This window comes from Actinoplanes sp. NPDC021490 (assembly GCF_055562135.1).
The window spans coordinates 445,834-502,756 of the sequence record NZ_JBVHFW010000004.1; the positions used below are offsets into that span (position 1 = coordinate 445,834).

Annotated in this window: 51 protein-coding genes (1 of these 51 cut by a window edge); 37 read left to right on the forward strand and 14 right to left on the reverse strand. The window is 71.7% G+C overall.

What is annotated here, in order from left to right:
• Positions 1 to 133: 133 nt before the first annotated feature.
• Positions 134 to 643, reverse strand: coding sequence for a PaaI family thioesterase (locus ACZ3I4_RS13850; protein ID WP_465382247.1), 510 nt, complete (start codon positions 641 to 643; stop codon positions 134 to 136).
• Between the two features lie 55 nt (positions 644 to 698).
• Here ACZ3I4_RS13850 and ACZ3I4_RS13855 point away from each other — a divergent pair, with 55 nt between their 5' ends.
• The 7 genes from ACZ3I4_RS13855 to ACZ3I4_RS13885 all read left to right on the forward strand — a co-directional run bounded on the left by ACZ3I4_RS13855 (position 699) and on the right by ACZ3I4_RS13885 (position 10,619).
• A complete protein-coding gene (locus tag ACZ3I4_RS13855) occupies positions 699 to 1,181 on the forward strand; it encodes a winged helix-turn-helix transcriptional regulator (RefSeq protein WP_465382248.1) in 483 nt (160 codons plus the stop codon).
• A 9-nt stretch (positions 1,182 to 1,190) separates the two neighbouring features.
• On the forward strand, positions 1,191 to 2,765 hold the full coding sequence (locus tag ACZ3I4_RS13860) for an MFS transporter (RefSeq protein WP_465382249.1): 1,575 nt from the start codon (positions 1,191 to 1,193) through the stop codon (positions 2,763 to 2,765).
• 65 nt (positions 2,766 to 2,830) lie between these two features.
• A complete protein-coding gene (locus ACZ3I4_RS13865) occupies positions 2,831 to 3,637 on the forward strand; it encodes a cyanophycinase (protein ID WP_465382250.1) in 807 nt (268 codons plus the stop codon).
• Entirely contained in the window at positions 3,634 to 6,366 is a 2,733-nt protein-coding gene (gene cphA, locus ACZ3I4_RS13870; RefSeq protein ID WP_465382251.1) for a cyanophycin synthetase, read from the forward strand. The genes ACZ3I4_RS13865 and cphA overlap by 4 nt, the downstream gene beginning before the upstream one ends.
• A gap of 497 nt (positions 6,367 to 6,863) precedes the next feature.
• Positions 6,864 to 8,987: a protein kinase domain-containing protein gene (locus ACZ3I4_RS13875; protein WP_465382252.1), complete on the forward strand. Its 2,124-nt coding sequence runs from the start codon at positions 6,864 to 6,866 to the stop codon at positions 8,985 to 8,987.
• A 343-nt stretch (positions 8,988 to 9,330) separates the two neighbouring features.
• On the forward strand, positions 9,331 to 9,585 hold the full coding sequence (locus ACZ3I4_RS13880; RefSeq protein ID WP_465382253.1) for a hypothetical protein: 255 nt from the start codon (positions 9,331 to 9,333) through the stop codon (positions 9,583 to 9,585).
• Between the two features lie 131 nt (positions 9,586 to 9,716).
• A complete protein-coding gene (locus ACZ3I4_RS13885; protein WP_465382254.1) occupies positions 9,717 to 10,619 on the forward strand; it encodes a sigma-70 family RNA polymerase sigma factor in 903 nt (300 codons plus the stop codon).
• 83 nt (positions 10,620 to 10,702) lie between these two features.
• Here the strand turns inward: ACZ3I4_RS13885 and ACZ3I4_RS13890 are convergent, their stop codons facing one another.
• From ACZ3I4_RS13890 to ACZ3I4_RS13925, 8 genes are all read right to left on the reverse strand, one after another.
• Positions 10,703 to 11,440 (reverse strand): urease accessory protein UreD, encoded by a 738-nt coding sequence (locus tag ACZ3I4_RS13890; protein WP_465382255.1) that lies wholly within the window; start codon positions 11,438 to 11,440, stop codon positions 10,703 to 10,705.
• Complete coding sequence (gene ureG / locus ACZ3I4_RS13895; protein ID WP_465382434.1) at positions 11,437 to 12,150, reverse strand: urease accessory protein UreG; 714 nt, start codon at positions 12,148 to 12,150, stop codon at positions 11,437 to 11,439. The genes ACZ3I4_RS13890 and ureG overlap by 4 nt, the downstream gene beginning before the upstream one ends.
• Positions 12,151 to 12,181: 31 nt before the next feature.
• Positions 12,182 to 12,826 carry an urease accessory protein UreF gene (locus ACZ3I4_RS13900; RefSeq protein ID WP_465382256.1) on the reverse strand — a complete coding sequence of 215 codons (645 nt, stop codon included), beginning with the start codon at positions 12,824 to 12,826 and terminating at the stop codon, positions 12,182 to 12,184.
• A gap of 1 nt (position 12,827) precedes the next feature.
• Positions 12,828 to 14,546: an urease subunit alpha gene (locus ACZ3I4_RS13905; protein WP_465382257.1), complete on the reverse strand. Its 1,719-nt coding sequence runs from the start codon at positions 14,544 to 14,546 to the stop codon at positions 12,828 to 12,830.
• On the reverse strand, positions 14,543 to 14,917 hold the full coding sequence (locus ACZ3I4_RS13910) for an urease subunit beta (RefSeq protein ID WP_465382258.1): 375 nt from the start codon (positions 14,915 to 14,917) through the stop codon (positions 14,543 to 14,545). Before ACZ3I4_RS13910 ends, ACZ3I4_RS13905 begins: the two co-directional genes overlap by 4 nt.
• Positions 14,914 to 15,216, reverse strand: coding sequence for an urease subunit gamma (locus tag ACZ3I4_RS13915; protein ID WP_465382259.1), 303 nt, complete (start codon positions 15,214 to 15,216; stop codon positions 14,914 to 14,916). The genes ACZ3I4_RS13910 and ACZ3I4_RS13915 overlap by 4 nt, the downstream gene beginning before the upstream one ends.
• 125 nt (positions 15,217 to 15,341) lie before the next feature.
• Positions 15,342 to 15,722 (reverse strand): RidA family protein, encoded by a 381-nt coding sequence (locus tag ACZ3I4_RS13920; RefSeq protein WP_465382260.1) that lies wholly within the window; start codon positions 15,720 to 15,722, stop codon positions 15,342 to 15,344.
• Positions 15,723 to 15,732: 10 nt separating this feature from the next.
• Positions 15,733 to 16,935 carry an amidohydrolase family protein gene (locus ACZ3I4_RS13925; protein WP_465382261.1) on the reverse strand — a complete coding sequence of 401 codons (1,203 nt, stop codon included), beginning with the start codon at positions 16,933 to 16,935 and terminating at the stop codon, positions 15,733 to 15,735.
• A 39-nt stretch (positions 16,936 to 16,974) separates the two neighbouring features.
• On the opposite strand from ACZ3I4_RS13925, the gene ACZ3I4_RS13930 reads away from it, so the two are divergent.
• From ACZ3I4_RS13930 to ACZ3I4_RS13950, 5 genes are all read left to right on the forward strand, one after another.
• Positions 16,975 to 18,513 carry a beta-N-acetylhexosaminidase gene (locus ACZ3I4_RS13930; RefSeq protein ID WP_465382435.1) on the forward strand — a complete coding sequence of 513 codons (1,539 nt, stop codon included), beginning with the start codon at positions 16,975 to 16,977 and terminating at the stop codon, positions 18,511 to 18,513.
• A gap of 19 nt (positions 18,514 to 18,532) precedes the next feature.
• Positions 18,533 to 18,970: a hemerythrin domain-containing protein gene (locus ACZ3I4_RS13935; protein WP_465382262.1), complete on the forward strand. Its 438-nt coding sequence runs from the start codon at positions 18,533 to 18,535 to the stop codon at positions 18,968 to 18,970.
• Positions 18,957 to 20,168, forward strand: coding sequence for an alanine racemase (locus ACZ3I4_RS13940; RefSeq protein ID WP_465382263.1), 1,212 nt, complete (start codon positions 18,957 to 18,959; stop codon positions 20,166 to 20,168). Before ACZ3I4_RS13935 ends, ACZ3I4_RS13940 begins: the two co-directional genes overlap by 14 nt.
• Before the next feature lie 27 nt (positions 20,169 to 20,195).
• Positions 20,196 to 20,960, forward strand: coding sequence for a 2-phosphosulfolactate phosphatase (locus tag ACZ3I4_RS13945; RefSeq protein ID WP_465382264.1), 765 nt, complete (start codon positions 20,196 to 20,198; stop codon positions 20,958 to 20,960).
• 136 nt (positions 20,961 to 21,096) lie between these two features.
• On the forward strand, positions 21,097 to 22,545 hold the full coding sequence (locus tag ACZ3I4_RS13950) for an MFS transporter (protein ID WP_465382265.1): 1,449 nt from the start codon (positions 21,097 to 21,099) through the stop codon (positions 22,543 to 22,545).
• A gap of 150 nt (positions 22,546 to 22,695) precedes the next feature.
• On the opposite strand, the gene ACZ3I4_RS13955 is transcribed toward ACZ3I4_RS13950, so the two are convergent.
• The gene (locus ACZ3I4_RS13955; protein ID WP_465382266.1) at positions 22,696 to 23,706 is read right to left on the reverse strand and encodes an aldo/keto reductase; all 1,011 of its coding nucleotides are present in this window, start codon (positions 23,704 to 23,706) and stop codon (positions 22,696 to 22,698) included.
• Between the two features lie 47 nt (positions 23,707 to 23,753).
• Here ACZ3I4_RS13955 and pdxR point away from each other — a divergent pair, with 47 nt between their 5' ends.
• Positions 23,754 to 25,133, forward strand: a complete 1,380-nt coding sequence (pdxR, locus tag ACZ3I4_RS13960) for a MocR-like pyridoxine biosynthesis transcription factor PdxR (protein WP_465382267.1) — start codon at positions 23,754 to 23,756, stop codon at positions 25,131 to 25,133.
• Here the strand turns inward: pdxR and ACZ3I4_RS13965 are convergent.
• A complete protein-coding gene (locus ACZ3I4_RS13965; protein WP_465382268.1) occupies positions 25,081 to 26,067 on the reverse strand; it encodes an Lrp/AsnC family transcriptional regulator in 987 nt (328 codons plus the stop codon). The genes pdxR and ACZ3I4_RS13965 overlap by 53 nt on opposite strands.
• Before the next feature lie 140 nt (positions 26,068 to 26,207).
• Between ACZ3I4_RS13965 and aspS the strand changes: the two genes are divergently transcribed.
• From aspS to ACZ3I4_RS14035, 14 genes are all read left to right on the forward strand, one after another.
• A complete protein-coding gene (aspS, locus tag ACZ3I4_RS13970; RefSeq protein WP_465382269.1) occupies positions 26,208 to 28,010 on the forward strand; it encodes an aspartate--tRNA ligase in 1,803 nt (600 codons plus the stop codon).
• A gap of 12 nt (positions 28,011 to 28,022) precedes the next feature.
• Positions 28,023 to 28,820, forward strand: coding sequence for an SDR family oxidoreductase (locus tag ACZ3I4_RS13975; protein WP_465382270.1), 798 nt, complete (start codon positions 28,023 to 28,025; stop codon positions 28,818 to 28,820).
• A 34-nt stretch (positions 28,821 to 28,854) separates the two neighbouring features.
• Positions 28,855 to 29,343: a GyrI-like domain-containing protein gene (locus ACZ3I4_RS13980; protein ID WP_465382271.1), complete on the forward strand. Its 489-nt coding sequence runs from the start codon at positions 28,855 to 28,857 to the stop codon at positions 29,341 to 29,343.
• Between the two features lie 83 nt (positions 29,344 to 29,426).
• Entirely contained in the window at positions 29,427 to 29,651 is a 225-nt protein-coding gene (locus tag ACZ3I4_RS13985; protein WP_465382272.1) for a hypothetical protein, read from the forward strand.
• 212 nt (positions 29,652 to 29,863) lie between these two features.
• Complete coding sequence (locus tag ACZ3I4_RS13990) at positions 29,864 to 31,519, forward strand: replication-associated recombination protein A (RefSeq protein WP_465382273.1); 1,656 nt, start codon at positions 29,864 to 29,866, stop codon at positions 31,517 to 31,519.
• A 2,762-nt stretch (positions 31,520 to 34,281) separates the two neighbouring features.
• Positions 34,282 to 36,078, forward strand: a complete 1,797-nt coding sequence (locus ACZ3I4_RS13995; protein ID WP_465382274.1) for a hypothetical protein — start codon at positions 34,282 to 34,284, stop codon at positions 36,076 to 36,078.
• A 75-nt stretch (positions 36,079 to 36,153) separates the two neighbouring features.
• A complete protein-coding gene (locus ACZ3I4_RS14000) occupies positions 36,154 to 36,606 on the forward strand; it encodes a DUF948 domain-containing protein (RefSeq protein ID WP_465382275.1) in 453 nt (150 codons plus the stop codon).
• A gap of 25 nt (positions 36,607 to 36,631) precedes the next feature.
• Positions 36,632 to 36,907, forward strand: coding sequence for a hypothetical protein (locus ACZ3I4_RS14005; RefSeq protein WP_465382276.1), 276 nt, complete (start codon positions 36,632 to 36,634; stop codon positions 36,905 to 36,907).
• Entirely contained in the window at positions 36,904 to 39,588 is a 2,685-nt protein-coding gene (alaS, locus tag ACZ3I4_RS14010; RefSeq protein ID WP_465382277.1) for an alanine--tRNA ligase, read from the forward strand. Before ACZ3I4_RS14005 ends, alaS begins: the two co-directional genes overlap by 4 nt.
• 69 nt (positions 39,589 to 39,657) lie before the next feature.
• On the forward strand, positions 39,658 to 40,116 hold the full coding sequence (gene ruvX / locus ACZ3I4_RS14015) for a Holliday junction resolvase RuvX (protein WP_465382278.1): 459 nt from the start codon (positions 39,658 to 39,660) through the stop codon (positions 40,114 to 40,116).
• Positions 40,113 to 41,315 carry an endolytic transglycosylase MltG gene (gene mltG, locus ACZ3I4_RS14020; RefSeq protein WP_465382279.1) on the forward strand — a complete coding sequence of 401 codons (1,203 nt, stop codon included), beginning with the start codon at positions 40,113 to 40,115 and terminating at the stop codon, positions 41,313 to 41,315. The genes ruvX and mltG overlap by 4 nt, the downstream gene beginning before the upstream one ends.
• A gap of 10 nt (positions 41,316 to 41,325) precedes the next feature.
• Positions 41,326 to 42,162, forward strand: coding sequence for a shikimate dehydrogenase (locus tag ACZ3I4_RS14025; RefSeq protein ID WP_465382280.1), 837 nt, complete (start codon positions 41,326 to 41,328; stop codon positions 42,160 to 42,162).
• Positions 42,163 to 42,197: 35 nt separating this feature from the next.
• On the forward strand, positions 42,198 to 43,376 hold the full coding sequence (gene aroC, locus ACZ3I4_RS14030; RefSeq protein ID WP_465382281.1) for a chorismate synthase: 1,179 nt from the start codon (positions 42,198 to 42,200) through the stop codon (positions 43,374 to 43,376).
• Complete coding sequence (locus tag ACZ3I4_RS14035; RefSeq protein ID WP_465382282.1) at positions 43,376 to 43,879, forward strand: shikimate kinase; 504 nt, start codon at positions 43,376 to 43,378, stop codon at positions 43,877 to 43,879. The genes aroC and ACZ3I4_RS14035 overlap by 1 nt, the downstream gene beginning before the upstream one ends.
• Here the strand turns inward: ACZ3I4_RS14035 and ACZ3I4_RS14040 are convergent.
• Positions 43,876 to 44,604: a Clp protease N-terminal domain-containing protein gene (locus ACZ3I4_RS14040; protein ID WP_465382283.1), complete on the reverse strand. Its 729-nt coding sequence runs from the start codon at positions 44,602 to 44,604 to the stop codon at positions 43,876 to 43,878. The genes ACZ3I4_RS14035 and ACZ3I4_RS14040 overlap by 4 nt on opposite strands.
• Before the next feature lie 68 nt (positions 44,605 to 44,672).
• Here ACZ3I4_RS14040 and aroB point away from each other — a divergent pair, with 68 nt between their 5' ends.
• The 4 genes from aroB to nusB all read left to right on the forward strand — a co-directional run bounded on the left by aroB (position 44,673) and on the right by nusB (position 47,246).
• Complete coding sequence (aroB, locus tag ACZ3I4_RS14045) at positions 44,673 to 45,734, forward strand: 3-dehydroquinate synthase (RefSeq protein WP_465382284.1); 1,062 nt, start codon at positions 44,673 to 44,675, stop codon at positions 45,732 to 45,734.
• The gene (gene aroQ / locus ACZ3I4_RS14050; RefSeq protein ID WP_465382285.1) at positions 45,731 to 46,165 is read left to right on the forward strand and encodes a type II 3-dehydroquinate dehydratase; all 435 of its coding nucleotides are present in this window, start codon (positions 45,731 to 45,733) and stop codon (positions 46,163 to 46,165) included. The genes aroB and aroQ overlap by 4 nt, the downstream gene beginning before the upstream one ends.
• A gap of 87 nt (positions 46,166 to 46,252) precedes the next feature.
• Positions 46,253 to 46,810 carry an elongation factor P gene (gene efp, locus ACZ3I4_RS14055; RefSeq protein WP_465382286.1) on the forward strand — a complete coding sequence of 186 codons (558 nt, stop codon included), beginning with the start codon at positions 46,253 to 46,255 and terminating at the stop codon, positions 46,808 to 46,810.
• 25 nt (positions 46,811 to 46,835) lie between these two features.
• Positions 46,836 to 47,246: a transcription antitermination factor NusB gene (nusB, locus tag ACZ3I4_RS14060; RefSeq protein ID WP_465382287.1), complete on the forward strand. Its 411-nt coding sequence runs from the start codon at positions 46,836 to 46,838 to the stop codon at positions 47,244 to 47,246.
• A 208-nt stretch (positions 47,247 to 47,454) separates the two neighbouring features.
• On the opposite strand, the gene ACZ3I4_RS14065 is transcribed toward nusB, so the two are convergent.
• Positions 47,455 to 47,949 (reverse strand): GNAT family N-acetyltransferase, encoded by a 495-nt coding sequence (locus ACZ3I4_RS14065; protein ID WP_465382288.1) that lies wholly within the window; start codon positions 47,947 to 47,949, stop codon positions 47,455 to 47,457.
• A gap of 98 nt (positions 47,950 to 48,047) precedes the next feature.
• On the opposite strand from ACZ3I4_RS14065, the gene ACZ3I4_RS14070 reads away from it, so the two are divergent.
• Entirely contained in the window at positions 48,048 to 48,539 is a 492-nt protein-coding gene (locus ACZ3I4_RS14070) for an NUDIX hydrolase (protein ID WP_465382289.1), read from the forward strand.
• Between the two features lie 734 nt (positions 48,540 to 49,273).
• On the opposite strand, the gene bldD is transcribed toward ACZ3I4_RS14070, so the two are convergent.
• Positions 49,274 to 49,762, reverse strand: coding sequence for a transcriptional regulator BldD (gene bldD, locus ACZ3I4_RS14075; RefSeq protein WP_020517563.1), 489 nt, complete (start codon positions 49,760 to 49,762; stop codon positions 49,274 to 49,276).
• Positions 49,763 to 50,048: 286 nt separating this feature from the next.
• On the opposite strand from bldD, the gene pyrR reads away from it, so the two are divergent.
• The 5 genes in view from pyrR to carB are tightly spaced (at most 2 nt apart) and all read left to right on the forward strand, a layout consistent with a single transcriptional unit that may run on beyond the window.
• Positions 50,049 to 50,609 carry a bifunctional pyr operon transcriptional regulator/uracil phosphoribosyltransferase PyrR gene (gene pyrR / locus ACZ3I4_RS14080; protein WP_465382290.1) on the forward strand — a complete coding sequence of 187 codons (561 nt, stop codon included), beginning with the start codon at positions 50,049 to 50,051 and terminating at the stop codon, positions 50,607 to 50,609.
• On the forward strand, positions 50,606 to 51,529 hold the full coding sequence (locus ACZ3I4_RS14085; RefSeq protein WP_465382291.1) for an aspartate carbamoyltransferase catalytic subunit: 924 nt from the start codon (positions 50,606 to 50,608) through the stop codon (positions 51,527 to 51,529). The genes pyrR and ACZ3I4_RS14085 overlap by 4 nt, the downstream gene beginning before the upstream one ends.
• Positions 51,526 to 52,791 (forward strand): dihydroorotase, encoded by a 1,266-nt coding sequence (locus ACZ3I4_RS14090; RefSeq protein WP_465382292.1) that lies wholly within the window; start codon positions 51,526 to 51,528, stop codon positions 52,789 to 52,791. The genes ACZ3I4_RS14085 and ACZ3I4_RS14090 overlap by 4 nt, the downstream gene beginning before the upstream one ends.
• Positions 52,792 to 53,898: a glutamine-hydrolyzing carbamoyl-phosphate synthase small subunit gene (gene carA / locus ACZ3I4_RS14095; protein WP_465382293.1), complete on the forward strand. Its 1,107-nt coding sequence runs from the start codon at positions 52,792 to 52,794 to the stop codon at positions 53,896 to 53,898.
• Between the two features lie 2 nt (positions 53,899 to 53,900).
• On the forward strand, positions 53,901 to 56,923 hold the 5' portion of the coding sequence (carB, locus tag ACZ3I4_RS14100) for a carbamoyl-phosphate synthase large subunit (RefSeq protein WP_465382294.1). It continues 292 nt past the right edge of the window; only the first 3,023 of its 3,315 coding nucleotides appear in the window; the start codon lies at positions 53,901 to 53,903; its stop codon lies off the right edge, out of view.

The window sequence follows — 56,923 nt, forward strand, 5'->3', positions numbered from 1 at the left end:
CCCGCACGGCTGGGGCAGGCGGGGCCCCCCCCAGGAATAGCTGCTTTTCCTGCCTGGCGGGGACACCTCGTCCCCCAGCCGTCCCAGCGCAAGAAAGCCCAACGCAGAACCCCGGAAGCAAGCCGCACAAGCCTCAGGGCAGAGGAAACAACATGCAGCTGGACATAGCCTGAGCAACAAGACGCCCAGAAGAATCGAAAAGACGAGCCTCAGCGAGAGCGGTCCGCCGACCAGCCTGAACGACCGATCCCGAACACGAGAGACGCCCCGACGACAACGTAACCGCCCGGAGAAACCTCACGTTGAGATCAAGGCTCGTATACCCCACTCCCGCGGGAAGGGTGCTGTGGACCGAGCACGCGGCAGCCGTGTCGAGGAGCGTCGAGATGACCCCGCCGTGCATCGTGCCGAGCGGGTTGTAGTGGAACTCCTGGGGGTCGAGCAGGAGAGTCACCGAACCTTCGGTTACCGACATCGACACCAGGTCGATCAGCTGCATGATCGGCGGGGCCGGGAGGTCGCCCGACGCTATCGCCTGCAGAAGTTCCAGGCCGGTGCTCCGGCCGATCATCGACGCGTGGACCGAGGGGTCGGACCAGCTGAACGTGCGGGTACGGGTGGCGGCCTGCTGGGTCTCGGTCATGGACGCAGCCTGGCACCGCCTTGCTGGGTCTGTCCAGTGGACTTAGGGTTCTGTCATGAGTTCCACAGCGGCGCCCGAGGCTCTGAACTGGTCGGTCGACAACTGCACCATCGGCCGGGCCATGGAGATTCTGGGCGAGAAGTGGACTGTCGTCGTCCTGCGTGAGGTGTTCGCGGGGGTCCGGCGCTTCGACGACATGCGGGTGCGCACCGGCATTCCGCGGCAGGTGCTCACCAACCGGCTGGCCATGCTCGTCGAGCACGACGTGCTGCACCGGGTTCCCTATCGGGAGCCGGGCGCCCGGGTCCGCCACGAATACCGGCTCACCCCGAAAGGCTTTGACCTCTACCCCGTCATGGTCGCCGTCGCCGCCTGGGGTGACCGCTATCTGGCCGGGCCCGAGGGTTCGCCCCTGGTTTTCGGGCACCGCGAGTGCGGCGGGCGGGTCGGTGTCGCGCTCACCTGCGACGAGGGCCACCAGGTGGGCGATCTGCGGGAAGTGTTGCCTGAGCCGGGGCCGGGCGCGCGCCGTCGTTAGGGTGCCGGGGTGGACTCGCCCTGGGCGCCGCTGCGGGGGCGCTTGTTTCGGATGCTCTGGATCGCGGTGCTGGCCGGCAACGTCGGCACCTGGATGCAGACGGTCGGCGCGCAGTGGCTGGTCGTGCCCGAGCCGGACGCGGCCACCTGGACCAGCCTCGTGCAGACCGTCACGATGCTGCCTGTCCTGCTGCTCGCGCTGCCGGCCGGGGCGATCGCCGACGCGCTCGACCGCCGCCGCCTGCTGCTGGCCGTCCAGGTCGCGTTGTTCCTGGTCGGGGTGGTGCTGACCGCGCTCACCGTGCTCGACCGGATGTCGCCGCCGCTTCTGCTGATCTTCACTTTTCTGCTCGGTGTCGGCCAGGCCCTCACCTTGCCGACCTGGCAGGCGGTCATCCCCGAGATCGTGTCGCGCGAGGAGTTGCCGGCCGCGTCCGCTCTCGGTGCGGTGAACACCAATCTGGCTCGCTCGGCCGGTCCGGCCGTGGCCGGTCTGCTGGTGGCCCACATCGGGTCGGCGGCGGTTTTCGCGCTCAATGCCCTCTCGTACGGGGTCTTCGCCCTCGCCCTGCTGCTCTGGCGCCGCCCCGCCCGTCAGGGCCCGGGTCACCCGGAGCGTTTCGGGCCCGCCGTCCGCGCCGGGGGGCGGTTCGTCCGATACTCCCCGGACGTTCGCCGGCTGCTGATCCGGGTGACCCTGTTCGTGCTGCCGGGCAGTGTCGTCTGGGGTCTTCTGCCCGTCGTCGCGCATCAGGAGCTGGGGCTGGGGGCGAGCGGCTATGGCATCCTGCTGGCCGCGCTCGGTGTGGGCGCGATCGCCGGCGCGCTGCTGATGCCCCGCCTCCGCCGGGTGTTGTCGGCCAACCGCCTGATCGTCGTGGCCGGCGTCGTCTATGCCGGCGCCTTGCTCGTGACCGCGCTCGTGCCGGACGAGTTCGCCGTCACCGCCGTGCTGGTGCCGGCCGGGGCGGGCTGGATGTGCCTGGTCTCGCGCATGAACGCCAGCCTGCAGCTGCTGCTGCCGAACTGGGTGCGGGCCCGCGGCTTCGGCCTCTATCAGGTGGTGTTCGCCGGGTCGCAGGCTCTCGGCGCGCTGGTGTGGGGTCAGGTGGCCGAGGCGCTCGGGCTGTCTTCGGCTTTTGTGGCGGCCGCGGTGGTCATGCTGCTGGGCACGGCGACCGTCTTCTGGCTGCCGGTGCACGAGCACGACGACGCCGACCGCAGTCCCGCGGTTTTCTGGGCCGAGCCGCACATCATGTTCGAGCCGCATCTCGACGAGGGTCCCGTGCTGGTCACCGCGATCTATCGGGTACGGGACGAGCAGTCGGACGCTTTCGTCGAGGCGATGGATCCCGTACGGCTGACGCGGTTGCGCACCGGGGCGACGCGCTGGGGCCTGTTCCGCGACGGCGAGGATCCGGTTCGCTACGTCGAGGTCTATCAGGTGCCGACGTGGGAGGACCATCTGCGACAGCACGAGGGCCGGCTGACCGGGAGCGACGAGGAGGCCGAGAAGCACGCCGTCGCGCTGGCCGAGGGGCCGCCCGAGGTGACGCACCTGCTTCCGGCCGACAAAGCCAATTAGCCGGATGTTTCGGATTTGTGTCGATTAACCTCGAAGGTGGCAGTCCGCCCGGCTGAGGAGGTGTCGTGTCGAGTGTGGTCGACGCACGCCGCAGCCGCCTGCTGATCATCGGAGGGGCGGCCGGCCCGGCCCTGCTCGGCCGCTTCGTCGAGCTGGCGGGCGGTCCTTCGGCCCGGATCGTGGTCGTCGCGACGGCCAGTGTGGTGCCGGCGGAGGCCGAGGCCGAGTACGCCGGGGCCTTCGGCTCGTTGGGCGCCGGTCACGTCGAGGCGCTGCGGATCGGCGACCGGGCCGCCGCCGGTGATGCCCGGGTCGAGCCGGTGCTCCGCGCGGCCACCGGGGTCTTCTTCACCGGTGGCGACCAGGAGCGGATCACCCGCGTGATCGGCGGGACGCTGACCGACTCGCTGCTGCAGGAGCTCGTCGCGACCGGCGCGCTGGTGCTGGGCGGCACCAGCGCGGGCGCGGCGATGATGTCGGGCACGATGATCATCGAGGGCGACGGCCCGGGCGTGTCCCGGGCGAGCGTGCGCACCGGCCCGGGACTCGAGTTTCTGCCCGGCGTGCTGATCGACCAGCATTTCGCCGAGCGCGGGCGGGTCAACCGGCTGCTCAGCGCGGTCGCTCTCGCTCCGCACGAGCTGGGACTGGGCATCGACGAGGACACCGCGATTCTCACCGACGGCGACGCCTTCGAGGTGCTGGGCAGCGGCGCGGTCACGGTGGTCGATGCGGGGTGCGCGAGCGACATCCGGGTGCCCGACCGCGGCCCGATCGCTCTGACCGGCTGCCGCCTGCACGTGTTGCCCGCCGGGCACGCGTTCCACCTCACGGGCCGCCGGCCCCGCGTCATCGAGAACGAGGCGTCATGAAGATCGAGCGCCTGCGTCACCTGCGCGGGCCCAACGTCTATCTCTCCCGGCCGGCCGTGGTCGCCCGGCTGCGCCTGGGCGAGCTGACCGGCGTCGAGACCTCCGACGTGACCGGCTTCGCCGAGCGTCTGCTCCGGGTGCTGCCGGGGCTGGCCGAGCACCACTGCGCGGCCGGATCGCCGGGCGGGTTCGTGAGCCGGCTGCGGGGCGGCACCTATTTCGGGCACGTCACCGAGCACGTGTGCCTCGAGCTGTCCCAGCTGATCGGGCGGGACGTGAGCTTCGGCCGCACGGTGTCCGACGGCGAGCCCGGCTGCTACAACCTGATCATCGAGTGCCCGGTCGACGAGTCGCCGGGCTCCCAGGTGCCCTACGAACTGCTGCGGACCGCGGTCGACCTGGTGCTTTCGGTGGTTGACGGGCGTACGGGGAAACTGGTCCTGGACGATCTCGCGGCACGCGCGGAACGGGAAGCGGCCGGCCCCAGCACCCGGTCGATCATCGCGGCGGCCCGGCGGCGCGGAATCCCGGTCGAGCGCTACGACGACCTGAGCCTGCTCCGGCTGGGCTGGGGCAATCGGCGGCGGCTGGCCTGGGCGGCGATGACCGACCGGACCAGCGGGGTGGGCATCGACATCGCCGGCGACAAGCAGGTGACCCGGCGGCTGCTCACCGAGGCGGGCGTTCCCATGCCGGTGGGCGGAGCCGCCCGTACGCTCGGCGACGCGGTGGCCTGGCTCGATCGGCTCGGCGGCCCGGTTGTGGTCAAACCCCGCCAGGGCAGCCAGGGCGAGCACGTGGCCCTGCACCTGAACACGCCGGAGCAGGTCGAGCGGGCGTTCCGGGCGGCCGGCCAGGACGTGATCGTCGAACGGCAGCTGGGCGGCCGCGACTACCGCGTGCTGGTGGTGTCGGGCGAGGTCGTCGCGGCCGCGGAACGGATCGCCGCGCACGTCGTCGGGGACGGGCGCAGCACCATCGACGAGCTGATCGAGCGGGTCAACGCCGACCCCCGGCGCGGAATCGGGCACTCGCGGGTGCTGACCCGCATCTCGCCGGTGCCCGCGCTGCTCGTCCGGCAGGGGCTCACCGGGGAAAGCGTGCCCGCCACCGGGCAGCAGGTGTGGCTGGCCGACACCGGCAACCTGTCCACCGGCGCCACCAGCCATGACGTCACCGACAGCGTGCATCCCGAGGTGGAGCGGCTGTGCCTGCGGGTCGCCGCGCTGCTCGGGCTGGACATCGCCGGCATCGACCTGCGCCTGCCCGGCATCGGCGAACCGGTGCCCCCGGTCGAGGTCGGCGCCGACGTGGCCGCCGGGGTGATCGAGGTCAACGCCGTGCCCGGCCTGCGCATGCATCTCGCCCCGGTGCGGGGCCGCGCGCGCGACGTGGGCGACGCGATCGTGCGGGCGATGTTCCCGGCCGGCTCCAACGGCCGGATCCCGACGGTCGCGATCACCGGCACCAACGGCAAGACCACCGTGGCCCGGATGACCGCGCACCTGCTGGCCGACGCCGGGCTGCGGGTGGGCCTGACGACCACCGACGACGTACGCATCGGCGGGCGGGTCGTCTTCCGGGCCGACGCCACCGGGCCGCTGTCGGCGCAGATGGTGCTGGGCGACCCGGGGGTCCAGGCTGCGGTGCTCGAGACCGCGCGCGGCGGGCTGCTCAACCGCGGGCTGGGCTACGACTGGTCCGACGTGGGCGTGCTCACCAACATCACCGCCGATCACCTCGGTCAGGACGGCCTGGCCACGATCGAGGATCTGGCCCATGTCAAGGCGCTGGTGGCCGAGCGGGTGCGCGACGGCGGGACGCTGGTGCTCAACGCCGACGACCCGTGGGTGCGCACGATGGTCGACCGCCCGCGGGTGCGCGCCGACCGGAAGCGGGTGGTGTGGTTCGGGCTCGACGCCAACCAGCCGGTGGTGGTCGAACATCTGGCCCGCGGCGGCACGGCCTATCTGGCCGACGACGGGTGGGTGCTGCAGGCGACCGGGGCACGGCGGACGTCGCTTCTGCGGGTGGCCGAGGTGCCGGGGGCGTACGGGGGTGCGGCGCCGCACGTGGTGGCCAATGCGCTCGCGGCGATGGCGGCGGCCCGGGCGCTGGGCGCGGGCCAGGAGGCGGTGTGCCGGCGCGTGGCCGAGTTCGAGCCCACCGTCGAGAACGCCGGCCGTGGAACTTTGCTGCGGATCGGCGACGTGTCGGTGTTTGTGGACTATGCCCACAATCCGGCGGCGCTGGCGGCCACTCTGCGCACCCTGGACCGGCTCTTCGGCCCGGACCGCTGCGTCGCCGCCCTGACCCTGCCCGGGGACCGGCGCGACGACCTGATCGCCGCCTGCGCGCAGGTTGTCGCCGACGGCGTCACCCGGGTCGTGCTCTACGACGACGAGGACCCCCGCGGCCGTACGCCGGGAGAGGTGTCCTCGTTGGTCGAGCGCGAGATGCGGGCGCGCCGGCCCAAGCTGTGCTCGGTGCGGGCCGGGAACTGCCGGGAGGCCGTGATCGAGGCGCTGCGCCTGGCCCGGCCGGGCGACGTGGTCCTGGTCGTCTACGAGAAGCTGGCCCCCGTGCTGGCCCTGCTCGCCGAATTGGGTGCGGTCGCGGCGGCCGGGGCGGCGCCGACCCTTCCGGGACGTGGACCCTGGGTCGTACAGTCTCCGGGAAGATCAATAATGGGGAACGAGCGGGTTTCCCTCCCCGGTTATCACGGCTGACACGCCATCCGGGCAGGTTGGCACGCGAAATGGGCTGATCAGCCGCGGGGGCTGTCCGTTCAGGCGGGGTTGCACAGGTAGATCCCTCGATAGTTGCACTACGGCTAACAATTTTGGGTGACGGTGCCCATCGCTTTGAGTGACAGTGGCGTGACCGCCGGTCGGCCTGTCCAGGCTGGACGCTCGAAAACTCTCGCAAGACGAAACTTCCGATAAAGCGGGCATCTTGGTGCGTCCCCGGTTAATGCACCCGGCTTTCGGTCAGAGATCCGACTTTCGGGTACTGGACGGGCACCCGTCGCGGGTGCGATCCGGTCGGAAACGGACCGTGATGAACCGCAGGTAAGACGGTGTGTGCGCGGGATCGTTAGGGGGCCGATCATCGGCTAGCATCCCTTCCGTCGATGGGGAACGTCCGACTCTTGATCGGGCACCCCGACGCCGAGGGGCATGGCGGTGCAACTCGGTGTTTCTTCGAAGCGCGCATGTGGGGGCACATGAGCACGACGGACCTTCCGGGTTCGAGTCTGCTGGCCGGTCGTTATCGACTGGTCGAGCGGCTCGGCGCCGGCGGGATGTCAGTGGTGTGGCGAGGGTTCGACGAGGTCCTCGGGCGCCAGGTCGCGGTGAAGGTTCTGCCACCGTCGACAAGCGCGGACCCGGCGTTCCGGCGCCGACTGCGCGCGGAAGCTCAGGCTGCCGCTCGGCTCAGCCATCCCAATATCACCAATGTCTACGACTACGGCGAGGCGACCACCGTCGACGGTGAGCCCGTGCCCTATGTCGTCATGGAGCTGATCGACGGCGAGTCGCTCGCCGCCGTGCTCGCCCGCGTGCGCAAGCTGCCCTGGCAGCACGCCGTGCGGATAACGGCCGAGGTGGCCGCGGCGCTCGCCGCCGCACACTCGCGGGGCATCGTGCACCGCGACGTCACCCCGGCCAACGTCATGCTCACGCAGACCGGGGCCAAGGTCGTCGACTTCGGCATCTCGGCCCTGATCGGCGAGAACGACATCGACCCCGACGGCAGCCTGCTCGGCACGCCGGCCTACCTCGCGCCCGAGCGGCTCGAGGGCGGCCAGGTGAGCCCGGCCACCGATGTCTACGCGGTCGGCCTGCTCATCTATCGCACGCTGATCGGCCAGCTGCCGTGGGACGTCGGCACGACGACGGCTCTGCTGCGGGCTCACCAATACACCGAGCCCGAGCCGCTGCCCGCCGTCGACGGCCTGCCCCCCGAGGTGGACGCCCTGGTCGGGCGCTGCCTCGAGAAGCGGCCGGCCGACCGTCCGTCGAGCGCCGAACTGGCCCGCATCCTGGCCGCGCTGGCGTCCGGGGCGCCGGCGACCGCCCGGGGCTATGTGCCCGAGTGGTCCGAGGGCGGCGAGGACACCACGATCCTGCCGTCGCCGCAGGCCTATGCCGAGATCCTCGGCTCGGGTGCGGCTCCGGTCTCGCCGGCCGCTGCGCCGCCGGCCTCCGTGCCGCCGGCCGCCGACCGGTCTCCGGCCGGTGCTGCGGCGGCTGGTGCTGCCGCGGCCGCGGGTGCTGCCGCCGCGGGTGCTGCCGCCTCCGAGGCGGCCGAGCCCGGGTCGGACGCTCCGGCCCGCAACAGCCGCTTCGCCGATCTGCCGTCCGGTCCGGTCTACAACGCCGCCCCGGTGGCGGCGGCGGGGTCGGCCGGCCTGCGCCCGGCGTTCGGCAACCAGTCGGACGGGCCGGAGAAGTCGAGCCGCACCACCTCGCCGTCCTGGACCCGCATCTCGCAGACCAAGACCCGCCGCGTGCTCGTGGTGGCCCTGGGCGTGCTGCTGCTGGGCGTGGGGACGTACGGGTGGAGCCTGACCGGCGCCGCCGGTGAGAAGGCCAAGGGCGCGGCCGCGGCCGCCGTGCCTCCGAACCAGCGTTGCGTGGTCAGCTACTCCGTCTGGCGCGATCAGAACAGCCGGTTCCAGGCTCAGGTCACGGTGGCCAACCGCAACCAGACGCCGATCGAGAACTGGAAGCTCTGGTTCCTCATGCCGGGCGACCAGGTGATCAGCGGTGGCGGCGACGTCCAGCTGGTGCAGAAGAAGGCGGGCGTCACCGTCGACGGCACCATGGCGATTCCGCCGCTCGACACCGTGACGATGAAGCTCAACGGCCGGTACAAAGACAGCAACACGCCGCCGATGGCCTTCTCGCTGAACGGCTCGACCTGTGAGGCGTTCGTGTCGGCCAAGCCGGGCGAACCGTCCCGCTACGTCGAGCACCTGGCCAACGGACAGGTCCGGCTCGGGCCGACCACGTCGCCGATCCCGGGCATCTCGATCGGTGACGGCGGTGTCATCGACGTGACCCCGACCAAGCCGGGCTCCACGCCGACGACCACGACCGACCCGGGGACCACTACGTCGCCGGTGTCGCCGGGAGTCACGCCGCCGCCGACGACCCCGCCGGGCACCACGCCGCCGGCCACTACGGAGCCGCCTCCGCCGCCTCCGCCGACCACGCCGGCGACGACGCCGCCGGCGACCGAGCCGGTCACGGAGCCCCCGGTCACGACGGGCAAGCCGACGATCGACGCCAACGGTCCCGAAGAATGCGACGACGCGTTCCCCGAGGACTGCCCCACTCCGTAACCGCACTGATGAAGGCCGGCTCGCACGAGCCGGCCTTTTTCGTGCCCGGCGTCAGGAGCCGGGGAGCGGCCCGTATGCACATCCGGGGTCGCCGGAAGTCCGAGGGTCGGATGGTGAACAGGTCAACGGCAAAAATCGGACGTCACACCGGACGATGCGGAGTTACTGTGAAACCGATGCATCAGGCACTTTCCTCCGTTTCACCCGGCGTGGCGGCCGGGCGGGGACCGTGCGCAGGCAAAGATGAGATAGCGGAACTGTACGCGGGTCTTTTGTCGCGAAAGCCCATGAACGGGCACTGGGTGCCGCGTACAGCAGGTTGTCGTCCATCGGGGAGTTCGACATGATCAGCATTGTCAAGGATCTGGCTGCGGAGGCCCTGTTCGTCTCCGACCTCCAGCCGTCTCAGTGCCCGACCAACGAGGCCGTTGAGCAGGCTGTGACCGCCATGATCCTGCGGCACGGCAGCGATGGATGCGCGGCCGAGGTGGCGCTGGAGTTCGGTGATCACCCGGATGTCGCGGTCCGCCGCATGCACTGGGTGCACTCGGAACTCACCGGGGTGCTCGAGCCCCGGCGTGCCGCCGCGTTCCACTGAAAACCTGAGCTTTTCTCGCGTAAAGCACCCTAAAAGCAACCGAGTTCGGCCGCCTTCGCACCTTTCGAGCGCAAAAGTTCTCCTCATCAGCCGGTTTCACACCACCGGTAGTACGAGCGAGGAGGACATACGTGACCGACGCGACCGAACTCCCCGCCACCATCGGCACGACCCACGACGCGCCATCCGCGCGTGACATCGAGGACCTCGTCCGCGAACACATGCCGATGGTTGGCCATCTGGTCCGGGAACTTCTGAACCGGGTACCGGGTCACGTCCATGCGGACGACCTGTCCTCGGCCGGCTTCGCCGCGCTGCTGGGCGCCGCCCGATCCTTCGACGTGACCCGCGGGATCCCGTTCCACCGCTTCGCCGCGGTACGCATCCGTGGCGCGCTCCTCGACGAGCTGCGCGGACAGGACTGGGCGAGCCGTTCGGTGCGGGCCCGCGCCCGCAAGAGCGCGGCCGCCCGGCAGGAGCTCACCGCCGCGCTGGGCCGCACCCCGACCGACGCCGAGGTGGCCGAGCTGCTCGGCATCGGCATCGCGGAGCTGGCCACGGTCGAGGACGACGTGCAGAAGGCGGCCCTGCTCAGCCTGCAGGGCTTCCCCACGGGCGCGGCCGAGGAGATGGTGCCGGAGACGTCGGAGGGACCCGAGGACCTGCTGCTCAAGCGGGAACGTCTCGGCTATCTGCATCAGGCGATCCAGGCGCTGCCCGAGCGGCTGCGCATGGTGGTCACCGAATCGTTTCTGCAGGAGCAACCCCTCAGCGACGTCGCGGCCAGGCTGGGCGTGACCGAGTCGCGCATCTCGCAGCTGCGCACCGAGGCGCTTCAGCTGCTGCGCGAGGGTCTCAACAGCTCGCTGGCGCCGGAGCTGCTCACGGTGGCCGCGGGCGGGCCCCGTACGCGCAAGGGCTGCATGCAACGCCGCCGGTCGGAGTACTTCGCCCGGGTCGCCCAGCAGGGCAATCTGCACACCCGGCTGGCGCTCACCGACGAGCACGGGGTGCCGATCGCGGTAGCGGCGTGAGGTAGAGCCGCCCTCGTTCCGTCAGCGGACCGGCTCGGGCCGGGCTCGCGAAGCGGATCGAGGGCGGCCGCACCGAGCGGATGTCAGCGGGCCGGCTCCGGGCGGAGTTCGCAGAGCGGGTCGAGGGCGGCCCGCACCGGGCGGATGTCGGCGCCGACCGCGGTGGCCAGCACGCCCGGCCCGGCCAGCGGCATGACGGCGAAGTCGCCCGGGCCCGACCGGGGCGCGGGACCGGTGGGTGCGGCGACCAGGGTGCCGATCGCCCGGCCGCCGCCCAGCACCGCCGCCCCCGACCAGCCCGGCGCGCCCGGGCCCACGGCCAGCTCGTGCCGATAGAGGGCGCGGCCGGCGTACCGGATCGTGGTGTCCGTGCGGACGTCGCCGGACGTCTCGTTGTGGCGGCCGCACACCAGGTCGTCCCGCCAGAGCAGCGACCCGCCGTCCTCGACGTCGACGCGGGTGACCGTGAGATGGTCGCATCCCGCCGCGGCGATCAGCGGCTCCGGAAGCCAGCGCAGCGTTCCGCCGGTGGCCACGGTCGCGGTGATCTCGAGCCGGGACCGGGGCAGGTGACCGCGACCGGGCAGCGCGAGCTGGGCGGCCACGCTGCGGATCTCGAGCGTCGCGCCGGCGCCGACCGTGATGTCCAGCCGCAGGTCGTCGCCGCGCAGCGGTCCGGCGCCGCCGCCCACGAGATGAACGGTGGTGGCCGGCCCCGCGCCGGTGCGGCGCAGCAGCAGCGGCGACTCGCTGTGCAGGACGGCCAGCCGGGTGCCGCCGAGCCCGTCGAGTTCGGCGACGACCCGGGAGAAGGCCTTCACGCCTTGGCGACCAGGCCGCGGATCCACTCGGCGACCGGTGTGGCCGTGCGGTCGCCGACCAGCGACAGGAAGACGGTCGGCAGGTCGCCGCGGCGGGCCCTCGCGTCGCGGTCCATCACCGACAGGTCGGCGCCGACCATCGGGGCCAGGTCGGTCTTGTTGATGACCAGCAGGTCGGCCGTGGTGACGCCGGGGCCGCCCTTGCGCGGTACCTTGTCGCCGCCGGCCACGTCGACCACGAAGATCTGCTGGTCGATCAGGCCCTTGCTGAACGTGGCGGTCAGATTGTCGCCGCCGCTCTCCACCAGCACCAGGTCGAGCGGGCCGAGTGCCGCTTCCAGGTCCTCCACCGCGTCCAGGTTGGCCGAGATGTCGTCCCGGATCGCGGTGTGCGGGCAGCAGCCGGTCTCGACCGCGCGCACCCGTTCGGCCGGCAGCACCCCGTTGCGCAGCAGGAAGTCGGCGTCCTCGGTGGTGTAGATGTCGTTGGTGACGACGGCCAGCCGCATCTCGTCGCCCAGGGCCCGGCACAGCGCCGCCACCAGCGCGGTCTTGCCCGAGCCGACCGGTCCGCCGATGCCCACCCGCAGGGCCCGCGGCCCGGGGTGCAGCGGGGCGTGCGGGTCGACGCCCGGGTCGGGATGGGTGTGCGGCACCTCGCCGGGGTCGTGCGTGTGCGGGGCGGCGTAGCCGTCCGAGGGGTGGGGCAGAGCCCCACCGGCGACGGAGTGCTCGTGCTGTTCAGGATGCAAAGAGACGCACCTCCCAGGTGGCGTGGAGTTCGGCGCCGATGTCGAGCAGGGGAGCGCCCGCGGCCGGCAGTTCGTCGACAGGTTGGTGGCACCGGGCCGCGGCGCCGGCCGCGATCCGGTCGCATTCGGGGGCGAGCCGGGCCAGCAGCCCGTGCACCGCATAGGGATCGAGACCCAGCAGCCGTACACCGGCCGAGGCCGCCCCGCTGACTGTGCCGTGAGCCGCCGCGACCGCCGCCTCCGCGGGCCGCAGCCCGGCGCCCGACGCGACCACCCCCAGCGCGACCGGCTGGTGCGCCTCACGACCGACGGGCGGAACGCTCCACATGGCCCGGGCGGCCCGGAGCAGAGCCCGACCTTGCCCGCGGGACGCCTTCCGGAGCGCCGGTGACGGCGTACGGGAATCAAGCCCTTGATCCAGCTCGGCCCACTCACCCGGTCGCGCGCAGGCGGCGGCCGCGAACGCCGCCGCGACCAGCCCCGAGGTGGCGAGCTTGCCCCGCAGGAAGCCGGCGAGGGCCTCGACATCCTTGACCCGGCCGGCCGAGACCTGGGCCTCGAGCCCGCCGGAGTGCGCGTGCCCGCCGGACGGCAGCCGCCCGTCGGCCAGCACGAGGAGGGTCGCGAGGCTCACGTCAGAAGAGGAAGTAGCGCTGGGCCATGGGCAACTCGGTGACCGGGTCGGGGTCGACGACCTCGCCGTCGACGCGGACCTCGAACGTGTCCGGGTTGACCTCGATCCGGGGGAGGGCGTCGTTGCGCGGCATGTCGGCCTTGGTGACCTCGCGCGTGCTCTCGACGGGGGTGAAGGCCCGCTTCACGCCGGCGCGGTCGGTCAGCATGGCGTCGATGGCGGCCTCGGCCACGAAGGCCAGGGACGTCTGGGCCGGCACCACGCCCTTGGCCCCGAACATCGGGCGCGGGAGCATCGGCTGCGGGGTGGGGATCGAGGCGTTGGCGTCGCCCATCTGGGCGTAGGCGATCATGCCGCCCTTGAGGACGAGCGCGGGCCGTACGCCGAAGAAGGCCGGATCCCACAGCACGAGGTCGGCCAGCTTGCCCGGTTCGACCGAGCCGATCTGCGACGACATGCCGTGGGCGACCGCGGGGCAGATCGTGTATTTGGCGACGTACCGCTTGGCCCGGTTGTTGTCGGCTGTCGTGTCGCCGGACAGGGCGCCGCGGCGGGCCTTCATCACGTGGGCGGTCTGCCAGGTCCGCAGGATGACCTCGCCGACCCGGCCCATCGCCTGCGAGTCCGAGCCGATCATCGAGATCGCGCCCAGGTCGTGCAGCAGGTCCTCGGCGGCCATGGTGGACGGGCGGATGCGGCTCTCGGCGAAAGCCAGATCCTCGGGCACGGCCGAGTTCAGGTGGTGGCAGACCATCAGCATGTCGAGGTGCTCGCTGAGGGTGTTGCGGGTGTAGGGCCGGGTCGGGTTGGTCGACGACGGCAGCACGTTGGGCTGCCCGGCCACGGTGATGATGTCCGGTGCGTGCCCGCCGCCCGCGCCCTCGGTGTGATAGGCGTGGATCGACCGGCCGGCGATGGCGAGCAGTGTCTCCTCGACGAAGCCGGCCTCGTTCAGCGTGTCGGTGTGGATGGCCACCTGGACGCCGGACGCGTCGGCGACCTTGAGGCAGGCGTCGATCACCGCCGGGGTCGTGCCCCAGTCCTCGTGCAGCTTGAAGCCGCCGGCCCCGCCGCGCAGCTGCTCCCACATCGACTCGGCCGACATGGTGTTGCCCTTGCCGAGCAGCAGAACGTTCACCGGGTACGCGTCGATCGCCTCGAGCATGCGGGCCAGGTGCCACGCGTTCGGGGTCACGGTGGTCGCCTTGGTGCCCTCGGCCGGGCCGGTGCCGCCGCCGATGATCGTGGTGATGCCCGACGCGACCGCGGTGTCGAGGATCGTCGGGCTGATCAGGTGCACGTGGCTGTCGATGGCGCCCGCGGTCAGGATCTTGCCGTTGCCCGCGATCACCTCGGTGCCGGGGCCGATCACCAGGTCGGGATGGACGCCGTCCATCGTGTCGGGGTTGCCGGCCTTGCCGATCGCCACGATGCGGCCGTCGCGGATGCCGAGGTCGGCCTTGACGATGCCCCAGTGGTCGAGCACGACCGCGCCGGTGATGACCGTGTCGGGGGTGCCCTCGGCGCGGGTGGCCCGCGACTGGCCCATCGACTCGCGGATCACCTTGCCGCCGCCGAACACGACCTCGTCACCGGGGCGGGGACCGGCGCTGCGGTCCTCCTCGATCTCGATGAGCAGGTTGGTGTCGGCCAGGCGGATGCGGTCGCCGGCGGTGGGGCCGTAGAGGGCGGCGTAACGCCCACGATCCAGGGTGGTCATCGCGGGCTTCCGTTCTCGGGCTCGGCGGGCGCCTCCAGGCCGGGCGGCGCCTCGGCCGGGCGTGCGTCCAGCGGGCCGCCGGCCAGGCCGCGCAGGCCGGGGACGATGCGGGCGCCGGCCAGGGCGACCAGCGAGATGTCGCGCGGGATGCCGGGTTCGAAGCGGACGGACGTGCCGGCCGGGACGGCCAGACGATGGCCCCAGGCGGCCGCGCGGTCGAAATCGAGCGCCGCGTTGCACTCGGCGAAGTGGAAGTGCGAGCCGACCTGCACGGGACGGTCGCCGGTGTTGCGTACGGTCAGGGAAAGCACTTCGCGACCCGGATTGATCTCGATGTCGCCGTCTCCGAAGAGAATCTCGCCGGGTTTCACGAGATCGGCCCGTGCACGGTGACCAGCTTGGTGCCGTCGGGGAAGGTGGCTTCCACCTGCACCTCGGCCAGCATCTCGGGCACGCCGTCCATGACGTCGCCGCGGGTCAGCACGCGCCGCCCGGAATCCATCAGCTCGGCCACCGTACGCCCGTCGCGCGCGCCCTCCAGCAGGAAGGCGGTGATGATGGCGGTGGCTTCCGGATGGTTGAGCTTGAGCCCGCGCTCTTGCCGCCGCCGGGCCACGTCGGCCGCGACGTGGATGAGCAGACGTTCCTGCTCGTGCTGGCTGAGGAACAAGCGGACCTCCCTGGGTAGCGCTCCGCGATGCTCGCAGTTCGACGTTTCCGACGTGTTACCCGGCCGGTGCGGAAAGCACCATGTCGATCAAAGCAGACGCGGGGCGCGGCCCAGGGGAGAAACGGTCAGGCCCCGGTGTAGAGCACGGCGTCGATCTCGATATCGAAGCCGACCAGCGGCACCGGCAGGGTGGTGCGTACGGGCAGTTCGGAGCCCTTCACGTACTGCTGGTAGATCTCGTTCATCTCGGCGAAGTCGTCGAAGTCGCGCAGGTAGACCCCGAGCCGGACGGCCTGGTCGAGGCTGGACCCGGCCGCCTCGGCCACCGCGACCAGGTTGCGGAACGCGGCGTGGGCCTGCTCGGCGAAGCTGCCGGTGACCCGGGTGCCGTCGGGCAGCGCGGGCACCGCGCCGGCCAGGTAGATGAAGTCGCCGGCCACCACGGCGTGCGAGTACGGGCCGCCGGCCGGGGCGGCGTTCTCGACCTTGAGGGCGCGCTTGGGCATTGCTTGTCTCCTAATAGTCGCGTGGGAACTGTTCTTCGAGGGCTTCGGCGCCGACCAGCGGGGCGTTGAGCAGCTCGCGCAGCGCTTGTTCGCGGCGGGCCAGCGCTCCCCGCTGGGCCGGGGTGAGCGGCGACCACGGCGGGGGAGCGGCGGGCCAGGCGGGCGGCAACAGGCGGCCGCCCACGTACGTGGCCAGGTTGACCAGGCGTACGGGGGCCACCCGGGTCTGGCGGTGCGAGTCGACGAGCTCGTGCTCCCCGGCGCGCACCTCGAACACGGCGAGATCGGCCGGCGCGCCCACCTCGAGGGTGCCGCCGGGCAGGCCCAGGGCTTTCGCCGCCCGTACGGTGACCATCTCGAGCACCTCGCCCAGCGGAACGCCGGCCGCGAGCACCTTGGCCATCGTGGTCGGCAGGTCGAAGACCGGGCCGTAGAGCGAGCGGCAGTGCAGGTCGGTCGAGATCGTGTGCGGCCGCAGACCCAGGTCGAGCTGCCGTTCGAGCACGTCGAAGGCGAACCCGCCGGAGCCGTGGCCGAGATCGAGCAGCACGCCCCGGTCGACGGCCGCGCGCACCGAGGGCCCGAGCGGCGAGGCGATGCCGCTGGCGCTGTGCGTGACGATGTCGCCCGGGCGCAGCAGTTCGAGCACCTCGTCGAGCCGCGGTGGCGTGGTGCCGATGTGGACCATCACCGGTAGGCCGCACGCCTCCCCGACGGCCAGGCCGCGGCGCAGCGGCTCGACCCCGTTGCCGCCCACGGTGTCGCGGTCGATGCGCACCTTGAGACCGCGGATCAGGTCGCGGTTGGCCTGCACGGTGTCGACGGCCAGCGGGACGTCGCAGTGGTCCAGGTCGCGGCTCTCGCCGGTGCGCCCGGCCAGGCCCAGGGCGGCGATGTTGAGCAGCACGGGGACGCGCACCGCGGCGGTGGCGGCGACCCGGCGCAGGCCGTCCAGCGTGTACGCCCCGGCGGAACCGGCGTCGACCCACGTGGTGACGCCGGTGTGCCAGGCGACGGGATCGGGGGCGATGCCCCAATAGCCGGGGCCGACGTGGGTGTGCAGGTCGATCAGACCCGGGGTGACGAGCCGGCCCGACACGTCGGCGATCACGCGGGCGTCGCGAGGCAGCGAGGGGCCGGTCGCGGCGATCATCCCCGCGGTGACGGCCACGTCGAACGGGTCGCCGCCCGCCAGCAGCAAGTCGTAGGTCAAGGCCACCTCCCGCGCCGACACTATCTTGAAGGGGTGACGATGCGCGGGCTGGTGCCGGAGCCGGAAACGGTGGACGCGGCGGACGGCGAGTTCCGGCTGTGGGCGGGCACCCCGCTGGACTGCCCGCCCGAGCTGGCCGGCGTGGGGCAGTGGCTCCGAGGGGTGCTGCGCTGCCCGCTTCCGGCCGGTGACCACGGCGTCCGGCTCCGGGTCGACCACCGGCTCGACCCCGAGGCGTACGCGATGACGTGTGCCCCCGGCGGGATCGAGATCACCGGCGGGTCGGCCGCGGGCGTCTTCTACGGGGGCCAGACCCTGCGGCAGCTTCTGCCCCCGCAGGCGCTGCGCCGGGCGGGCCCGGCCGACTGGACCGTCCCGGCCGTCACCGTCGGCGACCGGCCCGCGTACGGGTGGCGCGGGGTGATGCTCGACGTGGCCCGCCACTTCATGCCGGTGTCCGACGTGCTGCGGTTCGTCGACCTGGCCGCCTTCCACAAACTCAACGTGCTGCATCTGCACCTCACCGACGACCAGGGCTGGCGACTGGAGGTGCCGGGATGGCCGCGGCTCACCGAGGCCGGCGCGTGGCGGCGCGAAAGCATGCTCGGGGCGCGGCAGCACGGGCGGTACGACGGCCGGCCGCACGGCGGGTTCTACACGACCGGCGATCTGCGCGAGATCGTCGCGTACGCGGAGGAGCGGCACGTCCGGGTCGTGCCCGAGGTCGACATGCCGGGGCACATGCAGGCGGCCGTGGCGGCCTATCCCGGGCTGGGCAGCGGCCCGCGCGAGGTGCGTACGAGCTGGGGCATCTCGTCACACGTGCTCAACCTGGGCGAGGAGTCGCTCGGCTTCTGCCGGGACGTCCTCGACCATCTCTGCGACGTGTTCCCCGGCGAGCTGATCGGCATCGGCGGCGACGAGTGCCCGACCGACGAGTGGGACGATCCCGGCCGGCAGCCGTGGTTCACCGCGCAGATGGCCGAGCACCTCGCCACGCGCGGGCGCCGGGTCTTCGGGTGGGACGAGATCCTCGAGGGCGGCGCCCCGGCCGGCGCGGTCGTGGCCGCCTGGCGCGGGCCCCGGCCGGCCCTGGTCGCGGCCCGGCTCGGGCACCCGGTGGTGTCGTGCCCGGACATCGGGGCCTACCTCGACTACCGCCAGTCGGACGACCCGGGCGAGCCGACCCCGGTGGGCACCCGGCTCACCCTGGCCGACGTGTACGCGTTCGAACCCGTACCGGAAGGGCTGTCGGAACCGGAACGGAAGCTGGTGCTGGGCGGGCAGGCCAACGTGTGGACCGAGCACATGGACTCGGCCCGCGCCGTCGACTACATGACCTATCCGCGGCTCAGCGCGTTCGCCGAGGCGGTCTGGGGCCGCCGGTCGTACCCGGAATTCGAGCAGCGGCTGGCCGACCACCTGCCCCGGCTGGACGCGCTCGGCGTCAACTACCGGCCGCTCACCGGGCCCCGGCCGTGGGACGCGCGGCCGGACGCGCCGGGCAACCCGCGGACGCGCGCCGACCGCCGGGCCGAGCTGGGGGAGATGACGGCGCGCTTGCCATCGGGCGGGTGAGTCTGATGAGCTGCCGGTAGTGAACGACTACGACAACGAACGGGCCCGGTTCCGGGCGTACGGGAATCAGCTCGTCGGCGCGCATCTGCGCCTGCGCGAGATGGTCGAGGACCTGTACGTGGCTCTGGACGAGGGCCGCGACGTCCATTTGCACTGCATGACCCTGTGCGGGGCGGTGACCAAACACCACACGGCCGAGGACGCCAACGTCTTCCCGATGCTGGCCGCCCGGCACCCCGAGCTCCAGTCGTTCCTGCGAGACCTCGAGCGTGACCACCAGATCCTCGCGGGCATGCTGCTGCGGCTCGAGCGGGCCACCACGTACGAGGAGCTGGACGGCCTGAGCGCCGTGCTGGAAACGCACTTCATCGGCGAGGAGAAGCGCCTGGTGGGGGTGCTCAACGCGCTCGAACCCCTGGGCGATCTAGGCATTGAGGTGACCGATGGACGTGCCTGAGGTAACCGTCGACTGGCGGAGCAAGGGTTTCTGGCTGCCCGACACCACGCTCACCGCCGACGAGCTCGCCGCCGGGAAACCGGACCTCTTCGGTGGCCTCTTCACCTGGCCGCTCCTGGTGCTGCGCCGCGACGCCGCCGAGGCCAACATCGCGACCATGGCCGAGTACTGCCGGCGTCACGGCTGGGAGTTCAGCCCGCACGCCAAGACCACCATGGCGCCCGGGCTGCTCGCCTCGCAGCTGGCCGCCGGCGCCTGGGGGATGACCGTCGCCACGGCCAACCAGGCGCTCGTGCTGCGCCGCCTCGGCGTCCCGCGCGCGCTGATCGCCAACGAGGTGCTCGACCCGGTCGCGCTGCGGTGGCTGGCCCGCGAGAACGCGGCCGGCTGGGAGGTCTACGTCCAGGTCGACTCGGTCGCCGGAGCAACCGTGGCTGCCGCCGCGGCCTTGGAGGGCACGCTGCGGGTTCTCGTCGAATACGGCCACGACCACGGCCGTACGGGAATCCGGTCGCTCGAAGGTGTGGAGGGGGTCGCCCGGGTCGTCGCCGAGGCGCCCGGACTGGAACTGGCCGGACTCACCGCGTACGAGGGTCAGCTCACCGAACAGAGCGCCGTCGACGACTTCCTCGACCAGGTCCTGGCCGGTTTCCAGCGGCTGCGGACCGCCGGGCTGCTGTCCGCGAGCCCGATCCTGTCGGCCGGGGGCAGCGCGTGGTTCGACCGCGTCGTCGAGCGGTTCGCCCCGATCGCCGGGGACGCCACACTGGTGTTGCGCAGCGGGGCCTCGGTCACCCACGACGACGGGTTCTACCGCGAACGCACGCCTTTCCGGCGCGTGCCCCGGGAGGGTCCGCTGGCTGCCGCGCTCGACATCTGGGCCCAGGTGATCTCGACGCCCGAGCCCGGGCTGGCGCTGGCCGGCATGGGCAAGCGGGACGCGCCGTTCGACGAGGGGCTGCCGGTGCCGATGGAGATCCGGCGGGCCGACGGCACGTACGCGGCCACCACCGGTGTCGAGGTGACCAAGCTCAACGACCACCACACCTATCTGTCCACGGCGGACGTCACGCTGACCCCCGGCGACCTCGTCCGCTTCGGCATCTCGCACCCGTGCACGGCTTTCGACAAATGGCGGCACATTCCGGTGGTTGACGACGACCGGCGCGTGGTCGACGTGCTTGCCACCTATTTCTGATCGTCGGGTCGCTGGCAGACTGCGGCCATGCAGGACATTTTCCGCGTCCGGTTCGACTGGGGGCCGATCGGCGCGGACGCGGTCGCGCCCGGCGCCGCCTACGTGGCCGTGGTCGACGTGCTCTCCTTCACCACCACCCTGACCGTCGCCGTCGAGCAGGGCATCAGCGTCCTGCCGTACCGGTGGCGCGACGACTCGGCGGTGGCGGTGGCCCGGCGGCACGGGGCGATGCTCGCGGTGCTGCGTTCCCAGGCCGGGCCCGGGCAGGTCACTCTCTCGCCGGAGAGCATCCTGCGCACCGATCTGGAGGCCGCGAAGATCGACCGGCTCGTGCTGCCGTCACCCAACGGGTCGGCGATCTCGGTGCGGCTGGCCGACGCCGGCGTCACGGTGGTCGGGGTGTGCCTGCGCAACGCCGCGGCGGCCGCGGCCTGGGTGTGGGAGCGGGCCGGCGACCGGCCGGTGGCCGTGGTCGCGGCCGGGGAGCGGTGGCCCGACGGGTCGCTGCGGCCGGCCGTCGAGGACCTGTGGGGCGCGGGGGCCTTCCTGGCCCGGCTGGCCGACCTGGACGGGACGAGCGGGTTCTCGCCGGAGGCGATGACCGCCCTGGCCGCGTACCGGGGAGTGGCCGACCGGATCGGGGCGGAACTGCTCGAGTCGGACAGTGGGCGGGAGCTGCGGGCCAACGGGTTCGCCGGTGACGTGACGGTGGCCGGCGACGTCGGGGCCGGCCCGGTGGTTCCGGTGCTGCGGGACGGATGGTTCGTCTCTGGCGGAACCTTCGAGTATTAGGCGCCGCGGTGGCGGATCTCGCCTTTTGCTGAGCCGGACTGGAGGTTTCTCCGTGCTCCGGGCGTCTGGCTGCGGGATTCGCCGGTCCGGGGCCGATCGTTGAGCCGTTCACTCAACGGTTCGACGGAGGAAACTCATGCGTAAGTGGTGGCCGCTTGTGACGGTCTGCCTCGGCACTTTCATGCTGCTGGTCGACGTGACCATCGTGAACGTGGCGCTGCCCCGGATGGCCGGCGATCTGCACGCCTCGTTCGACGCGCTGCAATGGGTCGTGGACGGCTACGCGCTGTCGCTCGGCGTGCTGATGCTCGGCGCCGGCTCGCTCGCCGACCGCGTCGGGCACCGGCGCCTGTACGCGGCCGGGCTGGTCGTGTTCGCGCTGAGCTCGCTGGCCTGCGGTCTGGCCGGGGACGACGCCCTGCTGATCGCGGCCCGGGTCGTGCAGGGAATCGGCGGGGCCGCGCTCTTCACGACCACGTTCGCGCTGCTCAATTCGTCCTATCAAGGGCGTGAGCGCGGGGTGGCGTACGGGATCTGGGGTGGGGTCTCGGGCGCGGCGGCGGCGATCGGCCCGGTGCTCGGCGGCGTGCTCACCGACGCGTTCAGCTGGCGCTGGATCTTCCTGGTCAACCTGCCGATCAGCGTGGCCGCCCTGGTGCTCTGCCTGACCGTCCTGCGCCCCGGCCCGGCTTCGCGGCAGGGCCGCTTCGACATGGCGGGTTTCCTGACCTTCACGGTCGCGGCCACGGCCCTGACGCTCGCCGTGATCCGATCAACGCCTTCCCTGTACGCCGTGAGCGCCGTCGCCCTGGCCGTGTTCGTGCTGATCGAGCGGCGGTCGTCGGCCCCCATGATCGACCTGGCGCTGCTGCGCAACCGCACGTTCGCCGGGGTGCTGATCGCCGGCCTGCTGGTCAACTTCGCCGCCTTCGCGATCCTCACCTACACGTCGATCTGGCTGCAGTCGCTGCTCGGCCTGACCCCGTTGCAGGCCGGCCTGACCGCGCTGCCGATGGGAGTGCTCTCCTTGATCGTGTCGGGCGTGGCCGGAGCGCGCCTGCACGGCCGGTCGCCGCGCGTGCTGATCGGCGCGGGCATGCTGCTGATCGCCGCGGGCGGGCTGCTGGAAGTCCTGGTGGTCGGACCGGGTTCGAGCTGGCCGGCGCTGCTGCCCGGGTTCGCGGTGATCGGTCTCGGAGTGGGCCTGGTCATGCCCAATCTGGCCGAGTCGGCGATGGCCGCCGTGCCCGCGGACCGCGGCGGAATGGCCGCCGGCACGCTCAACACCGCGAGGCAACTGGGCTTCGCGATCGGGGTCGCGGTGGTGGGCTCGGCGTTCGCGTCCCGAGCTTCCGATTTCCTGGCGTCCTCGGGCGTCCGCGACGCGTCCGGGGTGGCGCACGGGCTGGCTTCGGGCCAGGCGGGACAGCTGCTCGGCTTCGTCCCGGAGCCGCTGCTGCGCGGCGCGGCCGCGGCCGGGCTCGATGTGGGCTTCGCCGTCGCCGCCGGGGTCGGGCTGCTCGGGGCGCTGGCCGTCTTTCTGCTGGTCCGGCCCGCACCCAAGCCCGCGCTCGTTGGCGTTTAGTCCGGTTCGTCAAGATTGGGAGCACGTGTTGCGCCACCCCCACCCCCTCCCATCGAGGGTGGGCACACCCTAATCCCCGTCGGACGAGCAGCCTCGAGTTATCCACAGGCAAAGGGGCGGCCGTCGTGGCCGCCCCTTCCGCCCCCCCGTCTACTCGCGCGCCGCGCTGTGGCCGCTGTTCGCGAGCGTGTCGTACGGGAACGGCAGCGGATCGATCGTGGTCACCTCGTCCAATCGCCGCGCCAGCGCCGCGTCCAGGTCCCAGCCCGCCGCGCCCAGGTTGGACTCCAGCTGTTCCAGGTTTCGCGCCCCGATGATCGGCGCCGTCACCGTGGGCCGCCCGAGCAGCCAGTTCAGCGCCACCTGAGCCGGCTCCCGTCCGCTCTCCGCCGCGACCGCGGTCAGTTCGCCGAGAATCCGCCACGTGCGCTCGTTGTCGTACACACCCCAGCGCTCGCCCCAGTTCTCGGTCTCGGCCATCCCGATCCGGCTGTCCGCCGGGGCCGACCCGCCCCGCGTGTAACGCCCGGTCAGCCATCCGCCGCGCAGCGGGCTCCACGGCAGCACGCCCAGCCCGGCGTCGGCGGCCAGCGGGCCCTGCTCCCACTCGAATTCGCGGTCGAGCAGGTTGTACCTGGGCTGGATCGCCGCGAACGGCTCCCACCCGCGCTTGTCGGCGACGCCGAGCGCCTTCTGGATCTGCCAGGCGGCCCAGTTGCTCACCGCCAGATAGCGCACCTTGCCGCTGGTCACCAGCAGGTCGAGCGTGCGTACGACGTCCTCGACAGCGGCCGCCGGATCCCAGCCGTGCACGTGGTAGAGGTCGATGTGGTCGGTGCCCAGCCGGCGCAGGCTGCCCTCGGCGGCGGCCATCACGTGTTTGCGGCCGAGCCCCTCGCGGTTGCCGCCGGGACCCCAGCGCACCTTGGTCGAGATCACCCAGTCGGCGCGGTCCTGGCCCTTGAGCCAGCGGCCCACGATCTCCTCGCTGCGGCCCGCCCCGTAGGCGTCGGCGGTGTCGAGGAACGTGCCCCCGGCCTCGGCGAACCGGTCCATCAGGCGGACGCTGGTCTGTTCGTCGGCCTCCCGCCCGAAGGTCATCGCCCCGAGGCAGAGCTCGCTGACGGCCATCGACGTGCGGCCCAGAAATCGATAACGCATGGGTCCGACCCTATGGCCGGATCGGTCCGCGCCTACGATCCATTTCCATGCCGGTTTCCCATACCAATCTGGCCTGGGAGACGCTTCTCGAACTGCCCGCCCAGGGTCCCCGCCACGTCGCCCTGGCCGCGGCGCTGCGTTCGGCGATCCGGTCGGGGCGGGTGCCGACCGGGGCCGCGCTGCCGCCGAGCCGGGTGCTGGCGCCGGTGCTCGGCCTCTCGCGGTGGGTCGTGACGCAGGCCTATGCGCAGCTCACGACCGAGGGCTACGTGGCCGGCCGGGCCGGTTCGGCCACCCGGGTGCTCTGGTCGGCCGGTGGGGAACTCGGGCCACCGGCCGCCGCCGACAGGGCCGGCCGATCGCCCCTGGATCTGGCGCCCGGCCTTCCCGACCTGCGCTTCTTCCCGCGGCGGCAATGGGCCGGCGCGCTCTCCGAAGCCGCCGCCACCGCTGAGCTCGGTTATCCGCTGCCGGGCGGCCTCGACGATCTGCGGATCGTGCTCGCCGAATACCTCACCCGTTCGCGTGGAGCAGCGGCCGGCCCGTCGTCGGTGGTCGTCTGCGGCGGCATCCGCGACGCGGTGGGCCGTCTCTGCCGGGGCCTGGCCGCCGCCGGTCACCGGCACATCGCCGTGGAGGACCCCGGCTGGGGCGCCCTGCGTGAGGTGGCCCGGGCCTCGGGCCTGCGGCCCTGGCCGGTTCCGGTCGACGGTGACGGGCTGAGGGTGGCCGAGCTTCCTTCCCCCGTACGGGCGGTGCTCCTCTCGCCCGCACACCAGTTCCCGACCGGGGCCGTCCTGTCGCCGTCGCGCCGGGCCGCCCTGATCGACTGGGCCCGCGCGGCCGACGGCGTGATCATCGAGGACGAGTACGACAGCGAGTTCCGCTACGACCGCAAGCCGGTGGGCTGCCTGCAGGGCCTCGACCCGGCGCGCGTGGTGCTGGTCGGCTCGGCCCACAAGACGCTGGCCCCGGCGATCGGCGTCGGCTGGGCGGTGGCGCCACCCCGATGGCGTACGGCTCTGGAAGCGGGCGCGCCCCCGGCGGCGATCGACCAGGCGGCGTTCGCCGCGTTCGTGGCGGCCGGCCGCTACGACCGGCACCTGCACCGGGCCCGCCAGCGGTACCGCGCCCGCCGCGACCTGCTGATCGCGTCGCTCACCCGGCACCTGCCCGGCTGCTCCACGCAGGGCGTGTCGGCCGGCCTGCACGTCGTCTGCTCGTGGCCCGGCCTCGACCAGACCGCGGTCGCGGCGGCCGCGCGGGCGGCCGGTGTCGACGTGATGACCCTGGCCGACTACCGGGTCGCGCCTGGACCGCCCGGCCTGGTGCTGGGCTACGGCAACATCACCGACGCGGCCGTTCCGCGGGCGGTCAGAGCTCTGGCCGCAGCCGCCCGTCCCGCAGCAGGAAGTGCGCCTGTTTGACGCGGGTCAGCAGCGGCACGGTCTCGACCGACTGCACGCCCGGGAGGTCGGCCACCTTGGTCGTCAGATAGTGGTAGAGCGCCGCGGCGTCCCGGCACATCGCCGACGCCATCAGGTTGGTCCGGCCGGTGACCGCGGCCGCGTAGGCCAGCTCGGTGTGATCGGCCAGCCGGGCGCCGGCCTCGGCCAGGTGAGCCGGCGCGACGGTGAACCACAGATTGGCCACGGTGTGGATGCCGACCGCCGAACTCGCCACGTCCAGGTCGAAATAGACGGCCCCGGACCCGGTCAGCGTGGCCACCCGCTGCGCGACCTGCCGCTGGGTCCAGCCGGTGGCCGAAGCCAGCGCCGCCCAGCCGGCCCGGCCGTCCTGGGCGAGCGCCTCGAGCAGGGGGGCGTCGCTGTCCTCCACCCGTACGCCCGGGTCGTCGGAGACCACGGTGGCGCCCTCCAGCAGCGCCGCCCGCTGGGCGTCGTCGAGCTCGTTGCCCGGCGCGACCCAGTCGGCCTCGCCCCGGCCCACGAAGCGGTGCAGCAGCTGGTGCGCGGTGAAGGTGAGCACGTTCGACGCCCGGGGCAGGTGGTCCAGCAGCCCGGAGTTCCGCTCGTCGACCAGCGCCTGGCAGATGATCTCGGCGCCGCCCGCCCCGATGCCGACCCACGACGTGTCCTCGCGCCGGGCCAGCGCCCCGGCCAGGGCCGGGGCGGTGCCGGGGCGGCAGCCGATGCGCAGCGTCCAGTTGGACTTGCCGGGCAGGCGGGCCGGGTTGGCCCGGGCCAGCACCCGCACCACGCCCGCCGAGCGCAGACGCTGATAGCGCCGGGCGACCGTCTGTTCCGACACGCCGATCACCGTGGCGATGCGGGCAAACGGCGCTCGCGCGGACAGGTGTAACGCATGCAGGATCTGTTGATCGACCCGGTCCGGCGCCACCAGCGGATTCTATCGGGGGACGATTCGATGACCTTGCCCCCGCGCCGGGTCTCCGGCCCGAAACAGCGGCCTGGCGACGGTCTCGTCCGGCGCCCCTGACAGAATGCAGGAGCGTCCTGTGACAGTTGTGAGGAGACCCCGTGATCCGTACCCATGAAGCCGGCACCCTTCGCGCGAGCGACGCCGGCACGACGGTGACGCTCGCCGGGTGGGTGGCCCGCCGGCGCGACCACGGCGGCGTCATCTTCGTCGACCTGCGTGACGCCTCGGGCGTGGTCCAGGTGGTCTTCCGCGAGGAGGACGCGCACGCCCTGCGCAACGAGTTCTGCGTGCTCGTGGTGGGCGAGGTGTCCGCGCGGCCCGAGGGCAACGCCAACCCGGAACTGGCCACCGGCGAGATCGAGGTGGTGGCGTCGCAGCTCACCGTCCTCTCCGAGGCGGCCCCGCTGCCGCTGCCGGTCGACGACGCGATCACCGCCTCCGACGACCTGCGCCTGAAGTACCGCTATCTCGACCTGCGGCGCTCCGGCCCGGCCAAGGCGCTGCGGCTGCGCAGCCGGGCCAACCAGATCGCCCGCGAGGTGCTGCACGCCCGCGACTTCAACGAGATCGAGACGCCGACCCTGACCCGGTCGACTCCCGAGGGCGCCCGTGACTTCCTGGTTCCCGTACGCCTTCAGCCCGGCACCTGGTATGCCCTGCCCCAGTCGCCCCAGCTGTTCAAGCAGCTGCTGATGGTGGCGGGCATGGAGCGGTATTACCAGATCGCCCGCTGCTACCGCGACGAGGACTTCCGCGCCGACCGGCAGCCCGAGTTCACCCAGCTCGACATCGAGATGTCGTTCGTCACGCAGGACGACATCATCGCGCTCGGCGAGGAGATCGTCTCCCGCCTGTGGAGCGAGCTGGCCGACTACCAGGTGCAGCTGCCGATCCCGCGCATCACCTGGACCGACGCGATGAACCGCTACGGCTCCGACAAGCCCGACCTGCGCTACGGCCTCGAGCTCAACGAGCTCACCGGCTATCTGGCCGGCACCGAGTTCCGGGTGTTCGCCGGGGCCATCGCGGCCGGCGGCTACGTCGGCGCGGTCGTCATGCCGGGCGGCGCGTCGCAGACCCGCAAGGAACTCGACGGCTGGCAGGACTGGGCCAAGGCGCGCGGCGCCCGCGGCCTGGCCTACGTCGTGCTCGACGCCGAGACCGGCGAGCCCCGCGGCCCGGTCGCCAAGAACCTCTCGGCCGAGCACCTCGGCGGCCTGGCCGACCAGGTCGGGGCCAAGCCGGGCGACGCGATCTTCTTCGCCGCCGCCAACGAGCGCCGCGAGGCGCAGGAGCTGCTCGGCGCGGCCCGCATCGAGATCGCCAAGCGGGCCGGCCTGATCGACGAGTCGGCCTGGGCGTTCTGCTGGGTCGTCGACGCCCCCATGTTCGAAAAGACAGACGACGGCGGCTGGACGGCGGTCCACCACCCCTTCACCTCGCCCAACAACGAGTGGGTCGACCGCTTCGAGGAGGCGCCCGACCAGGCGCTGGCCTACGCGTACGACATCGTCGTCAACGGCAACGAGATCGGCGGCGGCAGCGTCCGTATCCACCGCGGCGACGTGCAGAGCCGGGTCTTCGACCTGCTGGGCATCTCGCCCGAGGAGGCCCAGGACAAGTTCGGCTTCCTGCTCGAGGCGTTCAAGTACGGCCCGCCCCCGCACGCGGGCATCGCGCTCGGCTGGGACCGCACCTGCATGCTGCTCTCCGGCAACGACTCGATCCGCGAGGTCATCGCCTTCCCCAAGACCCGGGGCGGCTTCGACCCGCTGACCACGGCGCCCACGCCGATCACCGCGCAGCAGCGGCTCGAGGCGGGCATCGACGCCAAGCCCAAGCCGGCGGCCGGCACACCGGGCACCGACGGTCAGGCTGTTCCCGTGGAGCGCTCAAACTGATCTGATCGAGCCATGAGCACACTCATCGTCGGCGCGTCCGGTTTCCTAGGCTCCGAATTGACCCGTCAGGCGATGGCCACCGACCACGCGGTGGTGGGCACAGCCACCACCGCGTCCGGCGGGTTGGTGCCGGTCGACATCACCGATCGCAAGTCGGTGCGTGCGCTCATCTCGGCCGTACGCCCGAAGCTCGTCATCAACAGCGCCCGCGGCGACTGGCGGGTGTCGGCCGACGGCGCGGCCACAGTGGCCGCCGAGGCCGCCGCGGTGGGGGCCCGGCTGGTGCACGTCTCGACCGACGCGCTGCACGCCGGGCGGCCGACCCCGTACACCGAGGACGACGCCCCCACCCCGGTCAGCCTGTACGGCGCGGCCAAGGCGGCGGCCGAGACGGCGGTGACCGCGATCGACCCGTCCGCGGTGGTCGTGCGCACCTCGCTGATCTACGGCAGTGACCGCGGTCAGGCCGAGTCGATGGTGCTCGCCCTGCTCAACGGCCGGGGCCGGGGCTTCCTGTTCACCGACGAGATCCGCTGCCCGGTCCACGTGCAGGACCTCGCGGCGGCCCTGCTCGAACTGGCCGACTCGCGCTTCTCCGGCATCCTCAACGTGGCCGGGCCCGAGGCGGTCTCGCGGGCCCGCTTCGGCCGCCTGATCGCCCGCGCGCACGGCCTCGACGACACCCGGCTGCCGACCGGGCTCAGCAGCGAGGCCGGTCTCGGGCCGCGGCCACTCGACGTCCGGCTCGACACGTCGCTGGCCCGCTCGGTCCTGCGTACCCGGCTCCGGCCCGTCTCCGAAACCGTGTAAAAGCCTGGCCGCCACCACATGTGAGACTGGCGTCGTGGAGCCGACCATCACCGAACTGGACGAGCGGCCGTACGTGGGCCGCCGCGAGACCATCACGATGACCCAGTTCGCGCGGGTCGCCGATCACCTGCCGTCCATGGTGGCCCGGCTCGGCGAACGCGGAGTGCCCGTGGCGGGCCCGCCGTTCTTCCGCTATCGGGTGATCGACATGTCGGCCGACCTGGTGGTCGAGGCGGGCATCCCGATCACCGGGCCGGTCGAGGTCGCGCCGCCGATGTTCGTCGAGTCGCTGCCCGCGGGCCGCTACGCCACGGTCAGCCATGTCGGCCACCCGGACGAGCTGATGGCGGTGACCGCGCGGCTGCTCGACTGGGCCCGCGACCGGGGACTGCAGTTCGACATGCAGCCCACCCCGACCGGCGAGGTGTGGGGCTGCCGCCTCGAGGTCCTGATGACCAACCCGGCCGAGCAGCCCGACATGCACAAGTGGCGTACCGACCTGTTCTTCAAACTGGCCGGCTGACTAGTTCGGTCCTCAGCCTAGTTTGGACGAAACAGCCTCCTGGGTAACTGACGTGGCAGAGCTCTCACCCCCGGAGGACATAAATGCTTGCCATCGCCGCCGCCGTCGTTTTCGGTATCTGGCTCCTGCTCGACCTGCTCGACACCAACCTCGGCGCCCCCGACCTCTTCAACTTCCCGACCATGGCCTCGCTCGGCCTCCTGCTGCTCTCGCTCTACCTCGCGGGCATCGGCAGCGGCCCGCGCGGCACCGGCTCCGGCAACAGCTCGGGCCGGCGCTTCTACGGCCGTCGCCCCGGCCGCGGCTGACCCGGTCGCCGACAGTCCTTCCCCCTCGAGCCACCGGCGGCCCCGCACGGCACGGCTCGAAACCCGGCCCGCCGAACGTGCTTCCGAGCACGTGCCGGCGGGCCGGTCCCGTTGCGGCAGGCTGCTTCGGCGGGCGCCTGCCGGCGGCCGGACCGGTTGGGGCCGGGCTGCTTCCGCGGGCGCCTACCGGCGGGCCGGTACTGTTTTCCCCGATGTCTGACGATGGGCTTTTCTCTGTGGCGCAGCCCGGTGGCACGCCGCCCCCGGGGCCGACCGGTGGCTTCTCCGCCCCGGCGGCCGACTCGCCGCTGCCGGTCCGGATGCGGCCCGTCTCGCTCGACGAGCTGGTCGGCCAGGAACACCTGCTCGCTCCGGGCGCGCCGCTGCGTCAACTGGTCACCGGGGCGAGCCCGATGTCGGTGATCCTGTGGGGCCCGCCCGGCACCGGCAAGACCACGATCGCCCACCTGGTCGCGGGCGCCACCAACCGCAAGTTCGTCGCCATGTCGGCGCTGTCGGCGGGCGTCAAGGACGTGCGCGCGGTGATCGACACGGCACGTCGCGAGCGCCGCTACGGCGGGGCGCCCACGGTCCTGTTCATCGACGAGGTCCACCGCTTCAGCAAGACCCAGCAGGACTCGCTGCTGGCCGCGGTCGAGGACCGGACGGTCACGCTGCTCGCGGCGACCACCGAGAACCCGTACTTCTCGATCATCTCGCCGCTGCTGTCCCGCTGCGTGCTGCTCACCCTGCGCGCGCTCGACGACGACGACGTCCGCGGCCTGCTGCGCCGCGCGGTCACCGACGAGCGCGGGCTGGGCGGTCAGGTCACGCTTTCCGGCGAGGCCGAGGAGCATCTCGTACGCCTGGCGTCCGGCGACGTGCGCAAGGCGCTCACCGCCCTCGAGGCCGCGGCGGGTTCGGCCGTGGCCCAGGGCGTCAAAGAGATCGACCTCGCCACCGCGGAGAAGGCGGTCGACGTGGCCGCCGTGCGCTACGACCGCGACGGCGACGCCCACTACGACGTGACCAGCGCGTTCATCAAGAGCATGCGGGGCAGCGACCCCGACGCGGCGCTGCACTGGCTGGCCCGCATGCTGGTCGCCGGCGAGGACCCGCGGTTCATCGCCCGGCGCATCGTGATCTTCGCCAGCGAGGACGTCGGCATGGCCGACCCGCAGGCGCTGCTGGTGGCCACGGCCGCGGCCCAGGCCGTCCAGCTGATCGGGCTGCCCGAGGCCGGGCTCAACCTGGCCCAGGCCGTGCTGCACATGGCCACGGCCCCCAAATCCAACAGCGCCACCACCGCGATCGGCGCGGCGATGGCCGACGTGCGGGCGGGCCGGGGCGGAGCGGTGCCGTCGGCCCTGCGGGACGCCCACTATCCCGGCGCGCGGGGGCTCGGGCACGGTCGTGGTTATCGCTATCCGCACGACGACCCCCGTGGGGTGGTAACTCAGCAGTATCTGCCCGACGATCTGGCCGACGCGGAGTATTACCAGCCGACCGACCATGGCGCCGAACGGGCGATCGGGGAGCGGGTTCCCCGGCTGCGGCGCATTGTGCGTGGTCGCGCGGCTACGTCGCGTACGGGGGACGCCTCGGTTGCCGGTGCCAGCCGTCCGGCCGGTGGCGACGAGGGACGTTCTGCTGCGAACATCACACCGGGAAAAACCGATCCCCCCGTCGGTGCTGATCCGGAGCCGCGCGGGGCCGCATCGACGGCCGCCGCTGACTCCGGGGATGCCGCTGATGGGAGCGTGCCCACAGGCCGGGCTGGTAGTCTCGCCCGTCCGACCGAGACCTCAGGGCAGGCCGGGACGGCGACAGACGACAGCGGCCCAGCAGCCGGAGAGGAACAGCCGTGACCCCGCGCGGTGCCGATCGGCCCGACGACGACGCTGACCTGCGCAACGAGCAGGCCGGCGGGCGCAAGGGACGCCGATTCGGCCGCGGCCGTCCGGAGCCGATCGAGGAAGAGCCGATCGGCCAGGAGGAAACGGGCTGGCTGGACGACCTCCGCTCGGCCAAGCAGCAAAGGTCGGCGATCGGCCCCGGCACCCTCGCCGGCGAGACCCGCTACAGCAAGTCCGGCCGTGTCGCCCCCGGCCCCGACGACACCCCCGACGAAGACCTGCCCACCCCCGGCTGGCAGTCCGACAGCGGCGAATTCCCCGCGGCCGACCAGCGCCCCGGCGCCGTCCCGCCGGGTCCCGGTCAGCGTTCGGGCGCCGTGCCACCGTCGGTTCCGCAGGGTCGTTCCGGCGCTGTGCCGCCCGCTGGTCCGCAGGGCCCCGGTCAGCGTTCGGCTGCTGTTCCGCCGCAGGGTCCTGGTCAGCGTTCGGCTGCTGTTCCGCCGCAGGGTCCTGGTCAGCGTTCGGCTGCCCTCCCGCCGCAGGATCCCGGCCAGGGCTCCGGGGTTGTTCCGCAGGGGCCCGGCCATTCCTCGCGGGGCCGCATCCCCGGTGCCCGCGCCGCCGCCCCCGCCCCTCCGGGCCGCGCCGGCGTGCCGCCACAGGCCGGCGCCCCCGCACCAGGTGTCCCACCGCAGGGCTTCCCTCCCCAGGGCGTCTCGCCTCAGGAGCTCACTCCGCCGGGCGGCCAGCCGTATGGCGCCCCCGCCCCGAGCGGCCGCGATCAGGGCGGTGCTCAGCCCGGCCAGCCGTACGGCGGTGGCGCTGAGCCCGGCCAGCCGTACGGCGGTGGCGCTGAGCCCGGCCAGCCGTACGGCGGTGGCGCTGAGCCCGGCCAGCAGTACCGCGGTGGCGCTGAACCCGGCCAGCAGTACGGCGGTGGTCCTCAGCCCGGCCAGCGGTTCGGCGGTGGTACTCAGCCCGGTCAGCCGTATGGCGGTGCCACTGAGCCCGGTCAGCCGTATGGCGGTGGGGTTGAGCCCGGCCAGCCGTACGGCGGTCCGGCTCAGGGCGGTCAGCCCTACGGAAGCCCGGCTCAGCCCGGCCAGCCGTATGGCGGTCCGGCCGGGCGCGCGGCGGCACCGGCCCGGCACAACGCCGAGCCCCGCACGCCTGACGCGGGCCCGGCTGTCCCGCTCTCGGGCAATGCCCCCGAGCTGCCCTCCGTTCGACCGGTGTCCCCGGCGTCCCGACCGGTTTCCCCTGGCGGCCCGACCCGGGGCCGTGATCGCTTCCGCTCCGACGGCCAGCCTTCGAGCCGCCCGGTCTCCGGACCCGGCCGCCCGGTCTCCGGCGCGCCGGGCAGCTCCGGCTTCGCTGAGCCCGGTGACGGTCCTTCCGCGCCGGGCGGGTCCGGCTTCGGCGGTCCCGGTGCCGGACGGCCGGTGTCGGGCGGGCCCGGCGACCCGAACTTCCGCGGTGCCGGCGCGAGTCGGCCGATCTCCGGCGGTGCCGGCTTCGGTGGCCCCGATGCCGGGCGACCCGCGCCGACCGGGCCGGATGATGCCGGCTTCGGTCCTCCTGGTGCCGGACGTCCGGTTTCCGGTGGGCGAGGCGGTGCGGGCTTTGGTGGACGCGGGGCGGCGCCGGGCCAGTATGACGGCGCCGGACGGCCGGTATCCGGCGTGCCTGGACAGGCCGGGCCGGGGGCGGCGTTTCCTGGTGGCGGACCGGGCTATCCCGGCCCGGACGGGCCCGGGCAGAGCACCGGGCGGCACGGCCGAAGCGGGGACGACGCGCCGGGTGAGCGCACCGGGCGGCACGGCAGTCCCGAGCCGGCAGAGCACAGCCGCCGGCCCGGGCGTGGAAACGTGCCCGCTCAGGGCGGCCCGAGGCCGGGCGACTCCGAGCCGGGCAGCCACAGCCAGAACATCCCTCGACATGGCGATCCCAGTCATGGCGTCCCTCAGGGCGGACCGGCCGGACCGGGCCGCGGTGGGCCGCCGAGCGCAGCGCCGCAGTCGGGCCCGGGAGTTCCGGGCCGCGACGCGCCGCAGGGTGCTCGAGGAGCCGCCGGCCGCGATGGCGTGCAGGACGGCCCTGGTGTCGCCGGGCGCGATGGCGTGCGCGGTGGTTCCGATGTGACCGGGCGCGGTGGTCCCGATGCGGCTAGGCGCGACGGTACCCAAGGCGGCCCGGGAGTTGCGGGCCGTGGCGGGCCGGGTGTTTCCGGGCGCGGCGGGCCGGCGGGCGGGCCTCAAGGACATCAGCAGGGTCCGCAGGGCGGTCGCGGGGCCGGCATGTCCGGACATACCGGTAGTTTCCCGGCGGCCACTCCGTCGGGCGCCGGGCCGGTGCGGGCCGCGGCCGTTGTGCCCCCGGTGGTGCCGGGGCGTGAGGGTGTGCGGACCCCGGCCGTTCCGGGGCGGGCCGGAGCCATGGCCGGGCAGACCTCTGGAGTGATTCCGCGGCCCGGTGACGGCTCCGGGCGGGTCATGCCGCGCGGAGGACAGCCGGGTCAGCCAGGGCCGAACCAGCCGCAAGGGCGGGGACGCGCCGGGATGGGTGCCGTTCCGGCCGGGCAGGTCTCGCCGCCGACCGGGCCGGTGTCGCCGGGACAACCCGCACTTCCAGGGCAACCCGCACTCCCAGGACAACCCACACTTCCAGGACAGCACGGACAGCCGGGTCAGCAGGCACAGCCGGGTCAGCACGGACAGCCGGGACAGTACGGGCAGCCGGGGCAGGTCCCACAGGCGGGACAGTCCCCACAGGCATTGCGGCCGGGACAGCCGCCGCAGACCGTCTACGGCCGTCCGCCGGCCGGGCCGGTCTCGCCGGGGCCGAACGTCTACGGCCAGCCGCCGCAGGGCCAGCCGGCCCAGGGCCAGACCCCGGGCGAGTACGGCCAGCTTTCCCGCGCCCACAGCGTGCCGCGGCCGGCGCAGGTCGATGCCGATCAGGTGCCGGGGGAGTACGGGCAGCTTTCGCGGGCCCAGGCCGTCCCGGGGCAGCCGCAGCTCGAACCGGGCCACTCGACCGGTGCCGTAGGCGGCCGGGGCGAACGTGGCCGGGGCGAACACGGGCGGAACCCGAACCCGGCCGGCGGCCGCGGTCCGGGCGCCGGTCCCGGACAGACCAGCGACGGCCCGGCCCGGGGAGCCGCCGGCGCCGCGGTGGTCGGCGGCATCGCCGGAGCGGCAGCAGCCGGTGGAGCCGCCGCAGCCAGCGGAGCAGCCCAGGTCAGCGGCTCGGCTTCGGTTGGCGCGGCCCCGGTGCGCGGCGCTCGCGGGCCCGTTCCGCTCGACGATGTGAACAACAGCGCGCCGGTGCGCGGTGGCCACAGGTCTACGAGCCTGGACGACGCGGACAATGCCGCGCCCGTACGTGGTGGGCGCGGACCGGCCGGCCCGGACGACCAGGGCGGTGCTGCCCCGGTTCGGGGCGGTCGCCGGTCTACGAGCCTGGATGACGCGGACAGCGGCGCGCACAGTGCCGCGTCCCTGCGCGGTGGTCCGGACGGCGGCGCGTCCCATAGTGGTCCGGACGGTGGCGCGCCGGTTCGTGGGGCCGCGAGCCTGGCCGACGTGGACGGCCCGCGTGGTGCGGCGTCCGTGCGGGCTGCCCGTGGGGCCGCGAGCCTCGCCGACGCGGACGGCGGAGCGGGCGGTCGTGGGCCGGCGGCGCCGGAAGACAGCGTGCGTGCCGCGGCCGCCGCGCCGGTTCGGGGCGCCGCGGGGGCCGCGAAGGTGGGGGCGGCCAAGGCGCGAGCCTCCGCGCCGGGGCGGGTCGTGGTCGAGACCGGGGGTGGGCCGCTGCCGAGTGGGGGCGGCTCGCCGGTGATCGGGGCCAAGGCGGCCGCGGCGAGGGCCGTGGCGGCTCAGGACGGCGGTGACGAGCGCGCGAGCTCCGGTGGCCTCAACGGCCTCCGGGAGCAGCTGCGGACCCAGCGCAGGCTGCGGGTCGTCACGCTGGTCTCGCTGGCCGTCGTGGTGCTAGTGGTGCTGCCGGCTTTCTTCGGGCTGCGGAACGCCTCCAGCGACCCCGTGTTCGGCTCGCTCGACTCGCTGAACGTGCCCTCGTGGGCCGAGCAGAAGGTCGACGACCAGAGCAGCGGCAGCCATTGGTGCTTCGAGGAGTGCACGTTCCGGGAGCGCACCGCCGAGTCCGAGAAGTCTTTCAAGGAGACGACCGCGGCCTACACCTCGGCCCTGACCGCCGCCGGGTGGCAGCCGTGGAAGGTCGTCGACTGCCCGGAGCAGCCGGTCAACCCGGCCGAGAGCACCTACAGCTGCTGGAAGCGGGACGAGTTCACACTGGACCTGCGGGTGAGCCCGCCGGACTGCAAGATCGACCAGGTGACGGCCAACGACCCGGCTCTCGCGGGCTCGGCGGCTCCGACCGCGCCGGCTCAGGGCACGTGCACCGGCTCGGCCGTCAGCATCAAGGTGCAGAACGCGATCGTCGACACCCGCGGCAAGCCGGACACCGAGAAGAGCCCGTTCACGGGGGAGACCCCGGACCCGGTGATCACCGATGATCCGCTCTTGGAGCCGACACCCACGGCGTCGTGACGCGGGCTGTGGTCACGGACGGTAGGGTCTGCACGTTGACCGCCCACCCGTGACCTTGTAAGGGAGACGCGCCTGATGGACGCCGGAGAAATCGCAGGCCTGATCGCGGCGGGCGCCTTTCTGATGCTCGTCATCGTGCTCGCCGTGCCGATCCTCAAATTGGGCCGCACGGTCGACGCCGCGACGCGAGCGATCAATGACGTGACCGATCGCACCGGCCCGCTGCTGACGGATGTCAACGAGACCGTCCGCGGCGTCAACACCACGCTCGGCCAGGTGCAGGTCTCTTTGGACGGTGTGAACGTCCAGCTCGGCAAGGTCGACACGATCACCGAGCACGCCGCGCACGTGACCGCCAACGTGGCCAACCTGTCCACCGTCGTCGCCGCCGCCGCGGCCAACCCGCTGGTCAAGGTGGCCTCTTTCGGGTACGGCCTGCGCAAGACCGTCCAGGCCCGTCGCAACGCCGATGAGGCTCGCGAGGTGCGCGAGACCATGAAGCAGCGCCGCAAGGCTGCCCGCCGCTAATCGTTGTAGAAGGGAACCACCCGCCATGAAGCGGCTGCTCTGGCTGGGCGTCGGCCTCGCCGTCGGCGCCATCGTCGTTCGCAAGCTCACCCAGAAGGCGAACGAGTTCACCCCTACCGGCATCGCCACCTCGCTGTCGCAATCCGCTGGCGGCCTGGTCGAGTCGATGCGTAGCTTCGTGGATGACGTGCGCATCAACGCGGCCGAACGCGAGCAACAGATCAACAAGGCGTTCGCCGAGGGTGAGCTGTACGTCTACGAGGACGAGGACGGCCAGGACGGCCAGGAGGGGAACCGATGAAGACGGCGGAGATCAAGCGGCGCTATCTGGCGCATTTCGAGGCCAACGGGCACACGGTCGTGCCGAGTGCCCCGCTGCCCGCTATCGACGACCCCAACCTGCTGTTCATCAACGCCGGCATGGTGCAGTTCGTGCCGTACTTCCTGGGTCAGCGCACCCCGGCGTTCAAGCGCGCGGTGAGCGTGCAGAAGTGCATCCGCACGCCCGACATCGACGAGGTCGGCAAGACCTCGCGGCACGGCACGTTCTTCCAGATGAACGGCAACTTCTCGTTCGGCGACTACTTCAAAGAGGGCGCGATCAAGCTCGCCTGGGAGCTGTCGACCAACCCCGTCGAGCAGGGCGGTTTCGGGCTCGACCCGGAGCGCATCTGGCCGACCGTCTATCTCGACGACGACGAGGCGTACGGGTATTGGAAGGCGATCGGGGTCCCCGAGTCGCGGATCGTGCGCCGCGGCAAGAAGGACAACTACTGGTCGATGGGCATCCCGGGCCCGGCCGGTCCGTGCTCCGAGCTGTTCTACGACCGCGGCCCCGAGTACGGCAAGGACGGCGGCCCCGAGGTCGACGAGGACCGGTTCATGGAGTTCTGGAACCTGGTCTTCATGCAGTACGAGATCGCCGATGTGAAGTCGAAGTCGGAGTTCCGGGTCGTCGGTGACCTGCCCAAGCAGAACATCGACACCGGCATGGGCCTGGAGCGCGTCGCGTCGATCCTGCAGGGCGTCGACAACCTCTACGAGATCGACGAGGTGCGGCCGATCCTGGCCCGCGCGGCCGAGATGACCGGCAAGAAGTACGGCTCGAAGTCGGGGCACGTCGCGGGCGAGTCGCACCCCGACGACGTCCGGCTGCGGGTCATCGCCGACCACGTGCGCACCGCGCTGATGCTGATCGGCGACGGTGTCACGCCCAGCAACGAGGGCCGCGGCTACGTGCTGCGCCGGATCATGCGGCGCGCGATCCGGGCGATCCGCCTGCTCGGCTGGCAGGCGCCGGCTCTGCCCGAGCTGCTGCCGGTGGCGCGCGACTGCATGTCGCCGTCGTATCCCGAGCTGGCCGAGGAGTTCGGCCGGATCTCCACGTACGCGTACGCCGAGGAGGACGCGTTCCTCTCCACGCTGCGGGCGGGCACGACGATCCTCGACACCGCGCTCAGCGACACGCGGGCCAAGGGCGGCAAGGCGCTCAGCGGCGACCAGGCGTTCCAGCTGCACGACACGTACGGCTTCCCGATCGACCTGACCCTGGAGATCGCGCAGGAGCAGGGCCTCGAGGTCGACCAGGACGGTTTCCGCCGTCTGATGGCCGATCAGCGGGCCCGCGCGAAGGCGGACGCGGCCGCGCGCAAGACGGGCCATGCCGACCTGTCGGCGTACCGGAACGCTCTCGATCTGGGTGGCCCCGTCGAGTTCACCGGTTATCAGGAGGTCACGCGCGAGTCGCGGGTCCGCTCGCTGATCGGCAACGGCGGCCCGCTCGAGGTCGCGGGCGAGGGTGACTTCGTCGAGCTGGTGCTCGACACGACCCCGTTCTATGCCGAGGGCGGCGGCCAGCAGGCCGACACCGGTCTGATCAAGGTCGGCGGCGGTCAGCTCGAGGTCGTTGACGTGCAGCAGCCGCTGCCGGGCCTGATCGTGCACAAGGCGCGGGTGATCCGCGGCGAGGTGCGTACGGGCGAATCGGCCGAGGCCGAGATCGACGTGACCCGGCGCAAGGCGATCTCGCGCTCGCACACGGCGACCCACCTGATCCACCAGACGATGCGCGCGTTCCTGGGCGAGTCGGCGACCCAGGCGGGCTCGCTCAACGCGCCGGGCCGGCTGCGGTTCGACTTCAACACGCCGGGGGCCGTCTCGCCCGCGGTGCTCAACGATGTCGAACAGCAGGTCAACGAGGTGCTGCTGCGAGACCTGGAAGTCCACGCGTTCATCACCTCGCAGGAGGAAGCGCGCCGGCTGGGTGCGATGGCGCTGTTCGGTGAGAAGTACGGCGATGAGGTCCGTGTGGTTGAAGTCGGCGACTACGCGCGTGAGCTTTGTGGCGGCACGCACGTGGCCCGCTCGGGTCAGCTGGGCCTGGTGAAGATCCTCAACGAGCAGTCGATCGGTTCCGGCGTACGCCGTGTGGAGGCGCTGGTCGGCATCGACGCGTTCGGCTTCCTGGCCAAGGAGCACCTGCTGGTGTCCCGCCTGGCCGAGCTGTTCCGGGTGCCGGGCGACCAGGTCGCCGACCGGGTCGAGCAGACGGTGACCGCGCTGCGCGACGCCGAGAAGGAGCTCGAGAAGATGCGCGCCCAGATGGTGCTGGGCGGCGCGGGCACGCTCGCGGCCCAGGCCCGGGACGTGCGCGGGGTGGCCTTCGTCGGCACCGAGGCTCCCGAGGGCGCGGCCGGCAACGACGTGCGTACGCTGGCGCAGGAAATCCGCGGCAAGATCGACGCTGCTCGTCCCGCGGTCGTCGCGGTGGCGGCCCGGGCGAACGGAAAGGCGTCGCTGATCGTTGCTCTCAACGGAGCGGCGAAGGCGCGCGGGCTCTCCGCGGCCGATCTGGTCAAGGGCGCGCTGTCCGGCCGGGGTGGCGGCAACGCCGACCTGGCGCAGGGCGGCGGGGTTCCGGCCGACCAGGTGCCGTCGCTTCTGGCCGCGGTGGAGAAGGCGGTGGGCGACACCGCGGGCTGACGAATATGGCCGCCTTAAGTCCGCTTTAGGGGCGGTGGTCAGGGCGGTTGGACGGGGGAGGGTGGCCGGATGAGCGCACTTTCGCGGGGTAGGCGACTGGGCGTCGATGTCGGTAAGGTGCGCGTCGGGGTTGCGATCAGTGACCCTGACGGGATCCTGGCCACCCCCCTGGTCACGGTCTCCCGTGACATGGGTGCGGCAGCCGATGCCGTGCCTGGCGACATAGCTGAGCTCGTCCGCCTCGTGGGGGAACACGAGGTGGTGCAGATCGTGGTGGGGCTCCCGGTGCGGTTGAACGGCGCCGAGGGACCTGCCGCCATCGACATTCGTGCGTACGTGGACCGACTGGCGGCTTCGGCCGGCGAGGTTCCGGTCGTTCTTACGGACGAGAGGATGTCGACGGTGGTCGCAACCCGTAGGCTTGCCGAGCGTGGCGTCCGAGGGAAGCGCCAGCGGGCGGTCGTCGACCAGGCGGCCGCGGTGGAGATCCTGCAGAGCTGGCTGGACGCGCAGCGGAGGCAGAGATGATCGACGAGCTTGATCTGGCGTTCGACGAGCACGCCGACAAGACGAAACCCCGGCATCGGCGGGGTCGCGGCGGCAAGAAGAGCACCGGCAAGTCCGGCATCGCCTTCGTCATGGCATTTGTCCTGCTTGCCGCGCTCGGTGGTGGTGTCTACTTCGGCTACAACAAGGTCAAGGGCTTCTTCACGGCCGCCGACTACGACGGCACCGGTGGCGAGGCCATCCAGGTGACGATCGAGAAGAACGCGACGCTCACCGCGATCGGCAACACGCTCGTCGACGTGGACGTGGTCAAGAGCACCAAGGCCTTCGTGAACGCGGCGGATGCGAATCCCAAGGGCAAGAACATCCAGTCCGGCACGTACAACCTGAAGAAGCAGATGTCGGCCGAAAGCGCCGTGACCCTGCTTCTCGACCCCAAGGCGCGGGTCACCAAGGGCATCACCTTCCGTGAGGGCCTGACGATGATGCAGACGTTCGCTCTGCTCTCGAAGGCCACGAAGATCCCGGAAGACGACTTCGTCAAGGCGTCCAAGGACCCCGTGGGGCTGGGCGTGCCCGACTTCTGGTTCAACCGGCGCGACGGCAAGCAGGCCAAGAAGACGGTCGAGGGCTTCCTCTTCCCGGACACGTACGAGTTCGACCCCAAGATGGACGCCGAGGCGATCCTCAAGGTCATGATCCAGCGGTTCCTCGACACGGCCCAGGAAATCGGCTTCGTCGACAACGTGCAGAAGAACCTCTCGGTCTCGCCGTTCGAGGCGCTGATCGTCGCGTCGCTGGCCGAGGCCGAGTCCGGCGTGCCCAAGGATCTGTCCAAGATCGCCCGAGTCGCCTACAACCGTACGTACAAGCAGAAACCGGCCATGCCGCTGCAGTTCGACGTGACCGCGAACTACTGGCTCCAGCTCAAGGGCAGCGCGGCCAAGCACTCCGGCCAGCTCACGCCGCAGGAGCTGAACGACCCGAAGAACCCGTACAACTCGGTGAGCCAGTCGGGTCTGACACCCGGCCCGATCGACAACCCGGGCAAGGCCGCGCTCGAGGGCGCGATGAAGCCGGCCTCCGGTCCGTGGCTGTTCTTCGTGGCCGTCGACAAGGCGGGCAACTCGGCGTTCGCCGTCACCGACGCCGAACACGAGAACAACATCGACAAGGCGTGCGCGAACGGCATCAACCTGAACTGCGCGAACAGGAAGTAGCCTGTTCGGCGTGACCGCGACCCTGACCCGCCGCGCCGCCGTGTGCGGCCGGCCGATCGCCCACTCGCTGTCGCCGGTGATCCACAATGCCGGCTTCGCCGCGGCGGGCCTCTCCGGCTGGGCCTATTCGTCCTTCGAGTGCGCCGAGTCCGACCTGGCCGCGCTGGTCGGCGGTCTCGGCCCCGAGTGGGCCGGGTTGTCGCTGACCATGCCGCTCAAGGAAGAGGCTCTGCGCCTGGCCGCGGTGGCCACTCCGGTCGCGGTGGCGACGGGTGCGGCCAACACTCTCGTACGCCGGGAGGACGGCACCTGGCAGGCCGACAACACCGACGTGGCCGGCATGGTGCGCGTGCTCGGCGACGCCGGGCTCAAGCCCGCCCCCACGGTGACCGTGCTTGGCGGTGGGGGCACGGCTCGCGCTGCCCTGGCCGCGGCCGCTCAGCTGGGCGCGTCGGCCGTCACGGTGGTGACCCGCCGCCCGTCGGCCCGCGAGGAACTGATGCCCGCGGCCCAGGCGCTCGGCCTGGCCATCCTGGGCACCACGTGGGATCTGGCGAGCACCGCCTTCGAGGCCGATGCCGTGATCTCGACAGTGCCCAAGGGCGCCGCCGACCACCTGGCCGGCGATGTGCCCTGGCGTGCGGGGACGGTGCTCTTCGACGCGATCTACGACCCCTGGCCGACACCCCTCGCCGCCGACGCGCGGGCACACGGCGTACCGGTGCTGTCCGGTCTTGATCTTTTGCTGGCTCAGGCGCTGAGTCAGTTCGAGCAGTTCACCGGGGTCACCCCGGCTCCGGAAGAGGCGATGCGGGTGGCTCTGTTCGCCGCGGCGGCAGCCCGTTAGCGGCCGGTCACGCGCGACATGCCAGACTGTCACCCGTGTTGCGCTGGCTAACCGCAGGTGAATCGCACGGACCGGCGCTCGTCGCGCTCCTCGAGGGAGTGCCCTCCGGGGTCGAGGTGACGAGCACGGATATCGGGCGCGATCTCGCGCGCCGCCGGCTGGGTTACGGCCGCGGCGCCCGGATGAAGTTCGAACAGGACGTCGTCGAGATCGTCGGCGGCATCCGGCACGGGCTCACGCTGGGCAGCCCCGTCGCGATCCGGGTGGCCAACTCCGAGTGGCCCAAGTGGGAGACCGTGATGGCGGCCGACCCGGTCGCCCCGGAAGAGCTGGCCGCGCAGGCCCGCAACGCGCCGCTGACCCGGCCGCGCCCCGGCCACGCCGACCTGGCCGGCATGCAGAAATACGCGCACACCGACGCCCGCCCGATCCTCGAACGGGCCAGCGCCCGCGAGACGGCCGCCCGCGTCGCCGTCGGCGTGGTGGCCAAAGCCATGATCAAGCAGGCGCTCGGCATCGAGATCGTTTCGCACGTCATCGAGCTCGGCTCGGTCGCCGCCAAGAGCGGACTGATCCCCACCCCGTCCGATTTCGACCGCATCGACGCCGACCCGCTGCGCTGTCTCGACCCCGAGGCCAGCGCGCGCATGGTGGCCGAGGTCGACGCGGCCAAGAGCGACGCCGACACCCTGGGCGGCATCGTCGAGGTGCTGGCCTACGGGGTGCCGCCGGGTCTGGGCTCGCACGTGCAGTGGGACCGCAAGCTCGACTCACGTCTGGCCGCGGCCCTCATGTCGATCCAGTCGGTCAAGGGCGTCGAGATCGGCGACGGCTTCACCCAGGCCCGCTCGCGCGGGTCGGTCGCCCACGACGAGATCATCCCGACCCCCGACGGCGTCAAGCGGGTCACCGACCGGGCCGGCGGGCTCGAGGGCGGCATCACCAACGGCGAGCCGCTGCGGGTGCGGGCCGCGCTCAAGCCGATCTCGTCGCTCAACCGCGCGCTGCAGACGATCGACGTCACCACCGGCGAGCCGGCCACGGCGATCAACCAGCGCTCCGACGTGGTAGCCGTGCCGGCCGGCGCGATCGTCGCCGAGGCCATGGTCGCGCTGGTGCTGGCCGAGGCCGCGGTCGAGAAGTTCGGCGGCGACTCGGTCGGCGAGATCCGCCGCAACCTGCAGGGCTACCTCGACAACCTGGTCATCCGCTGATGGCGCCGCGGGCCGTCTTCGTGGGCGCCCCCGGCGCCGGCAAGTCGACCATCGGCGCGGCGGTCGCCCAGCTGCTGGGCGTCCCGTTCGCCGACGCCGACGCGATCATCGAGGTCGAGGCGGGCAAGCCCATCCCCGAGATCTTCATCGACGACGGCGAAGAGACGTTCCGCGCCCTCGAACGGTCCGTCATTGCTTCGGCGCTGGAGGCGTACGACGGCGTGCTGGCGCTGGGCGGCGGCGCCATCCTCGACGCCGGCACCCGCGAACTGCTGCACAAGCACACGGTGGTCTACCTGTCGGTCGACCTGAGCGACGCGGTCAAGCGCGTGGGCCTGGGCGCGGGCCGCCCGCTGCTGGCCATCAACCCCCGCGCGACCCTCAAATACCTGCTCGACCAGCGCCGCCCGCTCTACTCCGAGGTGGCCACCCACATCATCAAGACCGACGGCCGCGACCCGGCCGAGATCGCCGCCGAGGCCGTCGCCCTCCTGCAGGGCTAGCCCGCGTTCGCCTCCAGGCGTTCGATCCGGGTGATCAGTGGGGCGATCTCGGCCCGTACGGCGGTGAGGATGCCGGCCAGGGCCGGGGTGCCGGGGTGATTGACCTGGCGGCTCAGGTTGGTGCGCAGGTGGGCGTAGCCGGCCAGGGCCACGCCGACCGCCCGGCGGGTGGACTTGGCGTCGGCGCCCCGGTCGCGCAGCAGCTTGCCCGCGGCGCCGTCCGGTTCGGCGGCCAAGGCGATCAGCAAGTGCTCGCAGCCCACGTAGTTGTGTCCGAAACCGATTGCCTCGCCGACCGCCTGTTCGAGGGCGATCGCGGCGTGCCGGCTGAACCGCAACCCGTCGGCCGCGCCGCCGGGCTCGCGGGCGGCGGGCGCGGTCAGCGACGTCGGCGCGATGTCCATGGCGGTCAGGATCTGCAACGCCAGGTTGTTGCCCTCGGCCAGCACGCCGTGCAGCAGGTCGCCGGTCGACACGCTCGGGGCGCCGGACTCGCGCGCCCGGTCGGTGGCCAGCTTGAGCACGGTGACGAGCCGGGCCGTGAAGGTAGAGAGCCGATCGGACAGATCACCCTCCGAGAGGTCGTCGAGGATGGCCGCCCGGATCGTGGTCACCCGCTGGACCGCCTGTTCCAGAGCGCGCTGGCAGATCGCCGACACCGGGATGCCGCTCTCGCGGACGGACTCGGCCAGATCGTCGGGGAGGTACACGTTGATTTTCGGCATGACGTCTTTGTAACCCGTGTGGGGGTAGAAAGATATAACCCCACTAGGCCGCCGATAAGGTGTCCGCCGTGGTGACTCGAATTTCGGTGAGCGGTGACCGTCCGTACGACGTGCTGGTCGGGCGTGATCTCGCGGGCGAGTTGCCGGCGCTGATCGAGGGCGCGGCCCAGGTGGCGGTGCTGTTCTCGGCGCCGCTCCGGGCGCAGGCCGGCCTGATCGCGGAGGCGGCCGGTGTGCCGGCGCAACTGATCGAGGTGCCCGACGCCGAGCGTGGCAAGACGGTCGACGTCGCCGCCATGTGCTGGGACAAGCTCGGCGCCAACAACTTCACCCGTACGGACGTCGTGGTGGGTGTCGGCGGCGGCGCGGTGACCGACCTGGCCGGGTTCGTGGCCGCGAGCTGGCTGCGCGGAGTGCGCTGGGTGCCCTGCTCGACGTCGCTGCTCGGCATGGTCGACGCGGCGGTCGGCGGCAAGACCGGCGTCAACATCGACGCGGGCAAAAATCTGGTCGGTGCGTTCCACCCACCGGCCGGCGTGCTCTGCGACCTCGACTCGCTGGGCACCCTGCCCGCCGACGACCTGCTGGCCGGGCTGGCCGAGGTGATCAAGTGCGGCTTCATCGCCGACCCGGTGATCCTCGACCTGATCGAGGGTGACCCGGGCGCGGCGGCCGACCCCGAGAGCCCGGTGCTGCGCGAGCTGATCGAGCGGGCCATCCGGGTCAAGGCCGAGGTGGTCGGGGTCGATCTCAAGGAGTCGGGCCTGCGCGAGATCCTCAACTACGGACACACACTGGGCCACGCGATCGAGAAGCGCGAGAAGTACACCTGGAAGCACGGTTACGCCGTTTCGGTCGGCCTGATCTTCGCGGCCGCTTTGTCGCATCTGTCCGGGCGGTTGGACGAAGCCACCGCCCGCCGGCACCGGTCGGTCCTGGAGGGTGTCGGGCTTCCGGTGTCCTACGCCGCCGACGCGTGGCCCGAGCTGCTGAGCGCGATGCGGGTCGACAAGAAGGCGCGGGCGGCCACCCTGCGCTTCGTCGTGCTGGACGCCCTGGCCAAGCCCGGCATTTTCGCCGCACCCGACGAATCACTGCTCGAGCGGGCGTACGCGGAGGTGGCCCGATGATCTACGTGCTGAACGGGCCCAATCTGGGTCGCCTGGGCACGCGCGAGCCGCAGATCTACGGCGCGACGACCTTCGCCGACCTGGAACGGCTCTGCCTCGAGACCGGCAAGGAACTCGGGGTCGAGGTCGAGGTGCGCCAGACCGACGCCGAGCACGAGATGATCAAGTGGCTGCACCAGGCCGCCGACGAGGGCGCCGACGTGGTGCTCAACCCGGCCGGTTGGAGCCACTACAACATCGCGGTTCGGGACGCCGCGTCCATGCTGCGCGGACGGCTCATCGAGGTGCACATCTCCAACATTCACACACGCGAGGAATTCCGGCATCATTCGGTCATTTCGGCCGTTGCCACCGGGGTCATCGCCGGGCTCGGGGTCGACGGTTACCGCCTGGCGCTGTCTCACCTGGCCCGATTCGCCGCTGACGGCTGAACGCCGGTAAACTCGGACGGTCACCGACTCGCATCCAAAGAACACCCCGCATCCAAAGAACACAAGGCAGACAGGGTTTTCACAAGCATGGCTTCCACGAACGACCTCAAGAACGGCTTGGTGCTCAACCTCGACGGCGACCTCTGGTCCGTCGTGGAGTTCCAGCACGTCAAGCCCGGTAAGGGTGGGGCGTTCGTGCGCACCACGCTCAAGAACGTGCTGTCCGGCAAGGTCGTCGACAAGACGTTCAACGCCGGCACCAAGGTCGAGACGGCCACGGTCGACAAGCGCACGATGCAGTACCTCTACAAGGACGGCGAAGACTTCGTCTTCATGGATCTGGACACCTACGACCAGATCAACGTCCAGGGCGGCACCGTCGGCGAGAACGCCAACTACCTGCTGCCCGAGGCTGAGGCCACGGTCGCGCTGCACGAGGGCGTCCCGCTCTACATCGAGCTGCCGACCAGCGTCTTCCTCGAGGTCACCTACACCGAGCCGGGCCTGCAGGGCGACCGCTCCACCGGCGGCACCAAGCCGGCCACCGTCGAGACCGGCGCCACGGTCAACGTGCCGCTGTTCATCACCACCGGCGAAAAGATCAAGGTCGACACCCGCGACGGCCGTTACCTCGGTCGTTCCTGAGATGTCGGAAGGTCCCAAGACGCAGATGCCCGCGCGTCGCAAGGCGCGCAAACGGGCCCTCGACGTGCTCTACGAGGCCGACCTGCGCGACCTGCCGCCCCGGCAGGTGCTGGCGACCTACCTCGAGCGGATCGCCAAGCCCCACCCTGATCACCTCGAATACGCGGTCGGCCTGGTCGAGGGCGTGGCCGAGCACCTCGACCGCATCGACGAGCTGATCGCCAGCTACGCCGAGGGCTGGACGATCGACCGCATGCCCGTGATCGACCGAAACCTGTCGCGCATCGCGGTCTACGAACTGCTCTACGTCCCCGAGATCGACGACCCGGTCGCGATCACCGAGGCCGTCGAACTGGCCAAAACGATGTCGACCGACGACAGCCCCCGATTCCTCAACGGCATCCTGGGCCGAATCGCCGAGTTCGCCACGCGCTAACCACGGCTAGCTCAGAGGCTCCGACTACCTGTCGGGGCCTCTTGCGCTTTCCCATATCACCCGCACTGTCCCACACGTCAAGATCGGGTTCATCCCGTACGCGTCGTCGGCTCGGACAACCGCACTGAGGCCGAACCCGGCGTGCCGGCGGCCCGGTGCAACACCGGGCCGTAGCGCCAGCACGGGATGTTGCCGGTGGTGCGGTTGTTTACAGGGCGCGGTAGTAGCGGACGGCCGGGAGTGCGGTGAAGCCGGCCTTCTCGTAGGCGGCTCGGGCCGGGCCGTGGCCGGGATCGCCGCCGGTCGAGACGACGGCCAGGACGCAGCCGGTGTTGCGCATGTGGTCGAGGGCGTAATCGATCAGGGTCCGGGCGATGCCCCGGCGCTGGGCGGCCGGGTCGACGGCGATCATCTCGATCTCGGCGCTGTTGGGTTCGGTTGTTCCGTCGCGGTGATGGGCCACGGCCACGAAGCCGAGCGGCTGACCGTTTTCCACAGCGACCCATGTGGTTTCGGTCAGTTCGCGGCACGTTTGCTCCACCGCCTCGGCCTGGATCCGGCGCCAGTCGGGGTAGACCCGCTCGAAGACGCGGCGGCCGAGCGTCTGCTCGAAGGACGCGAAAACCGGAGCCCAGGCCCGCAGGGAGAAGTCGACTACAGCGGGTAAGTCGCCCTCGGCGAGCGGGCGGATCTCGATCGGCATGCCGGCAAGCCTGTCAGCCGTGTCCACCGGTTATTCGTGACCGTAACCGCGGGAACGGTCACGTTCCGGTCATTGATCGGCATCGTAGGGTGGGGGCCATGCCCCGCTATGCCCGCCGCTCCGCCCGCGTGCTCCTGATCGACTCCGAAGACCGGGTGTTGCTGCTGCGGTCGAAGCTTCTCTCGGAGCCGGGGTTCGCGTGGTTCACTCCGGGCGGCGGCGTGAAGTGGTGGGAACGACTGCGGTCGGCCGCGGCACGCGAGCTGCACGAGGAGGTCGGGCTCACGGTCCAGCCGAGCGAGTTGCGGGCGGTGGCGTTCACGACCGGATATGCGGATCTGTCGTTCGCCAAAGGCGTGTTCCGGGACGACTTCTTCCTGCACCGGGTGGACCGGCACGAGGTGGACACCCGCGGGCACACACCGCTGGAGCAGAAGCACTACGCGGGGTTCCGCTGGTGGTCGGCCGGGGAACTGGCGTCAACCGACGAGACCGTCTACCCGTTCCGCCTGGCCGAACTGCTCACCGAGCTCGTGGCAGGCCACCCACCGGCCAAGCCCCTCGAACTACCCTGGCACCACCCATCCTGACGGCCCCGCCGAAGTCGGTCTCACCGCCGAAGCCGATCGCGCCGCCAAGCCGACCGCACCGCGCGAGCCGATCCCGCCGCCTCGAGCCGATCCCGCCCCGAAACGACCGCGTCCCGCGAGCTGACGGGTAGCTTGCGGGTGATCGCACAGCCGAGTCCACTGCGCGCTGTGAGGACTGCGGGTTCGCTACTTGGCTGATCAGGTGGCGGTGAAAAAACTGACCGTGTGCGGCACCGCCATCACTGATCGCGCAAATTCCGGCGGCGAAGTCGATCTTCGTAGAGACGGTCACCACGATCTGTGATGTCGGCCGTCAGGTGCCGGCAGCGCGACGGCCGGCGGTCCGGGCATTGAGGCCGTGACGCAGGTGGCGGGTGGGGTCTGCGGTCGCTCGGCTTGGCTGAGAAGAGGACCAGGCGCGGCCATCGGCTGGACCACCGGCAACATCCCGTGCGGGCGCTATGGCCCGGTGTTGCACCGAGGTCGCCGGCACGCCGAGGGCCGCGTCGGTGCGGTTGTCCGAGCCGACGACTCGTACGGGATAAGTATTGGAATCCCAACGGCTCTTTCGGGAAAGCGGGAAAGCCCGCAAGAACGCGGGCTCTTCGGGAAAGCGAAAAAGCCCGCAAAGAACGCGGGCTTTTCGGGCTCGGGACTCGCGCCGATGGTGGATTCGGCGTGGTCGAGGATGGGGGATGTGGCCGGTTGGGGGCCGGCGTTGTGGTTCGGGAGAACTAGCTGGCGAAGAAGGCCCGGGGGTCGGCCACGAGAACGCCCTGCTCGGTCAGGCGCTCGATCAGGCCCGACGGCGAGATGTCGTACACAATGGCCAGCGCCCGCAGGTCGTCGGCGCGGATGGAGAGGACGCGGCCGTTGTAGTCGCCGCGCTGCTGCTGAATGGCGCGGGCGTAACGGGCGACGTAGGCGAGGTCCTCGCCGGTGGTGTCGTAGAGCTTCTCGAGGTCGAGCACGATCTTGTTGGTGGCCTCGAGCCGGACGCCGCTGCCGTCGGGCAGCAACTCCGAGACGGGCACCCGGTAGAAGTCGGCCAGCTCGGCGAGGCGCGAGACGGTGACGGCACGGTCGCCGCGCTCGTACGAGCCCACCACGACGGCCTTCCACCGGCCGTTCGACTTCTCTTCCACACCCTGCAGGGACAGGCCCTGCTGCTGCCGGATGGAGCGCAGGCGCGCACCCAGCGACTTGGCGTACTCAGACGGCATTCGGAACACTCCCACTGTGCTGGCCCGGAGGGTTCCCCTCCGCGATCGCTACGCAGCGTGACGGTACGGAGTTTGGGACCCCTGGTCAAGTGTCGGTTACCGATGAGTCGCGCCTTCGCGGGAGACTTGCCGGATTCGTCCGTCGTGTTCTCGGGTCGGGCACGTCACCATGGTCATCGTCGCTTCCGCTGGTAACGTAGCGTCAGCCATAGGGGAGGCACCCTCCGGGTGCGCTCCTGAAACTCCTTTAACGACCCGTCCCGTGAGGCGGGGAAGGGGGTCCGCGGTGGCTTTGCCACGCGCCGACGCGTCCAGCAAGATCATTTTGAGCGAGTCCGACCTGCAGCGGGTCGTCGACCGCATCGCTCATCAGATTCTCGAGAAGACCTCCGGGGCGACCGGCACCGTGCTTCTCGGAATTCCCACCCGCGGCGTGCCGCTGGCCCGCCGGCTGGCCGCCCGCATCCACGCCTTCGAGGGCATCGACGTTCCGGTCGGGTCGCTCGACATCACTCTCTACCGCGACGACCTGCGGTTGCAGGCCACCCGCGCGCTCGGCAAGACCGAGCTGCCCGGCGGGGGGATCGACGGACGGCGGGTCGTGCTGGTCGACGACGTGCTGTTCAGCGGTCGTACGGTGCGGGCCGCTCTGGACGCCCTGAAGGACGAGGGCCGGCCCAGTTCGGTGCAGCTGGCCGTGCTGGTCGACCGGGGTCACCGCGAGCTGCCGATCCGCGCCGACTACGTGGGCAAGAACATTCCGACCTCGCCGGCCGAGAGCGTGCGCGTCTCGCTGACCGAGATCGACGGCCTGGACGAGGTCAAGCTGACCGGGGAGGGCAAGTGATCAAGCATCTGCGCTCGGCCGCCGATCTGGACGCGGCCACCGCCACGCTGATCCTGGACACCGCCGGCGAGATGGCGGCGCTGGCCGGTCGTGAGGTCAAGAAGCTGCCGACGCTGCGCGGCCGTACGGTGGTCAACCTCTTCTACGAGGACTCGACGCGCACCCGGATCTCGTTCGAGGCGGCGGCCAAGCGGCTCTCGGCCGACGTCATCAACTTCTCGGCCAAGGGCTCCAGCGTGTCGAAGGGCGAGAGCCTCAAGGACACCGCGCTGACGCTGCAGGCCATGGGGGCCGACGCCGTGGTGATCCGGCACCCCGCCTCGGGCGCGCCGCACCGGCTGGCCGCGTGGGTCGACGGGTCGGTGGTCAACGCGGGCGACGGCACGCACGAGCACCCGACGCAGGCGCTGCTGGACGCGTACACGATGCGCTCCCGCCTGGGCCGGATCGAGGGGCTCAAGGTCGCGATCGTCGGCGACGTGCTGCACAGCCGGGTCGCCCGGTCGAACGTGCTGCTGCTGACCACGCTGGGGGCCGAGGTCACTTTGGTTGGCCCGCCGACGCTCATTCCGATCGACGTCGCGCCCGCGCTGTCCCCTCGGACGAAAGTGTCGTACGACCTCGATAGCGTCCTGCCCGACATGGACGTCGTGATGATGCTGAGAGTGCAGACCGAGCGCATGCAGGATTCGTACTTCCCGTCGGCCCGGGAGTACAGCCGCCGCTACGGTCTCGATCTCGCGCGCATGCGCAAGCTGCCGGAGCACGCGATCGTCATGCACCCCGGCCCGATGAACCGCGGCATGGAGATCACGCCCGAGGTGGCCGACTCGTCGCGTTCCACGATCGTCGAACAGGTCGCCAACGGCGTCAGCGCCCGGATGGCCGTCCTTTATCTGCTGCTTGGGGGCAAGGCATGACCTCGTATGTGCTTCGCGGTGTCTCGGTGCTCGGCGCCGCGCCGCGTGATCTCGCCATCGTGGACGGACGCATCTCCGGCGAGGCGCCGGCCGATGCCGAGGTCGTCGACGCGGCCGGGCTGGTGGCGCTGCCGGGCCTGGTCGACCTGCACACCCACCTGCGCGAGCCCGGCCGCGAGGACGCCGAGACGGTCGAGACCGGCTCCCGGTCCGCCGCGCTCGGTGGCTACACGGCGGTTTTCGCCATGGCCAACACGTCGCCGGTGGCCGACACCGCGGGCGTGGTCGAGCAGGTCTGGCGCCTGGGCCGCGAGGCCGGGCTGGTCGACGTGCAGCCGATCGGCGCGGTCACCGTGGGCCTGGCCGGCAAGCAACTGGCCGAGCTGGGCGCGATGGCCACCTCGGCGGCCAACGTGCGGATCTTCTCGGACGATGGGCATTGCGTCGCCGACCCGCGGCTGATGCGCCGCGCGCTCGAGTACGTGAAGGCGTTCGACGGCATCATCGCCCAGCACGCCGAGGAGCCGCGGCTCACCGAGGGCGCGCAGATGCACGAGGGCGAGGTCAGCACCCGGCTCGGGCTCACCGGCTGGCCGGCCGTCGCCGAGGAGGCGATCATCGCGCGCGACGTGCTGCTGGCCGAGCACGTGGGCAGCCGCCTGCACGTCTGCCACGTCTCCACGGCCGGCTCGGTCGAGGTGCTGCGCCAGGCCAAGGCCCGCGGCGTGCGGGTGACGGCCGAGGTCACGCCGCATCACCTGCTGCTGACCGACGAGCTGGCCGCCTCCTACGACCCGGTCTACAAGGTCAACCCACCGTTGCGTACGGCCTCCGATGTCCAGGCCCTGCGCGCCGCGCTGGTCGAGGGCGTGATCGACATCGTCGCCACCGACCACGCGCCGCACGCCGTGGAGGACAAGGAGTGCGAATGGGCGTACGCCCGGCCGGGCATGGTGGGTCTGGAGACCGCCCTGCCGGTGGTGCTCTCGGTGCTGGGCGAGCGCTGGGATCTGATCGCCGAGCGCATGTCACGGACGCCCGCGCGGATCGCGGGCCTGACCGGCCACGGCACCGACCTGAGCGTCGGCGACCCGGCCAACCTGACGCTGGTGGACCCGTCCGCCCGGCGGGTCGTCGACCCGTCCGAGCTGGCGAGCCGCAGCCGCAACACACCGTACGCGGGCACCACCCTGCCGGGTCGCATCGTCGCGACCTTCCTCCGGGGAGAGCCGACGGTCCTGGATGGGAAGGCTGTTAAGTAAATGAGTAAAGCGATCCTCGTACTCGAGGACGGGCGGACGTTCGTGGGCGAGGCCTACGGCGCGCTGGGCGAGACGTTCGGCGAGGCCGTCTTCACCACCGGCATGACCGGCTATCAGGAGACGCTGACCGACCCGTCGTTCCACCGGCAGGTCGTCGTGCAGACCGCGCCGCAGATCGGCAACACCGGCGTCAACGACGAGGACGACGAGTCCGCCAAGATCTGGGTCGCGGGCTACGTCGTACGGGACCCGGCCCGTCGCCCCTCGAACTGGCGCTCGACCGGCGACCTCGGGGAACGGCTGGCGGCCGAGGGTGTCGTCGGCATCAGCGGCATCGACACGCGGGCGCTGACCCGTCACCTCCGGTCGCGCGGCGCGATGCGGGTCGGCATCTCGTCGGTCGACCTCGACCCGCAGTCGCTGCTGGCGCGGGTGCAGTCCGCACCGCAGATGGTCGGCGCGGACCTTTCGGCCGAGGTCACCACCTCGTCCCGCTACACGGTCGAGGCCGTCGGCGAGCACCGCTACACGGTCGCCGCGCTCGATCTCGGCATCAAGCGGAACGTCTCGCGCCGGCTCGCCGCCCGGGGCGTGACGACCCACATCTTCCCGGCCACCGCCTCGGTCGAGGAACTGCTGTCGGTGTCGCCCGACGCTGTCTTCCTCTCACCCGGCCCGGGCGACCCGGCCACCGCCGACGGGCCGGTCACGCTGGCCCGCGAGGTCCTGCGCCGCCGGACGCCGCTGTTCGGCATCTGCTTCGGCAGCCAGATCCTGGGCCGCGCGCTCGGCTTCGGCACCTACAAGCTGGGGTACGGCCACCGGGGCATCAATCAGCCGGTGCTCGACAAGACCACCGGCAAGGTCGAGGTGACCAGCCACAACCACGGCTTCGCGGTCGACGCGCCGCTCAACTCCGTGATCGACACCGACTTCGGCGGCGTCGAGGTCTCGCACGTCTGCCTCAACGACAACGTGGTCGAGGGCCTGCGGGGGCTCGAGGTTCCCGCGTTCACCGTCCAGTACCACCCCGAGGCCGCCGCCGGCCCGCACGACGCCGACTACCTCTTTGACCGGTTCGTCGAGCTTGTGGAAAAGAAGGGCTGATCATGCCGAAGCGTGAAGATCTCAAGCACGTCATGGTGATCGGCTCGGGCCCGATCGTCATCGGCCAGGCCTGCGAGTTCGACTACTCGGGCACCCAGGCGTGCCGGGTGCTGCGGGCCGAGGGCATCCGTGTCTCGCTGGTCAACTCGAACCCGGCCACGATCATGACCGATCCCGAGTTCGCCGACGCCACGTACGTCGAGCCGATCACCCCGGAGTTCGTCGAGCTGGTCATCGCCAAGGAGCGCCCCGACGCGATCCTGCCCACGCTGGGCGGCCAGACCGCGCTCAACACCGCGGTCGCGCTGCACGAGAGCGGCGTCCTGGAGAAGTACGGCGTCGAGCTGATCGGCGCCAACATCGACGCGATCCGCCGCGGCGAGGACCGGCAGCTGTTCAAGGACATCGTGGCCAAGGCCGGCGGCGACACCCCGCGCTCGCGTGTCTGCCACTCGATGGACGAGGTGCGGGCGACGGTAGGCGAGCTGGGCCTGCCCGTCGTCATCCGGCCGTCGTTCACCATGGGCGGCCTCGGTTCCGGCATGGCCCACACCGATGAGGACCTCGACCGCATCGCGGGCGCCGGCCTGGCCGCCTCCCCGGTGCACGAGGTGCTCATCGAGGAGAGCGTGCTCGGCTGGAAGGAGTACGAGCTCGAGCTGATGCGCGACAAGAACGACAACGTCGTGGTCGTCTGCTCGATCGAGAACGTCGACCCGATGGGCGTGCACACCGGCGACTCGGTGACCGTGGCCCCGGCCATGACCCTGACCGACCGGGAGTATCAGAGCCTGCGCGACCTCGGCATCGCCGTGCTGCGCGAGGTCGGCGTGGACACCGGCGGCTGCAACATCCAGTTCGCCATCAACCCGGACAACGGCCGGCTCGTCGTGATCGAGATGAACCCGCGCGTGTCCCGTTCGTCGGCGCTGGCCTCCAAGGCGACCGGCTTCCCGATCGCGAAGATCGCAGCCAAGCTCGCCATCGGATACACGCTGGACGAGATCCCGAACGACATCACCCTCAAGACGCCGGCCGCCTTCGAGCCCGCGCTCGACTACGTGGTCGTGAAGATCCCGCGGTTCGCGTTCGAGAAGTTCCCGGGCGCCGACCCCGAGCTGACCACCACGATGAAGTCGGTCGGCGAGGCGATGTCGCTGGGCCGCAACTTCGCCGAGGCGCTGAACAAGGCGATGCGGTCGATGGAGACCTCGGCGGCGGGCTTCTGGACCACCGCCGACAAGTCGGACTCGGTCGACGATGCTCTGGCCGCGCTGCGCATCCCGCACGACGGCCGCCTCTACACGGTTGAGCGGGCGCTGCGGCTCGGCGCCACCGTCGAGCAGGTGCACGAGGCCAGCGGCCGGATCGACCCCTGGTTCCTCGACGAGATCAAGGCGCTGGTCGATCTGCGGACGGAGATCTCCGACGCGCCGGTGCTCGACGCGGAACTGCTGCGCCGGGCCAAGCGGTCGGGCCTGTCCGACAAGCAGCTGGCTGCCCTGCGGCCCGAGTTCGCCGGCGAGGACGGCGTGCGTTCGCTGCGGCACCGGCTGGGCATCCGCCCGGTCTACAAGACCGTCGACACCTGCGCGGCCGAGTTCGAGGCGGACACCCCGTACCACTACTCGACCTACGACGAGGAGACCGAGGTCGCGCCGTCGGCCCGGCCCAAGGTGCTCATCCTCGGCTCCGGCCCGAACCGGATCGGCCAGGGCATCGAGTTCGACTACTCCTGCGTGCACGCCGTGATGGCGCTCCGGGGGGTCGACTTCGAGACCGTGATGGTCAACTGCAACCCCGAGACGGTCTCGACCGACTACGACACCGCCGACCGGCTGTACTTCGAGCCGCTGACCTTCGAGGACGTCTTCGAGGTCTTCCACTCCGAGGACTCCAGCGGCAAGGCGGCCGGCGGCCCCGGTGTGGTCGGCGTGATCGTCCAGCTCGGTGGTCAGACCCCGCTCGGCCTGGCCAACCGGCTCAAGGCCGCGGGCGTCCCGATCGTCGGCACCTCGCCCGAGTCGATCGACCTGGCCGAGGACCGCGGGCTGTTCGGCGCGGTGCTGGCCAAGGCCGGCCTGCGCTCGCCCGACCACGGCACCGCCACCAGCTTCGACGAGGCCAAGGCGATCGCCGACACGATCGGCTACCCGGTGCTGGTCCGCCCGTCGTACGTGCTCGGCGGCCGCGGCATGGAGATCGTCTACGACGAGCCGACGCTGAAGGGCTACATCGAGCGGGCCACCGAGATCTCGCCCAACCACCCGGTGCTGGTCGACCGGTTCCTCGACGACGCGATCGAGATCGACGTGGACGCGCTCTGCGACGAGACCGGCGAGGTCTACCTGGGCGGCGTGATGGAGCACATCGAGGAGGCCGGCATCCACTCCGGCGACTCGTCCTGCTCGCTGCCCCCGATCACCCTGGCGGGCTCGCACCTGGCCGAGGTGCGCCGCTACACCGAGGCCATCGCCCGCGGCGTCGGGGTGCGTGGCCTGCTCAACGTGCAGTACGCCCTCAAGGACGACGCGCTCTACGTGCTCGAGGCCAACCCGCGCGCGTCCCGGACCGTCCCGTTCGTCTCCAAGGCGACGGCCGTCCCGCTGGCCAAGGCGGCCGCCCGGATCATGCTGGGCGCGACCATCGCCGAGCTGCGGGCCGAGGGTCTGCTGCTGCCCGAGGGCGATGGCGGCACGACGCCCGAGGGCGCGCCGATCGCGATCAAGGAGGCGGTGCTGCCCTTCAAGCGGTTCCGCACCCCGGCCGGCCAGGGCGTGGACAGCCTGCTCGGCCCCGAGATGAAGTCGACCGGCGAGGTGATGGGCATCGACGCCGGCTTCGGTCAGGCGTTCGCCAAGTCGCAGGCCGCGGCGTACGGGTCGCTCCCGACCGCCGGCAAGATCTTCGTCTCGGTGGCCAACCGCGACAAGCGGGCCATGGTGTTCCCGATCAAGCGGCTGGCCGACCTCGGCTTCACGATCGTCACCACGGCCGGCACCGGCGAGGTGCTGCGCCGCTACGG

What these genes read in the sequence shown, in the direction of transcription:
- ACZ3I4_RS13850 (WP_465382247.1), bottom strand. Translation starts at nt 643, where the DNA reads ATGACCGAGACCCAGCAGGCCGCCACCCGTACCCGCACGTTCAGCTGG.
- ACZ3I4_RS13855 (WP_465382248.1), top strand. Translation starts at nt 699, where the DNA reads ATGAGTTCCACAGCGGCGCCCGAGGCTCTGAACTGGTCGGTCGACAAC.
- cphA (WP_465382251.1), top strand. Translation starts at nt 3,634, where the DNA reads ATGAAGATCGAGCGCCTGCGTCACCTGCGCGGGCCCAACGTCTATCTC.
- ACZ3I4_RS13875 (WP_465382252.1), top strand. Translation starts at nt 6,864, where the DNA reads ATGAGCACGACGGACCTTCCGGGTTCGAGTCTGCTGGCCGGTCGTTAT.
- ACZ3I4_RS13880 (WP_465382253.1), top strand. Translation starts at nt 9,331, where the DNA reads ATGATCAGCATTGTCAAGGATCTGGCTGCGGAGGCCCTGTTCGTCTCC.
- ACZ3I4_RS13905 (WP_465382257.1), bottom strand. Translation starts at nt 14,546, where the DNA reads ATGACCACCCTGGATCGTGGGCGTTACGCCGCCCTCTACGGCCCCACC.
- ACZ3I4_RS13920 (WP_465382260.1), bottom strand. Translation starts at nt 15,722, where the DNA reads ATGCCCAAGCGCGCCCTCAAGGTCGAGAACGCCGCCCCGGCCGGCGGC.
- ACZ3I4_RS13930 (WP_465382435.1), top strand. Translation starts at nt 16,975, where the DNA reads ATGCGCGGGCTGGTGCCGGAGCCGGAAACGGTGGACGCGGCGGACGGC.
- ACZ3I4_RS13940 (WP_465382263.1), top strand. Translation starts at nt 18,957, where the DNA reads ATGGACGTGCCTGAGGTAACCGTCGACTGGCGGAGCAAGGGTTTCTGG.
- ACZ3I4_RS13945 (WP_465382264.1), top strand. Translation starts at nt 20,196, where the DNA reads ATGCAGGACATTTTCCGCGTCCGGTTCGACTGGGGGCCGATCGGCGCG.
- ACZ3I4_RS13950 (WP_465382265.1), top strand. Translation starts at nt 21,097, where the DNA reads ATGCGTAAGTGGTGGCCGCTTGTGACGGTCTGCCTCGGCACTTTCATG.
- ACZ3I4_RS13955 (WP_465382266.1), bottom strand. Translation starts at nt 23,706, where the DNA reads ATGCGTTATCGATTTCTGGGCCGCACGTCGATGGCCGTCAGCGAGCTC.
- pdxR (WP_465382267.1), top strand. Translation starts at nt 23,754, where the DNA reads ATGCCGGTTTCCCATACCAATCTGGCCTGGGAGACGCTTCTCGAACTG.
- ACZ3I4_RS13975 (WP_465382270.1), top strand. Translation starts at nt 28,023, where the DNA reads ATGAGCACACTCATCGTCGGCGCGTCCGGTTTCCTAGGCTCCGAATTG.
- ACZ3I4_RS13985 (WP_465382272.1), top strand. Translation starts at nt 29,427, where the DNA reads ATGCTTGCCATCGCCGCCGCCGTCGTTTTCGGTATCTGGCTCCTGCTC.
- ACZ3I4_RS13990 (WP_465382273.1), top strand. Translation starts at nt 29,864, where the DNA reads ATGTCTGACGATGGGCTTTTCTCTGTGGCGCAGCCCGGTGGCACGCCG.
- ACZ3I4_RS14000 (WP_465382275.1), top strand. Translation starts at nt 36,154, where the DNA reads ATGGACGCCGGAGAAATCGCAGGCCTGATCGCGGCGGGCGCCTTTCTG.
- ACZ3I4_RS14005 (WP_465382276.1), top strand. Translation starts at nt 36,632, where the DNA reads ATGAAGCGGCTGCTCTGGCTGGGCGTCGGCCTCGCCGTCGGCGCCATC.
- alaS (WP_465382277.1), top strand. Translation starts at nt 36,904, where the DNA reads ATGAAGACGGCGGAGATCAAGCGGCGCTATCTGGCGCATTTCGAGGCC.
- ruvX (WP_465382278.1), top strand. Translation starts at nt 39,658, where the DNA reads ATGAGCGCACTTTCGCGGGGTAGGCGACTGGGCGTCGATGTCGGTAAG.
- mltG (WP_465382279.1), top strand. Translation starts at nt 40,113, where the DNA reads ATGATCGACGAGCTTGATCTGGCGTTCGACGAGCACGCCGACAAGACG.
- ACZ3I4_RS14035 (WP_465382282.1), top strand. Translation starts at nt 43,376, where the DNA reads ATGGCGCCGCGGGCCGTCTTCGTGGGCGCCCCCGGCGCCGGCAAGTCG.
- ACZ3I4_RS14040 (WP_465382283.1), bottom strand. Translation starts at nt 44,604, where the DNA reads ATGCCGAAAATCAACGTGTACCTCCCCGACGATCTGGCCGAGTCCGTC.
- aroQ (WP_465382285.1), top strand. Translation starts at nt 45,731, where the DNA reads ATGATCTACGTGCTGAACGGGCCCAATCTGGGTCGCCTGGGCACGCGC.
- efp (WP_465382286.1), top strand. Translation starts at nt 46,253, where the DNA reads ATGGCTTCCACGAACGACCTCAAGAACGGCTTGGTGCTCAACCTCGAC.
- nusB (WP_465382287.1), top strand. Translation starts at nt 46,836, where the DNA reads ATGCCCGCGCGTCGCAAGGCGCGCAAACGGGCCCTCGACGTGCTCTAC.
- ACZ3I4_RS14065 (WP_465382288.1), bottom strand. Translation starts at nt 47,949, where the DNA reads ATGCCGATCGAGATCCGCCCGCTCGCCGAGGGCGACTTACCCGCTGTA.
- ACZ3I4_RS14070 (WP_465382289.1), top strand. Translation starts at nt 48,048, where the DNA reads ATGCCCCGCTATGCCCGCCGCTCCGCCCGCGTGCTCCTGATCGACTCC.
- bldD (WP_020517563.1), bottom strand. Translation starts at nt 49,762, where the DNA reads ATGCCGTCTGAGTACGCCAAGTCGCTGGGTGCGCGCCTGCGCTCCATC.
- ACZ3I4_RS14090 (WP_465382292.1), top strand. Translation starts at nt 51,526, where the DNA reads ATGACCTCGTATGTGCTTCGCGGTGTCTCGGTGCTCGGCGCCGCGCCG.
- carA (WP_465382293.1), top strand. Translation starts at nt 52,792, where the DNA reads ATGAGTAAAGCGATCCTCGTACTCGAGGACGGGCGGACGTTCGTGGGC.